We start from the raw sequence: 57671 nt of genomic DNA, 5'->3' as shown, positions 1-57671 counted from the left end.
CCAGAGTTACGGACTGCAAAACGCTCGCCCGCTTGACCTGCGGCGAAGAACTTGCCGCCCGTCGCGCCGTAAAGACACGTGTTACCGACAATGGCGCTACGCTCACTTTGGAACGGGCTGCCAATTGGCGGGTAGATGACGATTTGGCCGCCAGACATGCCTTTACCCACATAGTCGTTGGCATCACCGCAGAGTTTTAACTCAAGGCCTGGGCTGTTCCACACGCCAAAGCTTTGGCCTGCACTGCCGTTAAAGCTCAGTTTAACCGGCGCTTTGGTGCCTTTGACGCCGAGCGTGCTTGCGATATAGCCGGATAAGGTCGCGCCAACGGAGCGGTCGGTGTTGTTGATGCTGTAAGCGGCATCGAAACACTCGCCCTTATCGACGGCGCTTTGGCACTCGTTTAATAAATGTTGGTTAAGCAGCCCTAAATCCGCCGGTGGATTGGTTTCTTGCCAAGTGCGTGACGAGGTTGCTGGCACCTTGGGTTGATACAAAATCGGCGATAAGTCGAGCCCTTGTTGCTTAGCGGTTTGACCTTCGAGGGTATATAACCATTCGCTGCGACCGACTAAGTCTTCAAACTTGCTCACCCCTAAGGTCGCCATCCATTCACGAACTTCCTGTGCAACAAACTCAAAGTAAGTCATCACTCGCTCTGGCAGACCATGGTAATGGTTGTCGCGCAGGTTTTTATCTTGCGTTGCTACGCCAGTCGCGCAGTTGTTCAAGTGGCAAATACGCAGGTATTTACAACCTAGGGCGATCATAGGCACAGTACCAAAACCAAAGCTTTCGGCGCCTAATAACGCGGCTTTAATCACATCGGTACCGGTTTTTAAGCCGCCATCGACCTGCAGGCGAATTTTATGGCGTAGACCATTTTCCACTAGCGATTGATGCACTTCGGCTAACCCTAGCTCCCATGGACTGCCCGCATACTTCACTGAGGTGATTGGGCTAGCACCTGTGCCGCCGTCATACCCTGAAATCGTGATCATGTCCGCATAGGCTTTGGCCACACCGGTGGCGATGGTCCCCACACCGGGTTCTGACACAAGTTTCACTGAAATCAGTGCTTTAGTGTTGATTTGCTTCAAGTCGAAAATTAGCTGGGCTAAATCTTCGATAGAGTAAATATCGTGGTGTGGCGGTGGTGAAATCAAGGTCACACCAGGACGTGCGTGACGCAGTCCGGCGATTTCCACACTGACTTTATGGCCGGGTAACTGGCCGCCTTCACCGGGTTTTGCCCCTTGGGCGACTTTAATCTGTAACACATCGGCATTAACTAAATAATGTGCCGTGACGCCAAAGCGTGCCGAGGCAATCTGTTTAATCGCAGAGTTGCGTTCAGTATTAAAGCGGCGTGCATCCTCACCACCTTCACCTGAGTTCGAGCGGCCACCTAAGCGGTTCATCGCGATAGCCAGCGCTTCATGGGCTTCGGGGCTGAGGGCGCCGATACTCATGGCTGCGCTGTCAAAACGTTGATACAAGCCCGCTGCGCCTTCGACGTTAGCGACATCAATTGATGCCTGCGCACCCTTGATACCGATTAAGTCACGTAGCGTGGCTATTGGACGATTGTCGACGAGGTCGGCAAACTTTTTATAGGTCGCGAAGTTTTTGTCAATCAATGACGCTTGCAAGGTGTTGACCACATCAGGGTTGAAGCAGTGATACTCACCGCCCTCAACGTATTTCAGCAGGCCACCTTGCGGTAATGGCACATGGGCACGGTAGGCCGCTTTGTGCAGAATAGCTTGGTCTTGGGCGATGTCTGCAAAGCCTGCACCCTCGATGCGGCTAATTACGCCTTTAAAACACAGTTCGATCACTTCGCTGGCAATGCCTATGGCTTCAAATTGCTGACTGCAACGATAGGAGCCGACAGTGCTGATGCCCATTTTGGACATGATCTTACGCAAGCCTTTTTCGATGCCGTAGCGGAAGTTCAACATCAATGCCGTGGTATCGGTTAAGTCATGGCGTTTTGCCAGTTCGGAAATTGACTCATACACTAAATACGGATAAATCGCCGTGGCACCAAAGCCAAGCAATACAGCAAAGTGATGCGGATCTCGCGCCGATGCGGTTTCAACAATAATGTTGGTGTCGCAGCGCAGGCTCTTATTCACCAGCATTTGCTGCACAGAACCGACCGCCATGGCCGCGGGGATCACTTGCGCCGTTTTACCTATGGCTCTATCCGAAAGGATCAACAAAGTCGTGCCGCTGCGGGCTAAACGCTCGGCTTCGGCTGTGATACGGCGAATGGCACTTTCTAAGCCTTCCTGTGGTTCGTAATTTAAATCGACAATATTGGCGCGATAGTAAGTGCTATCTAATCCCAGTAACTGGTTAAAATCACTGAATAATAAAATAGGTGAATTGAACATTACCCGGTAAGCATGCCCAGTCGTTTCATTGAAGAGGTTCTGTTCACGGCCAATACAAGTGGTCAACGACATGACGTGCTTTTCACGTAAGGGGTCAATAGGTGGATTCGTTACTTGAGCAAATTTTTGCCTAAAATAGTCATACAGTGAACGTGACTTTTTCGACAATACCGCCATAGGTGTGTCGTCGCCCATAGAACCTGTGGCTTCTTCACCTTGCTTCGCCAATACCCAAATAACTTGTTCTAATTCCTCACGGGTATAGCCAAATTGTTTTTGGTATTGCAGCAATAGCTCAGGGCTTAACTCGCTGGCACCGTGCTGCTCAGAGGCTAAATCTTCCGCTGGCGTTAAAGTACGGCTGTTTTTCGCCATCCACTCTTTGTAAGGGTGGCGGCGTTTAAGATCGTTATCAATTTCAAAAGATTGGTACAGGCGGCCGTTCAAGGTATCTAATACCAGCAATTCGCCAGGCCCAACACGGCCTTTTTCAATCACTTCATCGGCGGCGTAATCCCAAATTCCGACTTCGGAAGCTAAGGTCAAAATACGATCTTTTGTGATCACATAACGCGATGGACGCAGACCATTACGGTCAACAGCGCAGGCGGCATGGCGACCGTTGGTCATCACAATACCTGCCGGACCATCCCAAGGCTCCATGTGCATAGAGTTAAAGTCGTAGAAGGCTTTTAATTCGTCATCCATTTCTGGATTACTTTGCCAAGCAGGCGGGATCAATAGACGCATGGCACGGTATAAGTCCATGCCACCAGATAACAGCATTTCCAGCATATTATCTAAAGATGAAGAGTCTGAGCCTGTTTCATTCACAAAGGGAGCGGCCTGCTGCAAATCTGGCAGTAGCGGCGAATTAAACTTATAGGCACGGGCGCGGGCCCATTGACGGTTACCCGTAATCGTATTGATTTCGCCGTTATGGGCTAAATATCTAAACGGCTGAGCTAATGGCCATTTAGGAGAAGTATTTGTTGAGAAACGTTGATGGAATAGGCAGATAGAGCTTTTTAAGCGAATGTCCGCGAGATCGGGATAAAACGCGGGCAAGTCTACAGGCATCATCAGACCTTTATAGACGATAACTTGGCCTGACAAACTCGCGACATAGAAGTCTTTGTCGTCGGTGATCTGCTGCTCTAGGCGGCGACGCGCCATATAAAGGCGACGTTCCAAGTCTTTTTCACGCCAGCCAATGGGGGCGTTGATCAGCACTTGATAGATTTGTGGCAGGCTAGCCTTGCCAATTTCACCTAACACATCGGGATTGACAGGCACCTTGCGCCAGCCTGCAATACTTAAGGTTTCACGCTCGAGTTCGCGCTCAAGAATAAACTTGGCTTGGTCAGCCAGTTCATCATCTTGACTTAAAAACAGCATACCTACGGCAAATTTTCTGCTCAAATGCCAATCATTTTCCGCGGCAATCGCTTCAAAAAATTGCACGGGTAATTGCATTAATAAACCACAGCCGTCGCCAGTGCGACCGTCGGAGGCAATGCCCCCTCGGTGCTTCATGCGATCTAGACCATGGATTGCCGTGCGCACTATGCGGTGGCTGGCTTCGCCATCCATCTGTGCTATCAACCCAAAACCACAATTGTCCCGCTCAAAACTGGGATGATATAAGCTCATACAAAAACCTCCCTAGACCTCAACTGATTACTACTCGGGGAGAAAATGTAAAGACTTTCTATAGATATGCACCCGAACCACCCAAATTAGCCTGAGATTCAATAAAGGTCAAACCAAAAATTTGCATAAAACATGGGTATTAATTCATGTTTCATACACAAACCACAATTGCCTTACGTTAACGTCAACAGTAAAATGTGCTGTATAACATTATGAATAAAAAGAATTTTAAAAACTATCAAACTCAAAATTTACCAAGGTGTAACATGCTGATGGGATTGTTTTTGATTTAGAAATAGTGATTTTTATTGCAAACACAGTAAATAGATAAAAAATTAAAATTGTTGAATTGTTATTCATTTTGGTGTGAGCAAGATCTCAGCGGTAAGCTGGCTAATTTGAGGATGCGCACATTTATGATAATAACGGTATGAGTCAGGCGGGAATTTGATGTAGCGCCAAGAAAACTCTCGCTACCTTATTTACACTAAGCTTTTTCTTCTATTTGTTCACGTATTTTCTTCTCTATTTGTGATTTTATCTTGGTTATTCTCAATGAAGCGATATGAAATTTGGTGGGTGCTCTGATGGGGCTTGATGCATATGTGAACACCTTTGGTGCCGTTTGTAAGGCGCGATATGGCACCCGACTGCGAAAACTCACTATAGATGCCAAGTTTACTTGCCCTAACCGTGACGGCACTTTAGGGCGCGGAGGTTGTACTTTCTGTAATGTGGCGTCATTTAGCCATCAAACCGCCGATGTATTGAGTATTACTGAGCAACTCGAACATGGTAAGAGCCGCTATCGTGAGGCGAAGCCTCAGGCACAAGCCGATAAATTTATTGCTTATTTTCAAGCCTACACTAGCACTTACGATGAATATCAAGTGTTAATGGCTAAGTACGATGAAGCGGTTAAAGATGGCGAGATAGTCGGTTTATGTGTTGGAACTCGCCCCGATTGTGTGTCGAATAATGTACTGGATTTACTGGCGCGCTATCAGGCAAATGGTGTCGATGTGTGGTTAGAGCTCGGGTTGCAAACAGCCAAAGATGAAACACTGCGTAGAATTAACCGTGGCCATGATTTCGCCTGTTATTGTGACACTGTGTCGAGGGCGAGAGCTCGCAGTCTTAAGGTGTGCACTCATCTCATTCTTGGCTTACCCGATGAAACCCATAGCGATTATATGGCGACTTTAGCTGCTGTATTGCAGCATGGCGTTGATGGCTTGAAGCTACATCCTTTGCATATCGTCGAAGGTAGCACTATGGCTAAGTCGTGGCGAAGTGGGCGCTTACCTTTATTGAGTCTTGAGGATTATGCTCACAGTGTCGGCGAGATGATCCGCCATACTCCCGCGGAAGTGATTTTTCACCGTGTCACCGCTTATGCGAAAAAGCCTATGCTATTAGCACCCGATTGGTGTGCCTATCGTTGGGATGGATTGGTGGCGATTGTGGATAATTTGCAGCATTATGGTGGACAAGGGCACGCATTAGCGCAACGATAGAGGCAAGTTAGTGGGATAAATTTACTCCCTAAATGTTATGTCGTCGCTATTATTTCGTAAGCGTTTATTTACGACTATTAGTTTGTTTTTTGTTAATTTTAATCTGAATTAGACCATGAATATCGCTATAAGTTGCACTGACAATTTTAGTGGGTATCATGTGATAAATTCGTTTTAAGCATTGAACCACTTAAGGGAGGCCTTATGGCCACAGTTGAATTAGAAGCAATCCTAGATCTCAATACTCTCGAACAGTACTGCAGCGCCATTGGTGCCGGTACCTTACTCAAGAGTGTGGTGTTATTTGAGCAGTTAATGCCTGAATATGTTGGAAATCTAGTGAAGGCTAACGACGCTGCAGACAAAGATACCTTATGTTCAGAAGCACATAAATTTAAAGGTGCTGCAGGTTCTGTGGGGTTAAAACGTATTCAGCAGATCGCCCAGTTATTACAGCATGGCGAAGAAGCAAGATGGGATGCTGAACATGGCTCTTGGGTTGCTGACATCGTTGAACACGCGAGTGCAGATTTACAACAGTTAAAGTTATTCCTCCAAGCCAAAGCATAAAATATTACTTGCTAAGGTACGTTAAGGCGCAGCAATAATGTCTATTGTTGCGCTCAATTGAGTGAATCTTGCATTGGTTTTACGATTAAGTTTGTTGTTTTCGACATTTTCTTGTTAGCGCTTTTCCCATCTTATTTTGTTACTCCCACTTAAGTTTTACGGCGAACCGATTGAATATCGATTCGGGTCACAATCCTGATATCTTATGCCGCGTTATTGCTCATCACTTATGCTAAAGTAGATTTAATTTCTTAATTCATAACCTTCATGGCAATCGAGAAAATGAAAAGTTTACCTAGCTTAAAAAACTTATTCTATTTGGTGAATCTCCATCAAGAGCAGAATTTTAACCGCGCCGCTAAGGTGTGTTTTGTCAGTCAATCAACACTTTCAAGTGGGATCCAAAACCTAGAAGAGCAGTTAGGGCATCAGTTGATTGAGCGAGACCATAAGTCATTTATGTTTACCGCCATTGGTGAAGAGGTGGTGCAGCGCGCCCGTAAAATTCTCACTGATGTGGATGATTTGGTGGAATTAGTGAAAAATCAAGGTGAGCCGATGACGGGGGATATTCGCTTAGGCTGTATTCCAACCATAGCGCCTTTCCTATTGAGCCGTGTGATCCGCCAGTGTCAGCAATCTTATCCGGCGATGAGTTTATTATTGAAGGAAGATACCACTGAGCGTTTGCTAGATGCTTTGGGTAAAGGAGAGCTGGACTTATTGATCCTAGCGCTACCCGTTGATACTAGCGGTTACCACAGCATGAAAGTGGGCATAGATCCTTTCAAAATGGTGGCCCACAAAGATTTAGCGGGTGGCATACATCAACCTATTGATTATCAAACTCTGCCGGACGAGAGTATTTTTCTTCTGCAAAGTGAGCATTGCATCACAGGCCATGCTATTACTGCATGTCAGCTAGGTGATAGTGCGAAAGTCAATCCGTTTGCCGCCACCAGTTTGCATACTTTAGTGCAGATGGTGAACAGTAAACTGGGCACCACGTTTCTTCCGCAAATGGCCATTGACGCGGGTATTTTGAATGACACAGATTTAGTGGTGATGACGCCACCGGGTGAGGCACCTTACCGTGATATCGGCCTTGTCTGGCGTCAAACCACCAGTCGGATCTTAACTTTCCGCACTTTAGGTTTAATGATCCAAAAATTATTAGCTAAGGACGAGGAATAAACTGACTGTAACTGCAAAGCATTAATTCAAGCTAAAGCTTAAAGTCGATTACAAATCAGAGCGGGGAAACGCCAAACACTTCAATTGAGTGTTGTTTCCCTTTGAGTTTGACTGGGCCTAGATTTGATAGGTGATACTGAGTGTTGGGGTTATCTAAACGTCCTGCGAGTGCGCCTGAAATCAACATGCGCTGTCCTAGTGGATTACATTGATCTTGCAGTCTTGCTAAGGTATTGAGCACGTCACTAAAGAAACTAATTTCTTGTTTCTGTACACCAACAACTGCAGCGACGACTTGGCCACAATGGGCCGCCGCTTTAAATTTCGGCACAAAGCCATAATGCTCTTCAAAGTAGCGGCGTTGCCAGTTCAGTTGTTGGCTAAATTCAAAATAGATATTCATGCAGCGGTCGTGAACTATCCCTTCTTCTAATGGCCAGTGAAGCAGCACTGCATCTCCCATATAGCGGTAGATTTCAGCTTCGTTATTGGACACAGTATCTGAAAGTAAACTAAAGCTGTCTTGGATCAATCGACTAAAGCGGTAATCGCCAAGTGATTCGGCATGTGTGGTTGAGGCGACCATGTCTAAATAGAGGAATAAGCGCTGCTCATATCTTGGCTTGTGGTATTTACCAAGGCCTATGTTGAGTAAAATACGCGGCCCGACTAATAATGCCATTTGCTCGACAAAAGCTAAGCTGACTCGTACAACGACCAAATATACGATCAATGCTTGGAATGAAGGACTATAGAGAATGTGCGCCGTCAGCATTTGTCTGAGGGTCGACATATGATTTTCGATGGCCCACATATTTAAAAACTGAGTCATGTAAGCTAACGTCGTAGCACCCAGTAATAAAAACAAGCCCTTAAAGATGACTGAAAACACATAGGGGAGGCGATTGATTGCACTGAAATCTGCAATGACGTTCGACATCCAATGTAAGCTGCCAAAAATTATCCCCATGTAGATAGCAAGTGTTGCGAGATCAGCCGAACTTACCGCCCATTGGGGCAGCTCTGGTGATTGGGCATATCGAAAAAACACGAATGCAGCCATGGCAATCGCCCAAGCTAAAATCGCAAAAAGGAGTTTTTTCGCTTGTCTACGTGCTCTCACTGCTTGATTGGTATCCGAATACGGCTGTGATTTCAGGATGCCGTAGTTTATAGAAAAGAGTCACCTTAGTGCCAGTGAAATTTGTGATCTGGATCAATCCAAGTCCATATCGTTACTAAAAATTAACCAAATACCTTATTAAGTATCATAGCAGTGAAACTGGTCTTTAAATAAAAGCCCCTAGGGTTGGTCATTTTGATGCTACCATCTTCGGCAATGCTTTGTGTTAACGCCTTACTATTCGCGGCCTTAGGGCGCAATTGCAGCACTTCGCCGTGGCGCGCTGTAAGCCTCTCTACTTTTCCGAGGGCGATAAGCTCCATGATCTCTTCCCAATCCTGTTGCAGTAATCGCAACTCGTGCGGATCTGGTTCCCACAATATTGGTGTACCTATACGGCGCTCACCCACAGGAATATGCCTCTCTCCTTCAACGGGTACCCAAAGTACTCGCTGTAACTTATGGCAGACTAAGCTGTTTTGCCAGGTTAATCCTTGGATATTCGATAGCGGCGCCACGCAGACATAAGTGGTCTCCAGCGGTCGCCCCTGTGTATCAATGGGGATAGTTTTTAGCTCGACCCCTAAATGTAGAAAATCTTGCTCAGGTTTAGAACCCGCCGTTGCGCCTAATTCCATTTCGATTAGTTGACCGACCCAACCTTTATCGCGTTTAAGATCCTTGGGGACTCGAATGCTTCTTTGGCTGGCTATCTGCGCCAAACTCACGCCCGCCATCATGTTGGCACGTTCGAGTAGTTCAGATAGATTTTCGGGGGGGATAATTCGATTCATGGCTGGATTTTACTTAAAAATAACCGCTTAGCAATGGTGGTTAAAAAACGAGCTCTACAGGGTGGGTTAACTTGTACCGAATGTTTTTATTCTAAGTGACTGATTTTCAATTTTATATCCGTGTTAACCCCCGTTGTGCAAAAAAGTGTTCAAAGTTACTCTCTGCTTTCCCTTGCGTTCCCCACATACTTATCCACAGATATTATGGATAACTCAGTAAAGTGAGCCTCTTAACCTAATAAAAATCCTAAGTCAATGCGAATAAAGTGCATTTATTCTGGCTTTTGTGGACAGTTGTGGACACTATTTGTGTATAAAGTTGAGTAATATCGCGAGAATGATAGAAATACTTCTTGCTGGTTAAATAATGAGCTTTATTGGTTTTTTAGTCTAAAATAAATCGTGATTAATTTGCAAGTTAATGAATTTATTTGCTATTAAGTTTTAACTCTAAATTTTCAAAACGATGGTAAATAGATGTTTTTTGAACGTTATAACAAGTTCACCTGAGTTTCAAACAGAGATATCCACAGAAAATGTGGATATCCCCGGATCCCATCCCCTAGCATTGTTGATAAATGTCTTTTAAGTCAGATGTTATCCAAAGCTTAGGATAAAATAGAGGTTTGCTGAGAGACTAGCTTTATGAAACAATCAGTTTATTAAAATTTAATGTGATTTGGAGTCCATGTGATTGATAGCGACGGCTTTCGCGCAAATGTGGGCATTATAATTTGTAACAGATATGGCCAAGTCATGTGGGCTAGACGTTTCGGTCAACACTCATGGCAATTTCCTCAAGGTGGCGTCGATGATGGCGAGACAGCAGAAGAGGCTATGTATCGTGAGTTGTATGAAGAAGTGGGCCTAAGACCTGAACACGTGCATATATTAACCTCGACCCGTTCTTGGTTACGCTATCGTTTGCCAAAGCGTTTAGTCAGGCAAGACAGTAAACCTGTGTGTATTGGGCAAAAACAAAAGTGGTTTCTGTTACAACTGAAAAGCCAAGATAGTGCGATTAATTTAAGTTCCTCTGGGCATCCTGAATTTGACGATTGGCGCTGGGTAAGTTATTGGTATCCTGTGCGGCAAGTCGTGTCATTTAAGCGTGATGTTTATCGTAAGGTGATGAAAGAGTTTGCGGTAACGGCATTGTCATTCCAGACCCTAGAAATACCTAGGAAACGGGGAAGGCAAAAAACAACGGGCTGATTTTCAAAAGAGGATTGAAAACAGTGTTAAATACGCTTAGGGATATTACTCAGGCTGTGGCATCTGCCCACAGTTTGGAAACCGCACTAGAAGTCTTAGTTTCATCGACTAAAGCGGCGATGGAAACCCAATGTTGCTCGATCTATATCCTAGAAGAGCAAGAACTGGTGTTATCTGCAACCGACGGTCTTGAAAAAAGCGCCGTTGGTCGGGTACGTATGCCGTTGACCGAAGGTTTAGTAGGACTCGCTGCCCAGCGAGAAGAGGCCGTTAACCTAGCGGATGCGCGGCTTCATCCCAGATTTAAACTTTTCCCTGAAGTTGCCGAAGAAGAATACCGCGCTTTTTTAGCTGTACCTATTATCTACCAGAAGGCTGTGGTTGGGGTGATAGTGGTACAGCAGGCGAGTGCTCGTCAATTCAGTGAGGGCGAAGAAGCCTTCCTGATGACCCTCGCCGCCCAATTAGCGATGGCGGTGCGTGGCTTAAAACAAAAAGCACAAGTCAGCTCCCATCATCAACAAATTCTGTTTCAAGGTACTTCAGCGTCAAACGGTATCGCCATTGCGTATGCCTTCGTACTTGGTGGGGAAATCCCCCTTGAACAGCCTGAGGTGCGCTCTGACGATATTGCCTATGAATCGAGTCGCTTAACCACGGCTATGGTGCGTTGTAAAGAAGCAATAGGTGCCTTATCTCAACGGTTTGATCGCGAGCAAGATGACGAAGTTGTCTCCATTTTCAATGCATTACAGTTACTGCTCGATGATGCTAGTTTAGGCGGCGAATATACCCGTGAAGTGCAATTAGGCTGGGCTGCTGAGTCGGCGGTGAGCCGAGTGTCTCTACGTTATATTCAACAGTTTTTAGCAATGGAAGACCCTTACCTTAAGGAGCGGGCTAGCGATATTCGCGACTTAGGTCAAAAAGTATTACGCCAACTTATTGAGCCAGAACGTCTAGAGCTTGAGCCCGATAAACCTGTAATCCTCATTACCCGTGAAGCCGATGCGACTATGTTGGCTGAGTTCCCAAGGCAAAAGCTTGCGGGTATTGTCACTGAGCTTGGTGGCGTAAACTCCCATGCCGCCATTTTAGCCCGTGCCTTAGGTGTGCCTGCTATTACAGGTGTCGAGCAACTGTTATCCGCCAATATTGACCAAAAACTTTTAGTTGTAAACGCAAGCCGTGGTCAGTTATTGGTGTCGCCATCACCTGCGATTGTCGGTGAGTATCGTAGCCTGATTTCGGCACAAAAAGCTTTGCAACGCCAGTATGCCCAAGAATTAGCGCTGCCTTCTGTAACCCTAGATGGTTCACGTATTCGCTTGTATCTCAATGCGGGATTACTCAGTGGTGTGGCCTCTGAAATTGCAGAGGGCGCCGACGGTATTGGGCTTTATCGCACTGAAATTCCTTTTATGTTGCAACAGCGCTTCCCGAGTGAATCTGAGCAAGTCAAAGTCTATCAACAGGTCTTATCGGCAGCGTCCGGTCGACCTGTGGTGATGCGTACTTTAGATGTGGGAGGCGATAAACCTTTACCGTATTTCCCGATTAAAGAAGACAATCCTTTCCTTGGATGGCGCGGTATTCGCTTGTCTCTGGATCATCCTGAGCTGTTTTTGGTGCAGTTACGGGCCATGCTACAGGCTGGGGGAGACGGTAAACAGTTAAGTATTTTGCTGCCTATGGTCAGCAACTTAGATGAAATCGATCAATCCTTAGAATATTTGCAACAAGCCTATGTTGAATTAAAAAACGATGTTAACAGCGACATAGTGATGCCACGAATAGGCATTATGCTCGAAGTGCCTGCCATGTTATATCAGTTGGATGATGTGGCAAAACGAGTGGATTTTGTCTCTGTTGGTAGTAATGATTTAACCCAATATTTGCTGGCTGTTGACCGTAATAACCCGCGGGTGAGCTCGTTATTTGACAGTTATCATCCTGGAATATTGCGGGCTTTGCATCAGGCGCACCTAGATTGTCGATACCATAAACTCGATATTAGTATCTGTGGAGAGTTAGCGGGCGAACCTATGGGGGCCATTTTGCTGGTGGCTATGGGATACGATCAGTTGAGTATGAATCAGGGCAGTTTAGCGCGGATCAATTATCTATTGCGACGTGTTGCGCGGGCCGATTTAGATCAATTACTTGCTAAAGCGCTGAGCCTATCAAACGGCTTCCAAGTGCGTGAGCTGGTTAAAGAATATTTGACCCAGCAGGGTCTCGCAACAATTCTTAATTAACTAATGCCGTGTTAAGCTAAGGCCCTCAATTTATCACGCTGTAGGTACTCGTGTGGATAGTTTGTTGTTGGTGTTCTTTATTTGCTTGGCTTTAGGCGCATTTGTCGGCTTTATGGCTGGATTATTAGGTATCGGTGGCGGCTTGATTGTAGTGCCGGCACTGCTTTATATTTTGCCATCGGTCGGTATTAGCTCTACTCAGCTCCCCCATATTGCAATTGCCACTTCGCTAGCAGCCATTATTCTCACCTCTATTTCGTCGGCACGTGCCCACCATAAGCGTGGCAATGTGCCTTGGGATTTATTCAAATCAATGTTACCGGGCCTGATTATAGGCGCGCTGGCTTCAGGTTTTATTGCTGAGCGTATTCCCGCTGATAAGTTACAACAAGGTTTTGCCATCTTTGTGATTTTAATGACAATTCAAATGGCTTATCCCGTTAAGGCCGAATCAAATCGTCAATTACCTAATTCAGTAGTGCTTTTTGTTGTATCGGCTTTTGTTGCGGTTTTGGCAGGTTTGACCGGGATAGGTGGCGGTATACTGATAGTGCCATTTTTGACTTTTTATGGTTTACAGATGCGTCAAGCCGTGGGCTTTTCTGCGGCGATGGGCTTCTTAATCTCTCTTTCTGGCAGTTTCGGCTATATTATTGCAGGAATGAATGCCCCTGAGTTGCCCTATGGTACCTTAGGCTATATCTATTTACCTGCATTGTTTGGTTTAGTGATCACTTCTGTCTTGATGGCGCCTGTGGGGGTAAAAGCGGCGAGCACTTGGCCAACACCTGTACTTAAAAAGATATTTGCACTGTTACTTCTATGTGTCGGCCTTAAGTTAATTCTGACCTAGTTTTTATGTTTATCTCAGTTTGAGGCTGCTAATGGATGTGTTATGGCGTTGAGTTTCCCCAATATCGATCCCGTGATCGTTTCATTTGGACCGTTTAATCTTTTTGGACAAACCTTTGAACCGGCACTGCGTTGGTATGGTTTTACCTATTTAGTCGGATTTGTTGCGGCCATGTGGTTGTTGAACCGCCAAGCCGACCGTTCAAAGGGGATATGGACGCGGGAGCAAGTTTCAGATTTACTCTTTTATGGTTTTCTTGGGGTGATTTTAGGTGGCCGTATCGGTTACGTGCTTTTTTATCATTTCGATTATTTCCTCGCCAGTCCCCTCTATTTATTTAAAATCTCCGAAGGTGGCATGTCCTTCCACGGCGGTTTGATGGGCGTGATTACGGCGATGCTCTATATCGCGTGGAAACAAAAACGTACTTTTTTTGCTGTCGCCGATATGGTAGCACCTGTTGTGCCTATTGGTTTAGGCGCTGGTCGTATTGGTAACTTTATCAACGGCGAGCTTTGGGGACGAACCACTGATGTGCCTTGGGCTATGGTGTTTCCTACCGGTGGGCCTGACCCACGTCATCCATCCCAGTTGTATCAGTTCGCCCTTGAAGGCGTAGCATTATTCCTATTACTTTACTGGTTTAGCAAACGTACCGATAAAGTCGGTGCAGTCTCTGGTATGTTCTTAGTCGGTTACGGTATGTTCCGTATTATGGTTGAAACTGTGAGGCAACCCGACACACAGTTGGGACTCTACTGGGGATTTATGACTATGGGGCAGATACTCTCTGTGCCTATGGTGTTAATCGGTTTGTACTTGATTTTTCGTAAGCAAGGTAAGCAGCAATGAAACAGTATTTAGACTTAATGAAGCACATATTAGCCGAAGGCGTGGATAAATCGGATCGCACAGGTACTGGGACTCGCTCGGTATTTGGCTATCAAATGCGCTTCGATTTGAGCAAAGGTTTTCCTTTGGTGAGCACCAAAAAATGCCATATGCGCTCTATCATCCATGAATTGCTGTGGTTTCTGAAAGGTGAAACTAACGTTGCCTATTTACGCGAAAACAAGGTCAGCATTTGGGACGAATGGGCCGATGATAATGGCGATTTGGGCCCAGTTTATGGTGCCCAGTGGCGCAGCTGGCCAACCCAGAGTGGTGATGCTATCGATCAGATTTCGCAAGTTATCGCCCAGATAAAATCTCAGCCAGATTCTCGCCGTCTTATCGTTTCTGCGTGGAACGTGGGCGAACTGGATAAAATGGCTTTGGCACCGTGCCACGCGTTTTTTCAGTTCTATGTAGCCGATGGTAAATTATCTTGTCAGCTGTATCAGCGTAGTTGTGATGTGTTTCTTGGTTTGCCATTTAATATTGCCAGTTATGCTTTGTTAACTATGATGGTCGCCCAGCAATGTGACTTGGCCTTAGGTGATTTTGTGTGGACGGGTGGCGATACCCATTTATATTCTAATCATATGGAACAGACGGCACTGCAGTTAAGTCGTGATCCAAAACCGCTGCCGACCATGACTATTGTACGCAGACCTGAGTCGATTTTTGACTATCAATTCGATGATTTTGAATTAACAAACTACGCTCCACACCCTCATATTAAAGCCCCTGTTGCTGTGTGAAGTATGTTTTTTAGTCTAACACTTCGGGATAACCGAGGTGTTAGGGAGAAACTTACGATTATATTTGTTATTACAATTCGTCTACACTCAATTCATTATGATTTTTAGGAGTGCAAGATGGAAAAAGCAATTAGAAATTTTCTGAGCCAAGAGTCGGCTGGCGGTATCCTGTTATTGGTTGCTGTTGCCTTAGCCATGCTGATGGCCAATTCCCCCTTATCTGGACTTTATCAAGGCTTTTTAGGCACTGACGTTCAAGTCAAAATTGGCGAGCTCAATATACACAAGCCACTCATCCTGTGGATAAACGATGGCTTGATGGCCATATTCTTTTTGCTGATTGGTTTAGAAGTGAAACGTGAGTTACTTGAAGGCGCCTTATCGAGTGTCGCTCAAGCTTCCCTGCCTACCTTTGCAGCCATTGGCGGCATGTTAGTCCCTGCTGGTGTGTACTTACTGTTTAACTACGGTGATCCTGTCACACAAGCGGGCTGGGCGATTCCTGCCGCGACCGATATTGCCTTTGCCTTAGGTATTATGGCGCTGCTCGGAAGCCGCGTTCCTGTTTCACTGAAAGTCTTCTTACTTGCTTTAGCTATCATCGATGACTTAGGCGTCATAGTGATTATCGCGCTGTTTTACAGTACTGACTTATCAACCATCAGTTTAGTGATTGCCAGTTTAGCGATTGCGGGCTTGGTTGGGTTAAACCGCAAAGGGGTTACCTCACTTTTACCCTATGGCATCTTAGGGTTAATCCTTTGGGTTGCCGTACTTAAGTCTGGAGTGCATGCGACTCTGGCTGGCGTCATCATTGCTTTTTGTATTCCATTGCGGGCAAAGGATGGCAGTTCACCCTCAGAAGGCTTAGAGCATAGTTTGCATCCTTGGAGTACTTTCCTCATTTTGCCAGTGTTTGCTTTTGCCAATGCGGGCGTTTATGTCGGCAATATGAATTTGGAAACGTTAATTTCTCCTGTTCCTGTTGGTATTGCATTGGGCCTGATGTTAGGTAAGCCAATCGGTGTAATGTTATTTAGCTTTATTGCGGTGAAACTAAAATTAGCTCAATTGCCCGATGGCGTAGGTTGGAAGCAAATTGCCCCCGTCGCGGCTATGTGCGGTATTGGTTTTACTATGTCTATGTTTATTGCGTCGTTAGCCTTTGAACATGCAGACCCTATGTACGGTGACTTAGCACGCCTAGGGACCTTAATCGGTTCGATTATGGCAGCGTTAGTCGGGTATTTCTGGTTATCAAAAGTGTTACCTAATAAAGGAGTATAACTATGATAAAGTTGAAATTAATGGGAATAGCAACGCTCTTATGTTTATCGACAACCGCGACGGCATCGCAAATTTCGGCCTGTAATCAGGATGCAAACTCGCAGACTTGCCAAAGCTATCTTGAAGGGATAGTGGATGGCGCTTTGATGTTTAAATCTGATTCCTTAGGGGCGAGATTAGAAACTAATGGTTATGAATCGAGAGCACTTAAGTATCGCGGTGGTAAACGTTTCCAAGAAGCGAATCGAACCTATTGCGCCGAACGTATTCCTGAACGTAACGTTTTAGTTTCAGGAGTCACTGAAGCGGTAAGTCTGGGGAATGCTGCCGATTTGGAGCAGTTACAAGGCATAGTTACTAACTTGCTCGACTGCCAGCGTTTAAAGTAACTTGACTGGGAATCATCAGGTTTTTAATCATCTGATTTTAAACTATCGAGTTTAAAATAACACAGTAACCCCTCAGCGCTTTGGCGTTTGAGGGAGCATTAACAGCGGGTTAGCATGCTGCACTTGAATTATAACCACTTGTATTATTTTTGGATGATTAAGAAAAAGGGCTCAGTCGCTAAGGCGGCCGAAGCCCTATGTTTAACGCCGCAAACGATAACGGGGCAAATTCGTGCCTTAGAAGATAGGTTAAACGGCAGTCTGTTCAAGCGAGTCGGGCGGACATTGGAGGCGACAGAGTTAGGTGAATTGGTGTTTCGCTACGCCGATAAGATGTTTAGCCTTAGCTATGAAATGCTCGATTTACTTAACTATCAAAAAGCGGATGCCATGTTATTCGAGGTGGGTATTGCCGATGCCTTATCTAAAGCTTTAGTCAGCCGAGTGTTATTATCCGTAGTGCCTAATGACAATTCTATGCACTTAGCCTGCTATGAGGCGACTCACGAGAGTCTAATGGCGCGTTTACGTGAGCATAAACTGGATATGATCCTTTCGGATTGTGCAGGTGAGTCACTGAAATACCCTGAAATTTTATCTAAAAAATTAGGCGAGTGTGGCGTGAGTTTTTTCTCCGCTGAAACTTATAGCGCTGATTTTCCGGCTTGTTTAGAGCAAGGCCAGCTATTAATCCCCGGCCGCAGAACCTCACTTGGACAACAGCTATATCGCTGGTTTGACGAGCAAAATCTTAAAGTTAGTATCTTGGGTGAGTTCGATGATGCGGCCATGATGAAGGCCTTTGGTTACCTTAAGCGAGGTATTTTTGTCACACCGTCGATTTATCGCCAAGAAGTGATTTCCCATGGTATGAATTTGCTCGGTGAAACCACCGATGTGAAAGAGGAATACCATGTGATGTTTGCCGAACGTATGATCCAACATCCTGCGGTAAAGCGATTATTGGATACAGATTTTAGCGATCTCTTTGAGGGACTCGATACGCAAGTACAACAATGCTAATTTTGTGAGTCAATATGAAGGGTTAATCGACACTTTAGTCAGTGAACTGATAGACTAATGCCAAATCTGTGTTGGGAGAAATACCTTGGAATTAATGAACATCGCAAGGGTTCGCTGGGCATGTCGCCGTGGGATGCTGGAATTAGACGTCTTGCTTCAACCTTTTGTTGAAAACTTCTATCAAGAAATGTCCGATGAAGATAAAACCGTGTTTATCCGTTTGTTGGAATGTGAAGATCCAGAATTGTTTGCTTGGTTTATGGGCCATGAAGAGTGCCCTGATACTGAACTGGCTCGTATGATAGTGAAAGTCCGTGGAAGACCGGCACCATAGTTTCAGTGTAAAAGCCTCTTTCGACCAACGACTCTCGTTGGTCGTTTTTATTGGTGTTTGTTCTAGCTCATTGCTGCTTTGGCCCCAAAGCGAGATTATCGCCTTATCTCTGCTTAAATATTTGTTTATCGTACTTGTTAGTATTTTTTTGCTGTCGCAGTTGTGGCGACTGCAGCATTGGCGTTTAGATTTTGTGCTGAGTGATAAAGGCGAGGGACGTTTGTCAACGGGGGAGCACTTTCAGGTACTAAAACGCACTTGGGTCACGCCCTTTGTTTGCTTGATTTATATCGAAGTGGATACTCAGCTACGGCTCTTGATGATTTGGGCAGATATGTTAGACGATACTGACTATCGACATTTATGTCGGCTGTTGCTGCGGGCTAAAATGCAACAGACTAAACCTCATTCTGAGATTTAGTCTGTTTATGATGAAGTCACCTATGCGGTTACTTTTCAGGTAGTAAAATAGTCGGGCGAGGCGCGTCTAATTTCTCTGGATGATCGATATTAAAATGCAGTCCACGGCTTTCTTTACGCTCCATGGCACAGCGAATAATTAATTCGGCCACTTGCACTAAGTTACGTAATTCGAGCAAGTTATTGCTAACCCTGAAGTTACTGTAATATTCCTGAATTTCTTGCTGTAACATCAGGCAGCGGCGCAGTGCTCGCTCCAGACGTTTATCTGAGCGTACAATTCCAACGTAGTCCCACATGAATAACCGCAGTTCGTGCCAGTTATGGGCTATGACCACTTCCTCATCCGAGTTCGATACTTTACTTTCATCCCATGCTGGAATTTGTCCCGGGATTTGAATTTTATGCAGTTGGCTTTCTATGTCCTGTGACGCCGCACGGGCAAACACTAAACATTCGAGTAACGAGTTACTCGCCAGACGATTGGCGCCATGTAAGCCCGTATAGGCGACTTCACCAATGGCATAGAGGCCATTGAGATCCGTCTGACCGTGCATATCTGTCATTACACCACCGCAGGTATAGTGTGCGGCGGGTACCACAGGAATCGCATCTTTAGTGATATCGATTCCCAGCTCTAAGCAACGGCTATAGATGGTCGGGAAATGCTTCATCACAAAGTCAGCATCTTTATGGCTGATATCGAGATAGACGCAATCGGCACCCAGACGTTTCATCTCGTAGTCGATGGCGCGGGCAACGATATCACGGGGAGCTAACTCGGCGCGTTCATCAAAGTCCGGCATAAAGCGCGTGCCGTCTGGACGACGCAGATAAGCCCCTTCACCACGCAGGGCTTCGGTGAGTAAGAAGTTGCGCGCATCTGCGTGGTACAAACACGTTGGATGGAATTGGTTGAACTCCATATTCGCCACGCGGCAACCTGCACGCCATGCCATGGCAATACCATCACCACTAGCGACATCGGGGTTTGAGGTATATTGATAAACCTTTGAGCTACCACCAGTCGCTAACGCAACAAACTTGGCCTTAACGGTTTCGACGTGTTCTTCATTACGATTCCACACATAAGCGCCTAACACACGATTACCTGGGCGATTTAACTTACGGGTGGTGATGAGATCGATGGCGTTATAGCGTTCTAAAACTTGAATATTGGGGTGGGCGAGTGCGCGTTCTTGCAGTGTCGTTTGCACTTCTTTGCCTGTGGCATCGGCAGCGTGCAGAATACGTCTGTGGCTATGGCCGCCTTCACGGGTTAAATGGTAAGGTGCATCTTTTGCGTTGCCGTCTGTGGTTTCTTCTTTATCGAAGGCGACGCCACATTCGATAAGCCATTGCATCGCACTCTTGGCATTTTCAGCAGTGAAAGTGACAACGTCTTTGTCACATAAACCCGCCCCTGCGATTAAGGTGTCTGCAACATGGGATTCGATAGTGTCACTTTCGTCGAAGACGGAGGCGATACCGCCTTGGGCGTAGTAAGTCGACCCTTCCGAGAGTGGGCCTTTTGAAAGCAGAATTACTTTTGCTTTTTCAGCAAGATGCAAAGCTAGTGTCAGACCTGCGGCACCGCTACCTATGACTAATATGTCAGATTGGTGTTCAACTACTTGTTTCATCGGGTATCATGATGTGACTGAAGAGTGCCAACTATGGTAAACCAACTCACCGATTATGGGTACTTTCCTTTTTACCTTACTTTTTTTGTATAATTTTTAGAACTTTTTCAAAGCCCGCGAGTCTACATAAGTGAATATGATTCGAGCGACTGAGAAATCAGCATTTTAGATTTAGGAGAAGTCGGCTCGGATGAGTGGACAATTAAGTGATCAACAATTAGTTGAGCGCGTACAACAAGGTGATAAAAACGCTTTTAACCTGTTAGTGCTTAAATATCAAAGTAAAGTCATTAGCTTGATATCCCGTTATGTACGGAACCAAGCGGACGTTGCTGATGTCGCACAGGAAGCGTTTATCAAAGCTTACAGAGCTTTGCCAAACTTTCGCGGTGAAAGTGCATTTTATACTTGGTTGTACCGCATCGCAGTAAACACTGCGAAGAATTATCTCGTATCACAGGGGCGTAGAACGCCTGCGAATGATGTTGATGCAGAAGATGCCGAATATTACGAAGGCAGTGACGCGCTGAAGGAGTTTGCCTCCCCAGAACGGCTAATGTTATCGGATGAAATCAAAAAAGTGATTTTCGATACATTAGAGACCTTGCCTGAAGAATTACGAATGGCCATCTCATTGCGTGAACTCGATGGTATGAGTTACGAAGATATTGCCATAGTCATGGATTGTCCTGTCGGGACCGTAAGATCACGTATCTTCCGAGCACGAGAAGCAATCGATAAAAAGCTCCAGCCTTTGCTGGAAGCCTAAATTCTTATTTTAAGAAACCCTTATATTTAGACAGGTGAAAAATGGATAAATTAGGTCAAGAATGGGTATCTGCCGCAGTCGATGGAGAGACTGATGAGCAGACCATGGCAGAGTTATCTGCTGATACACATTCACATGATAAATGGCATAACTATCATATGATAGGCGATGCCATGCGTGGCGAGTTGCCGCAGAATATTGTGTTAGATCTCTCTGCTAGCATTGCCGCCGCCATTGAGCTTGAGCCAGCGATAGTTGCGCCTAAGCATCATGCGTCTAACGTTGCTGCACCTGTAACGCCACAAATTGCCGCCAATTCGGAGCAAAGCCGCGTCGTACCTTTATTTAAGCAATTTGGTCAATATGCCATTGCTGCGACGGTTGCTATGTTTGCGATTGTGGGTGTGCAGAATTACAATCAAACCGCCGATGATGCCGCGTCACCATCGCCCGTGTTAATTACAAGGCCGCTTATTGGTAGCGCATCACCTGTGAGCCTACAAACCGGTCCTGTACAACAGAATCAAGGCTATACCAATGATCAGGTGAATGAGCAACGTCGCCGAATTAATACTTATATCCAAGATCATATGTTGCAACAACGATTGAATACTGGTGCGGTTGTAGAGGACAATACCGAGGTCGTACCCGTTCCGGTCAATCAATAACGAGGAGTTAGCTTGCGTCTAATCCTGTTGGCTTTATTAGCCTTGGTCTTTCCTGCAACCGCGCAGGAGGACATGCCTGCCAAAGCTTGGCTCGAGAAAATGAGTCAGGCTTTACGAGAGAAAGAGTTTAAAGCATCGATTATTCAACTTCAGGCCGATCATATTCGGCCTTTGGTTTACCTGCATGGTAAGGTGAATAATCAAGAAGTTGCCTTTCTAGAATACCTTAACGGTCCACCCAAAAATGCAGTGCGTGTCGGTAATCGTGTCACCTTTATTGAGCACGATGAGCCTGCGTATAGTATCGTTTCTAATCATATTCAAGGTGTCTGGCCTGCTGCTTTCTCTGCCAATATGGCGGACTTAGAAGTGGGTTATCAGTTTGTACTCGGTGGCCGTACCCGTATCGCTGGGCGTCCGGGGCAGATGATCCGCCTGTTGCCTAATGATGAATTCCGTTATGGCTTTCAAATTTGGCTTGATATGGAAACCTATCTGCCGCTGAGATACGACATGCTGACTCAAGATAAGCAATTACTTGAGCAGATCATGGTGATTGAACTCATTGAATTCAGCGAGCCGCCAGCCATTTTGCAAGAGGCCTATAAGCAAGAGTGGCCGGCAGTTATCGATCAAGCCGAGCGCCAAGACGGTCAAAACTGGCAATTTGCTTGGTTACCCGCAGGTTTTACTGTGGTAGTGCGCGACCACCATAGATTAATTGGCAGTCACGAAGCGGTGGAATACATAGCACTGACCGATGGACTGGCAAATATTTCTGTTTATGTGGCGCGTGCGGGCACGAGTCCATTGCCTGAAGAATTAATTACCCGTAATGGCTTGTCATTAGTCTCAGAAAAAGTCGGTAATGCCGAAGTGGTTGCTGTGGGTAAAGTGCCGACAGAAACCTTAACGCGCATTGCTAAAAGTCTGACGCTAGAATAGGACGCCGATTATGATGGAAGAAATTGCCAGAGTCGTCTCCAGTGATAGTCAAGGCTGGTTGACGGTTGAAGTGGAACTTAAGAGTACCTGCAAAAGCTGCAGTAACAGTGAGTCTTGCGGGACCTCTGCTGTCGCTCAGGCTTTTTCCTCGAAAACCCAGCAATTTTCTATTCAGAGTGACCGCCGCTGTGAGGCTGGTGAATTACTCAAATTAGGCCTTCCCGAGAGCGTGATCCTCAAAGCCGCGGCATTAATCTATTTAATGCCGCTGTTTGGCCTGTTTGTCGGCGCAGCGTTAGGACAATTTTTAGGCCAGTTGCTTGAGTTTAATCCTAACCTAGGTGCCATGGGCTTTGCGGCCGTTGGTGCCTTGATTGCGTGGTCTTTTGGTAAGCAACAGGCTAAACGTTTAGAAGTTGATGCTCAGCCTGTGATTTTGGCCTATTTAGGTAGGAGCATCAATTTAAACGAATTAGCTCAATAATTTCAATGTTTTATTTTTTATCAAATAGCAGCTAACTGCGGTTTTGGGCGTTGTTTTATCGGCCTGTCTTAAGTAGGAGTGAATGTGATTGGTATTGAAACCGCAATCAGGTACAATTTCGCTCCTTTGAACCGTATCCATTTTCAGTATTAGTCATTGCAGCATAATGAAACAAATTAGAAACTTCTCAATTATTGCCCATATCGACCATGGTAAATCGACGCTATCAGATCGTCTTATTCAGGTTTGTGGCGGTTTAACCGACCGTGAAATGGATTCTCAAGTTTTAGATTCTATGGATCTAGAACGTGAGCGTGGTATTACGATTAAGGCACAAAGTGTCACTTTGGATTATAAAGCCAAAGATGGCCTTGTCTATCAACTCAACTTTATTGATACCCCAGGTCACGTTGACTTCTCCTACGAGGTCTCGCGCTCATTAGCTGCCTGTGAAGGTGCTTTGCTGGTGGTTGATGCGGGTCAGGGCGTTGAAGCTCAGACACTGGCAAACTGTTATACCGCGCTGGATATGAATCTAGATGTGGTACCCATTTTAAACAAGATTGACTTACCACAAGCCGATCCAGAACGTGTTGCTGCCGAGATTGAAGATATCGTCGGTATTGATGCGATGGATGCTGTGCGTTGTTCGGCTAAAACCGGTGTCGGTGTCGATGAGGTTTTAGAAGTCATTGTTGCCAAAATTCCACCGCCAGAAGGCGATCCTGACGCACCATTGCAAGCCTTGATCATCGATTCTTGGTTTGATAACTACTTAGGCGTAGTGTCGTTAGTGCGAATTAAACACGGTAGCCTGAAAAAAGGTGACAAGTTTAAGGTCATGTCTACAGGACAAAACCACACTGCGGATCGTGTCGGTATTTTCACCCCAAAACAAACTGACAAAACCGAACTTAAAACCGGTGAAGTCGGCTTTGTGATTGCGGGTTTGAAGGAAATTCACGGCGCGCCCGTGGGCGATACGTTAACTTTAGCCAAAAACGGTGCGGATAAACCCTTACCCGGCTTTAAGAAAGTGAAGCCACAGGTATACGCTGGCGTATTCCCAATTTCGACCGACGAATATGAAAACTTCCGTGATGCGCTGAACAAACTCAGCCTGAACGATGCGTCATTATTCTTTGAACCTGAAAGTTCATCGGCACTCGGTTTTGGTTTCCGCATTGGCTATTTAGGCCTGCTCCACATGGAAATCGTACAAGAGCGTTTAGAGCGTGAATACAACCTAGAGTTGATCACCACTGCGCCAACCGTAGTGTACGAAGTTGTCATGACCAGCGGTGAAACGATTTACGTTGATAACCCGTCTGATCTGCCTGCGATTAACAACATTGAAGAAATGCGTGAGCCGATTGTTGAGGCCAACATTTTAGTGCCAAAAGAATACTTAGGTAACGTGATTACCCTGTGTATTGAAAAACGTGGCACCCAAGTGAACATGGTTTACCACGGTAACCAAGTGGCTGTAACTTACCATCTGCCAATGGCGGAAGTGGTCATGGACTTCTTCGACCGTTTGAAATCCACTAGCCGTGGCTATGCATCCCTCGAATATAACTTTATTCGTTTCGATCCTGCAGACATGGTGCGTTTAGATATTCTCATCAACGGCGACCGAGTCGACGCCTTGGCTATGGTTATCCATAGATCAAACATTCGTCACCGTGGTTTAGCTTTAGTGGATAAGATGAAAGAACTTATTCCACGTCAGATGTTTGATATTGCGATTCAAGCGGCGGTGGGCAGTCAAATTATTGCCCGTTCAACCGTGAAAGCCCTACGTAAAGACGTAACGGCTAAGTGTTATGGCGGCGACGTTTCTCGTAAGAAAAAACTCTTAAATAAACAAAAAGAGGGTAAGAAACGGATGAAGCAAGTAGGTAACGTTGAGGTGCCGCAAGAAGCATTCTTAGCGGTACTTAAGCTAAACGAGTAATCGTTAGCATAAGAAGTGACAATTTAGTTGACTATTGCGCCGCTGTTTGCGGCGCTTTAGTTAGGTTATCGCATTGGTTTACCAAGGTCGAATACGGTAAGTTAACTAAAGTATGATATTCGCTGAGTTAGGCACCTTTAATTATTTTTAAGGCAGGAGTTCAATAAGCAATGGCAGCGTATTTTTCCATTATTCTAGTGCTAATCACCCTGATCTCAGGACTTATTTGGTTAGTCGATGTGCTCGTTTTCGCCCCAAAGCGTCGTGAGAGTTTAGCGTTAGCAAAGGCATCACAAGCGAATTTAACTGAAGAAGCTGAGTACCAAATCATTCGTGAGTCGACCATAGTCGAAACCGCGCATTCTATCTTCCCTGTAATTGCCTTTGTGTTGATCCTGCGTTCATTCATTTATGAGCCATTTCAAATCCCATCGGGTTCTATGATGCCAACCCTCTTAGTGGGCGACTTCATTCTGGTGGAAAAATTTAGTTATGGGCTTAAAGATCCCGTATGGCGAACCAAGCTGGTTGAAACTGGCGAGCCCAAACGCGGTGATGTGGTGGTATTTAAATATCCAGAAAACCCCGCCATTGACTACATTAAACGTGTAGTCGGTTTGCCGGGTGATAGAATTATTTACCGTAATAAACAGTTGATGATCCAAAAGGCCTGTGGCGTTGAGCAAACAGCTTGTCCAGAACCGCAAGTTATCGCCCGCACTGAGATCAGTCGTGGTGATTACAGCCAAGATGGTGTGCCGTTACTGCGTTATAAAGAGGAATTGGGTGATGTCGCCCACGATATTTTGATCAACCCAAGTCGTCCTGACATGCTGGGGTATTTTAAGCGCGAAGGTAATTTACCCGCGGGTGAGTTTTTAGTGCCAGAAGGCCATTACTTTGCCATGGGTGATAACCGCGATAACAGTACCGACAGTCGTTTCTGGGGCTTTGTGCCAGAAGAGAACCTTGTTGGTAAAGCGGTAGCGATTTGGATTAGTTTTGAATTTGACCGTTCAAAAGCAGACTTCCTCCCAACTTGGGTGCCTAGCGGTGTGCGTTTTGAGCGTGTAGGTGGAATTAAATAGCATGGAACCGATTAAAAATTTGCCACGTTTGTGTCGTACCTTAGGTTATGAGTTCAAGAATATTGAGCTTTTGACTCAAGCGCTGACCCACAGAAGTGCGGCAAATAAGCATAATGAGCGCTTAGAGTTTTTAGGTGATTCAATTTTATCTATCGTGATTTCTGATGCTTTGTATCATCAGTTTCCGAAGGCAACCGAAGGCGATTTAAGCCGGATGCGTGCCACCTTAGTTCGCGGTGATACCTTAACTATCATCGCCCAAGAGTTTAAGCTCGGCGATTATTTATATCTCGGTCCTGGCGAGTTGAAAAGTGGCGGATTTAGACGCGAGTCGATTCTTGCCGATGCAGTTGAAGCCATTATTGGCGCCGTTTACCTTGATTCCGATCTCGAAGTTTGCCGTGCATTACTGTTGAAATGGTATGCCGAGCGTTTGGCCGAAATCCAACCTGGGATCAGTCAGAAAGACGCTAAGACATTACTGCAAGAACATTTACAAGGGTTTAAAAAGCCGCTGCCTGATTACCAAGTAATCAACATAGAAGGCGATGCCCACGATCAGACATTTACCGTTGAATGTCGTATTGAAGACTTGAGCCAAAGCGTCATTGGTGTGGCGAGTTCACGCCGTAAAGCCGAGCAAATCGCGGCCGCTCAAGTATTGGAGTTACTAAAGAAATGACCAAAAAAACAGACTTGTCAGGTATCGATGCTGCAAAAGCGGCAACTGAGCCGAGTTTAGATGAATTACTGGCAAGGATGAATGCGGCCGCGCCAACGCCGTCGGCCCAATACGATGTCACTTATTGCGGCATGGTGGCGATCATTGGTCGCCCTAACGTCGGTAAATCAACGTTAATCAACCGTTTGCTTGGTCAGAAGGTAAGTATTACTTCTAAAAAGCCACAAACAACGCGCCACCGTATCATGGGTATTCATACCGATGGTCCGAAGCAAATTGTGTTCATCGATACACCAGGTTTACACATAGAAGAGCAGCGGGCGATTAACCGCCTGATGAACCGCGCAGCTGCCAGTTCGCTTGCCGATGTAGCTATGGTGATTTTTGTGGTCGATGGCATGACGTGGACCGCCGATGATGAGATGGTGTTGAGTAAATTACGCCGTGGCGGTGAAGAGCGTCAGACAATTCTGGCGATCAACAAAGTCGACAATATCAAAGACAAAGAATCGCTATTCCCGTATTTGGAAGAAGTCGCCAAAAAATATCCTTTCGATGAAATTTTGCCGATTTCAGCCAGTAAAGGTACCAACGTTAAGCGCATTTTAGAGCTAGCGGCGGCGTCGATTCCTGAAGGACCTTTCTTCTTCCCTGAAGACTATGTTACCGATCGTTCGCAACGTTTTATGGCGTCGGAAATTGTGCGTGAAAAACTGATGCGCTTCTTAGGTGATGAATTACCCTATGATGCGACAGTTGAGATTGAACAGTTCAAGATGATGGAAAATGGCGTTTATCAAATCAATGCCTTGATCCTTGTTGAGCGTGAAGGTCAAAAACGTATGGTGATTGGTAGCAAGGGCGAACGTATTCGTACTATCGCAACTCAAGCTCGCTTAGACATGGAGACCTTGTTTGATAATAAAGTCTTCCTCGAAGTGTGGGTGAAAGTGAAATCCGGTTGGGCCGATGATGAACGCGCCCTGCGTAGCTTAGGTTACGGCGACGATTAAGTATTAATTCCAGCGAGCGCGCTTACCGATGAAACGTGGTTACGTTTTACATCATCGCCCATATCGAGAGTCCAGTGTCTTAGTTAACCTCTTAGTTGACGGCATTGGACGGGTTGATGTGGTTGCCCGAACTGGCAGCGGTAAGCGCTCTATCAAGAGTATTCTCCAGCCCTTTCAACCGCTGATCTTCGAATTTAGCGGTAAGTCTGAATTAAAAACCTTAACTCAAGTCGAAGCCGCTGCGCCTGCTGTGCCTCTTTCTGGCCAGAGCTTGTTTGCTGGCATGTATATCAATGAGTTATTGGTTCGCACTTTGTCTGTACAGCACAATGCCGAAGAGTTGTTCCTCATTTATCATCAAGCCTTAGTCGGCCTTGCCGCGAAGTTTTGCCAATCCCAACTGCGTTATATTGAGCTCGCCTTGCTGCGGGAATTAGGTTTTATGCCTTCTCTTAGCCGCGATACTCAAGGTGAACCACTCGTACCTGATGATTATTACCAGCTCGTGCCTGAGTTAGGTTTTCAATTTGTGCTCAACTCCCGTGCTCGCAATGCTTATCAAGGGGCAATGTTGACGGCGCTTAACGATAACCAGCTCACCGACGCACATTTTTTGAGCGCCAAGTTGTTGATGCGCTCCCTGTTAACGCCATTACTCGGGACTAAACCTTTGTTGAGTCGACAATTGTTCGTCAGCACTGCCGTACCAACTAAGATTGATGGGAATAATTCGCCCTAGCTCCTGTTTTTTAGCGTGAGCCTAAGTACAATAGGCCGCAATATCAGCGTTAAACATTAAGGAGTTCCCGATGAGCCGTATCTTATTGGGCGTGAATATCGACCATATTGCTACTCTGCGCCAAGCCCGTGGCACCAGTTATCCTGATCCTGTGCATGCTGCTGCCGTTGCTGAACATGCTGGTGCCGATGGCATCACTATCCATTTGCGTGAAGACAGACGCCACATCATAGACCGCGATGTATATTTGTTGGCAAAAACCTTGAAAACCCGCATGAATTTTGAATGCGCTGTGACCGAAGAAATGCTTAACATCGCCTGTGAAATTAAGCCGACCTATGTCTGTTTAGTACCAGAAAAACGTCAAGAAGTCACCACTGAAGGCGGCTTAGATGTGGCGGGGCAGTTAGATAAAATCACTGCTGCAGTGACTCGTTTAGCTGCTGAGGGTATTCAAGTCTCCTTATTTATCGATGCCGATAAAACTCAAATTGATGCCGCCGTTGCCTCTGGCGCACCGCTTATTGAAATTCATACGGGCTGTTATGCCGATGCTAAAACTGAAGCGGAAGAAGCTATTGAGTTAGCGCGTATTCGCGAAATGGCAAAATACGCCCATGGCAAAGGTTTAGTGGTTAACGCGGGTCATGGTTTACATTATCACAACGTGAAACCCATCGCGGCGATTCCTGAGTTATATGAACTCAATATCGGCCATGCGATTGTCGCACGTGCCGCCATTGACGGTTTAGCGACAGCAGTGAAAGACATGAAAGTGTTAATGCTTGAAGGTCGTCGAGGCGAATAATGGCGATTGTCGGCCTAGGCACAGATATCGTCGAGATTGAGCGTATTCAGGTCCATGTGGCACGCGCAGGTGACAAGCTGGCGAAACGTGTGCTGACCGAGTCTGAGTTAGCCATTTATACTGCCCATAGTCAGCCAAGTCGTTATCTTGCCAAGCGTTTTGCTGCAAAAGAAGCCGCAGCCAAAGCCCTCGGTACGGGTATTGGCCGCGGCGTGTCGTTTCAGCATATTCACATTGGCAACAATGAGGATGGTGCACCGACGATTCACTTTACCGAGGGGGCGTTAACGCGCTTACAGCAGCTTAAAGCGACGGTTGGGCATATCTCTATTGCCGATGAAAAATCCTACGCGATTGCGACGGTAATCATAGAGTCTCAATAAACCCGAGTTTGTGTCTGTTGGCGGTAAAAAAGGAACCTTAGGGTTCCTTTTTTCATTTCTGGATGGGTATCCAAATCAGTGCCAAATTACTGAATGCAACAATTTATTTACTTTTACTGTTCAGCTTAATTGTTTTACGTTAGTTTATGGCTTGCGCGTCTCTCAATTTGGCGCAGGTAAAGCAGGGGCAAATGAAGAGGAACCCGACATGAAATCCGCCGCAGAGCAGTTATCGACCTACAAAAGTGTGCATTTAAATCAGCGTAATATTCAGACCCATTTTATTGGCATCCCACTGATTATTTGGTCTGCTTTCCTGTTGTTGGCCACAGTGCGTATTCCGCTGGGGAGTATGGGAGAGACAAGTTTAGCAGTGATAGTCGGTATATTCGTGTTGGCCTATTATGTCCGTTTACACTTAAGGCTTTCAATGGGGCTCATATTATTTATGGTACCTGTGCTGCTCACGACTGAGTGGGCGGCGCATATCGCCGGTGCCACTTGGCTTGCCCTAGGGGTATTTGTGGTGGGCTGGGTGTTCCAGCTAATTGGCCATCAATATGAAAAAGCCAAGCCTGCCTTTGTGGATGACTTAAATCAGCTATTAATTGGGCCATTTTTCTTAATGGCGGAAGTGTATTTTATGTTGGGCTTAGAAAAGGCGCTGAATGCCCAGATAACACCAATGGCGCTTGAGAAGCGTCGTATGCTTGAGGCGAAAAAGTCTGCATAGCTTGGCTAGATAGTGAATTAGAGTAGATAGATTTATAGCTTGGGGGAGCATCATCGCTTGGAGGAAATCGTCCGCCGGACCACATCTTAACTCGTGTGGTTCGGCCATTTTTTATGCTCAAAATTGAGGATTAAACTCTGGGGGGATGATAATACAGCGGGATAATTCTCACTGTATTAATCATATTCTCTGACACATCAATTATCTCTAATGGATAACCTGCTAAACGTAAACTGGTATTCGCAGAAGGAATTTCCTCCAGATACTCCAGAATCAGACCATTGAGGGTTTTAGGGCCATCGGTGGGAAAGTTCCACTTCATTTCTTTATTCAAATCGCGGATCGTAATGCCCGCATCAACTAAGTAGCTACCATCTTGCTGGACCTTAATGTCTTCACTCGGGGTGGTCAACATAGAAGTGGTAAAGTCGCCGACAATCTCTTCGAGAATATCTTCGAGTGTTACTAGACCTTGAATATCACCATATTCATCAACGACTAAGCCGATGCGCTCTTTATTTTGTTGGAAGTTAGCTAGCTGCACATTGAGTGGTGTACCTTCTGGCACAAAGTAGAGTTCTTTCACTGCGCGCAACAAAGATGACTTGCTGAATTGCTCTTTAGATTGGAGGCGCAGGGCGTCACGTAAGTGAATAAAGCCCACTGCATCGTCTATGGTGTCGCGATACACTAACACTCGGGTATGTGGACTTTGGATCACCTGACGATTGATAACCTTAAATTCGTCATTGACGTTAATTCCGTAGATATCTGAGCGTGGCACCATAATATCTTCAACGGTGACTTTCTCTAAATCCAAGATAGATAACAGCATTTCTTGGTGACGTCGGGGGATGAGTGCCCCTGCCTCATGCACCACAGTACGCAGCTCTTCTTGGCTTAGTGCATCGCTACTATTAACGGTTTTTATCCCCATCAAACGTAAGATACCTGTGGTTATCAAATTAACGCTTGAGACAACATAGGCAAAGGTCGAGGAAAGTATAAGTAGCAGTATGCTAGAGGGAAAAGCAATACGCTCAGGATTTAGCGCTGCGATGGTTTTTGGCGTGACTTCAGCAAAAACGAGCACGACTAACGTAAGCACGCCAGTTGCAACAGCGACCCCTAAGTCGCCCCAAAGACGCATACCAATGATAGTCGCAATAGCAGATGCGGAAATATTGACTAAGTTATTGCCAATTAAGATCAATCCAATCAAACGGTCAGGACGCTCAAGTAACTTCAAAGCTCTAATCGCCCCTTTATGGCCATTGTTGGCTAAGTGGCGTAGACGGTAACGGTTGAGAGTCATCATTGCGGTTTCTGAGCCTGAAAAATAGGCAGAGAATAGGATAAGCACTAGTAAAACGATCAGGAGTGCGCTTGTCGATATAGCGTCCAAAAAAGGCTCCAATGTGGCCAGTAAACTTAAGTAAATACCGACATTTAAAAAAAGTGTCAAGTCGGCCGCAGCAATAACTGCCCCAGCCGACTTAAATGTTTAGTTGAGGATTAATTCTTTGACAATGCGCGCGCCAAAATATGCGAGCGAAAGTAAGGATGCGCCAGTCAGAGTGTAAATGACTGCGGTACGAATTTTACAACCGACCCAATACTGTTGCCACAGCATAGTAATGTATACAAACCAAGCCATTATCGACAGAATTGCCTTATGACCTTTACCATCGGCGAACATATCTTCAAGGAAGATAAAACCAGTCGCGAGCGACAAACTGAGCAAGATAACGCCGATAATCACCAGATGATAAAGCTGTTTTTCAACTGTCATCAGCGGCGGAATGCCAGGGCTCAGCATAAATTGTTTTTTCTTCAGTTTATTTTGGATCATCGCCAGTTGTATCGCATACAGGGCGGCAATCATCAGGGCGCTGTAGGCCATGAGTGACAATACGACGTGGGCTAATACTTCAGGATAAAGCTCAAAATGTGTGATGAATTTAGGCGGCAATAACCAGAGTAGGGCAACCGAAAGCACTGAGCAGGCATAAACCACGGGCACGACGACGATGACTTTCAGCCTGAACATCAATATCGTAAAAGTAAAAGCGATAATCCAGTTCACTAAGGAAATCACATTCGTCAGGCTAAAGTTTTGGCCATCTGTGGTGAAAATCACTTGTGATAATGCTGCGGCATGTAAAATAACCGCAATAGCGGCAAAACCTGCGACAGCACGGCGATTCGGACCGTCTGGGTGAAACAATCTACTCGTCACTAGTACCAATGCAATGCAATAAAAAAACATGGCTGAGGCAGAAAAGATGACCATGGGTAATTAACCTATTTGTGTAGTTAAAGGTGCCTTAAAAACGGGGCATACAGATCAATATTTTCCCTAGAATAACATGAGCTGTCGGCAAATGGGCAGTGACATGAGTTGCAAAATTTAGCAGATTCTTATTGTTAGGGTTAAATAGTGTGTCGACGACAATAAAACATGACTCAGCGCAAGTAAAACACTTAACCACAATCAAGATGGGTGCAGCAGTAGCATAATGCGCATGCATCGTTATAATACAGCCCATTAATCGAGATTCTTAAAGGTATAGAACAGGACGATGTTTGAGAACCTAACCGACAGACTGTCACGCACACTGAAAAATATCAGTGGCCGTGGTCGCTTAACTGAAGAAAACGTTAAGGAAACCCTGCGCGAAGTGCGTATGGCACTGCTGGAGGCCGATGTTGCCCTGCCTGTGGTGCGCGAATTTGTTAATAACGTAAAAGAACGTGCCGTAGGCCAAGAAGTCTCTAAAAGCTTAAGCCCTGGCCAAGCCTTTATTAAGATAGTTCAAAGTGAACTTGAAAAATCCATGGGCGAGGCGAATGAAGCCCTAGATTTAGCCACTCAGCCGCCAGCTGTGATTATGATGGCGGGTCTGCAAGGTGCGGGTAAAACCACCAGTGTGGCAAAACTGGGTAAATTTTTACGCGAACGCCATAAAAAATCGGTATTAGTCGTCAGTGCTGACGTTTATCGCCCCGCGGCGATTAAACAGCTTGAGACGTTAGCGCAAGAAGTGGCGGTGGAGTTTTTCCCATCGGACGTTAGCCAAAAGCCAATCGACATTGCGAAAGCGGCGATTGCCCACGCTAAATTAAAGTTTATCGATGTGGTGATCCTCGATACCGCAGGTCGTCTGCATGTCGACGAAGCCATGATGGACGAGATCAAAGGCTTACACGCAGCGGTCAAGCCTATCGAAACCTTGTTCGTTGTTGATGCTATGACAGGTCAAGATGCGGCAAACACCGCTAAGGCCTTTAATGAAGCTTTACCACTGACGGGGGTTATTTTAACTAAAGTCGATGGTGATGCGCGCGGTGGTGCGGCGTTATCGATTCGCCACATTACGGGCAAGCCGATTAAATTCCTCGGAGTGGGTGAAAAGACCGACGCGTTAGAGCCATTCCATCCAGACCGTATTGCTTCACGCATTTTGGGCATGGGCGATGTGTTATCGCTTATCGAAGAAGTTGAGCGTGGCGTCGATAAAGAAAAGGCCATGAAGCTGGCTTCGAAAGTGAAGCAAGGTGGCAGTTTCGATTTAGAAGATTTCCGTGAGCAGTTACAGCAAATGAAAAATATGGGCGGCATGATGAATATGCTGGAAAAACTGCCCGGTGTTGGTCAATTGCCCCCAGAAGCCTTAGCGCAAATCCAAGACGGCAAGATGACAGGTCAAATGGAAGCCATCATTAATTCGATGACTTCCAAGGAGCGTAAGAACCCTGATTTAATCAAGGGCTCACGCAAACGTCGCATCGCAGCTGGTTCTGGCACGCAAATTCAAGATGTAAACCGTTTATTGAAACAGTTTACTCAAATGCAAAAGATGATGAAAAAAATGTCTGCTAAGGGCGGCATGCAAAAAATGATGCGCGGAATGCGCGGTATGATGCCACCAGGAATGAAATTTCCGGGCCGTTAATCGGACATTTTTAGTTAAACCTAGCACTTTATCAGTCGGTTGACTCTGGTAACAATGAACCGCTAACGAAGGACGCAGGCGTAATAATCGCCATCTTTGGTTGCATTAGTTGGAAACTCAGGTAAAATCTTCCGGCTTTCTATCTGGGACTCTTCGCGAACACGGGGTTCCAGTTTTTATTTTTGCTTCAAAGCAAATCATTAGAGGATTGAAAACGCATGGTTACCATTCGTTTAGCTCGTGGCGGCGCAAAAAAGCGTCCATTTTACAACATCGTTGTTGCTGATAGCCGTAACGCTCGTGACGGTCGTTTCATTGAGCGTGTAGGTTTCTTCAACCCATTGGCCCGTGGCCAAGAAGAAACATTACGTTTAGACCTAGCTCGCGTTGAGCACTGGGTTTCTAACGGTGCAGCTGCTACAGAACGCGTAGCAAAATTGATCAAAGACGCTCGTAAAGCAACTGCTTAATAGCGTTAAGGTATAGATTGATGAGCAGTAACCAACAGCCAGTCGTACTGGGGAAATTAGGCTCCTGTCATGGCATTAAAGGTTGGCTGAAAATCACCGCCTATACCGATTCTGTTGAAGGTATCTTTGACTACTCGCCTTGGCTTATTAAAGAAAATGGTGAGTGGCGCGAAATAAAGGTCACCCAGTGGCGTTATCAAGGCAAGGCCGTTGTTGCCTTACTTGATGGCGTAGAAACACGGGAGCAAGCGCAAATGCTCACAAATTGTGAGATTGCGATTTTGCCGGAACAGATGAACGATTTGCCAGCAGATGAATTCTACTGGCGTGATCTCATCGGTTGCGAAGTGGTCAATACAACTGGCTATAACATGGGGATTGTCGATCAGATCGTGGAAACAGGATCGAACGACGTATTACTCGTTAAAGCCAACGCTAAAGATAGTTTCGGCAAAGTGGAACGTATGATCCCCTTTGTCCCTGAGCAGTTCATCAAAACGGTGGATCTGCAAGGTAAACAGATTTTAGTGGATTGGGATCCTGACTTCTAAGTCGAGGTACAACAGATGTGGTTAGGGGTAATAACCCTGTTCCCAGAGATGTTCCGTGCCGTGACAGACTTTGGAGTTACGGGCCGAGCCGTGAAAAACGGCCTGCTCGAGTTGCACACGTGGAATCCCCGTGATTTCACCCATGATAGACATAATACGGTAGATGACAGGCCTTACGGCGGTGGTCCCGGAATGTTGATGATGGTGCAACCCTTGCGCGATGCCATCCATGCAGCGAAAGCCGCAGCGGGTGAAGGTGCGAAGGTGATTTACTTGTCACCTCAAGGACGCAAGCTGGATCAGCAAGGCGTCACTGAGTTGGCTCAATCATCACGTTTGATTTTGGTCTGTGGTCGATACGAAGGTATTGATGAACGCATCATTCAAACGGAAGTGGATGAAGAGTGGTCGATAGGGGATTACGTGCTTTCGGGCGGCGAATTACCGGCGATGACTCTGATAGATTCAGTATCGAGATTGGTTCCTGGCGTGCTAGGAAAACAAGCTTCGGCGGAGCAAGATTCTTTCTCCGACGGTTTACTGGATTGTCCACATTACACTCGCCCTGAAAGCTTGGATGGTCTTGACGTACCGGCAGTGCTGCTAAGTGGCAACCACGAACAAATTAGACTCTGGCGTTTACAGCAAAGCCTTGGTAGGACTTTACTTAGACGGCCAGAATTATTGCAAAATCTAGCTCTGACTGACGAACAAACGACTCTATTAGCGCAGTTCGTTGAAGCAATGAACAAGCATGCTTAGTCGTAGCTCAGTTAATTCTAGAACGGAGTAAGTTATGAACAACATCATTAAAATGCTCAACGATGAGCAAATGAAACAAGACGTACCTGCGTTTGGTGCTGGTGATACAGTAGTCGTTCAGGTTCGTGTTAAAGAAGGCGATAAAGAGCGTTTACAGGCTTTTGAAGGCGTTGTAATTGCTAAGCGTAACCGTGGTCTGCACTCTGCATTCACAGTACGTAAAATCTCTAATGGCGAAGGTGTTGAGCGTGCTTTCCAAACGCACAGCCCACTGATCGCTAGCATTGAAGTTAAGCGTCGTGGTCGCGTTCGTCGCGCCAAACTGTACTATCTGCGTGATCGTTCAGGTAAATCTGCACGTATCCGTGAGAAGCTGGCAACTAAGTAATAGTTACCGCTACAGAAAACAAGACGTAGTGTTCGCACAGAAAACCGCCCTAGTGGCGGTTTTTTGTTGCTGTTTTTTGAGTATTTATACTTGATCTAAAGAGAATGAACAGGCATAGTGGTCGCCTGGTTGTAATGGTGTAGCATTACAAAAGTACATTGCGATGGATTTACGCTATTTTATATCCGAAATGAATGCCCAAGCTGACTTGAAGTCCTGCTTCGACAACTGGGTTAAACACTAAGTCTTAGGTGGTAAGCATGCAACAAGATACGATTAACAACGTACACATCAGTTCAGAGAAAGTCTTAATCACGCCGCAAGAGCTTAAAAATGCCTTGCCACTCTCTGAGCATGCTTATCGCTATATCCTCAATGCCCGTAAAACCGTGGCTGATATTGTTCATAAGCGTGACAATCGAGTATTGATTGTCACTGGCCCTTGCTCAATCCATGATATCGCCGCCGCAAAAGAATACGCTTTAAGGCTTAAAACTCTGCACGATGAACTCAGTGATGAGTTTTACATCTTAATGCGAGTGTACTTTGAAAAGCCGCGTACCACGGTAGGTTGGAAGGGCATGATCAACGATCCCGATATGGATGAATCCTTCGATGTCGAAAAAGGCCTGAAAATGGCCCGTGAGCTAATGATTTGGTTGGCCGAGTTAGGACTGCCTGTTGCCACCGAAGCACTCGATCCTATCAGTCCTCAGTACATTTCTGAGCTTGTCACTTGGTCTGCCATTGGTGCTCGCACCACTGAATCGCAGACTCATAGGGAAATGGCATCGGGTCTTTCTATGCCGGTGGGCTTTAAAAATGGCACCGATGGTAAGCTCGATGTAGCGATTAATGCGCTAAAATCGGCGGCCAGTAGCCACAGATTTATGGGCATAAACCAGCAGGGCCAAGTCGCATTATTGCAAACTGCGGGCAATCCCGATGGCCATGTGATTTTACGCGGTGGTGCAACGCCCAACTATGATGCGGCGAGTGTGGCAGAGTGTGAAACGCAGCTCCATAAAGCCAAACTCAATGCACGTTTGATCATCGATTGCAGCCATGGCAATTCATCCAAAGACTACAGCCGCCAAAAGCCTGTCTGTGAAAATGTGTTCGAGCAGATTTTTAACGGCAATAAGTCGATTATTGGCGTCATGCTAGAAAGTCATTTAAATGAAGGCAATCAAAGTTGTGATAGGCCATTAAGCGAGCTAGCTTACGGTGTTTCTGTAACAGATTCTTGTATTAGTTGGGAAAAAACAGAAACCATTTTACGGGAAGGCGCAGCGAAGTTATCTTCAATACTTCCAACGCGTTTCGATATGCTGAAAGTAGCTAACGCTTAAATTAGTTACAGCTTAATGGACTCAGGTATGAATGAAAAAACAACGGCCGAATTAGAACACCTTCGCGGCCTGATTGATGGTGTTGATCAGCAATTACTGCACTTACTGCGTAAGCGCTTGGATCTCGTTGCGCAAGTGGGCACGGTGAAACACGGCGCCGGTTTACCTATTTATGCACCTCAGCGTGAAGCAGCCATGCTGGCTAAACGCCGTGAAGAAGCAAAAACTATGGGGATCGAGCCGCAGTTGATCGAAGATATTTTGCGTCGCTTGATGCGTGAGTCTTACCTCAATGAAAAAGATGTTGGTTTTAAGCAAGTTAAAAAAGATCTTGGCTCAGTGGTGATTGTCGGCGGTAAAGGGCAACTCGGTGGACTATTTTCACAAATGCTGACTTTATCCGGCTACCAAGTGAATTTGCTCGATAAAGACGATTGGCAGCAAGCGGATAGCTTATTTGCCGATGCGGGCATGGTGTTAGTGACAGTGCCTATTGCGATTACCTGTGAGCTTATTCGTGAAAAACTGACCCAATTACCAGCCGACTGCATTCTGGCGGATTTGACCTCCATCAAGACTGAGCCAGTTAAAGCCATGCTTGAGGCGCATTCTGGTCCCGTCGTTGGTTTTCATCCTATGTTTGGCCCTGATGTGGGCAGTCTGGCGAAGCAAGTCGTGGTGGTGTGTCATGGTCGCTCGCCGGAAAAATACCAGTGGTTGCTTGAGCAGATCGCCATTTGGGGCGCGCGGATTGTCGAAGCAGAACCAGAGCGTCACGACAATGCGATGCAGCTAGTGCAGGCAATGCGTCACTTCTCGACCTTTGTGTATGGTTTGAATCTGTGTAAGGAAGAGGCAGATATCGATACTTTACTGCAATTTAGCTCGCCGATTTACCGATTAGAATTGGCTATGGTAGGGCGCTTATTCGCCCAAAGCCCAGAGCTTTACGCCGATATTATTTTTGCCCAGCAAGATAGCCAGCATGCTATTGGTGATTATTTAGATAACTACCGTGAAGCGTTAGAACTGCTAAAACGGGGTGACAGGAACGAGTTTATTAAGCAGTTCCAAAGTGTCGCCAAATGGTTTGGGGATTTTGCACCTCAATTCCAGCGTGAAAGCCGTATTATGCTGCAATCGGTTAATGATATGAAAACCAATTAATAAATAAACAGTTACTTTTTAAAACGCCCATCATTGATGGGCGTTTTTTTATGGATTTTTAACAGTTCACATTGTATTAATTAGCAATTGCTTAAGGTGATCTTTCTCTAACATTTAGCATCTCACTTTAGAAATGACTGTCGCTTATGGCACGTTTAGGTAGACTAGTTTTAAACATGCAAATATAAAGCATGAATTTAAATTAGGAGTCTATCCATGTTCTGTATTCAGTGTGAGCAAACCATTCGTACACCCGCTGGCAATGGTTGTAGTTATTCCCAAGGTATGTGTGGCAAGTTGGCGGCAACGTCCGATCTGCAAGACTTGCTGATTTACATGCTGCAAGGCGTGTCTGTATATGCGGTTAAAGCTCGCGAGCTGGGCATTATCGATGCTGAAATTGATAGTTTTGTGCCTAAAGCCTTTTTCGCGACCCTCACCAACGTCAACTTCGATGATGAGCGCATTATGGCCTATATCCAGCAGGCGGCTAAGTATCGTGCTCAGTTAAAAGCTTCTTACGAAGCGGCTTGTGAACAAGCCGGTATTGCTGCTGAGCAAGTGCCGCAAGTCGCTCAGTTAGTGCTGGGGACCAGTAAGATTGAAATGCTAGCGCAGGCACCGATTGCATTGCTGAATAAAGATAAGCATGAAGTTCATGAAGACATCATGGGATTGAGGTTATTGTGTTTATATGGTCTTAAGGGCGCGGCTGCTTATATGGAGCATGCTCGCGTGTTGGGTCAGACTGATGCTGATGTGGCAGGGCGCTTCCATGAAATTATGTCTTTCTTAGGTGAGCCGAGTGTTGATGGCGATAAGCTGTTTACTACGGCTATGGACATAGGTCAGTTGAACTACCGCATAATGGCAATGCTGGATGCGGGTGAAACTCAAGCCTTTGGTCATCCTGAGCCAACTGTGGTCAACACTAAGTCAGTTAAGGGCAAAGCCATACTAGTCTCTGGCCATGACATGAAGGATTTAGAGCTTATTCTCGAGCAGACTGTAGGCAAGGGTATCAATGTGTTTACCCACGGTGAAATGCTTCCTGCACTGGCGTATCCAGCCTTTAAAAAATATGCTCATCTTGTCGGAAATTACGGCAGTGCTTGGCAGAATCAACAGCAAGAATTTGCCAATTTCCCTGGCGCTGTGGTGATGACATCTAACTGTATTATCGATCCAAATGTGGGTAGTTATAGTGATCGTATCTTTACTCGCAGCATAGTGGGCTGGCCTGGTGTGGTGCATATCGAAGGAGATGATTTCTCGGCTGTCATTGATAAAGCGTTAGCCTTAGAAGGCTTTATCTATGATGAAATCCCACACACTATCACTATTGGTTTTGCCCGCAATGCCTTGATGGCCGCAGCGCCCGCCGTGGTTGAAAATGTAAAGAGTGGTGCGATTAAGCATTTCTTTCTTGTTGGCGGTTGCGATGGCGACAAAGCCGACAGAAGCTACTTCACTGAACTTGCTAAATCCACACCTAAGGATTCAATAATCCTGACGCTAGGCTGTGGTAAGTACAAATTCAATAAGCTCGAATTTGGTGACATTAACGGTATTCCACGTTTGCTCGATGTGGGCCAATGTAACGATGCCTATTCAGCGATTCAGTTAGCGATTGCATTAGCTGAAGTGTTTGAATGTGATATCAATGAATTACCTCTGAGCTTAGTGCTTTCTTGGTTTGAGCAAAAAGCCATTGTAGTACTGCTGACACTGTTGTCTCTCGGGGTTAAAAATATTCGAACAGGCCCGACGCCACCTGCGTTCCTTACGGCCAATTTAGCCAAAATTTTGGAAGATAAGTTTGGCTTGCGTAATACCACGACAGTCGAAGCCGATTTAAAAAATATGTTAAACGTGGCTTAAATCAACCAAGAATTGTTGCTGAACTGCGGTTTTGGCTTGTTTACTGAGGCCGCGGTGTTTTGTGGGTAAATGCTATGAACATGAGTGTGATAGCGGGAGCGCGGGCATTATCGGTTTCGCCCCATAAACCCGGAAGTGTTAATCAATTAGTGTGCGTCGAACGCTGGAATGAAACCTCGGATGTCGTGAGTTTTCGTTTTCAAGTGGGCGAGCCGATGAAGTTTGACTATAAACCCGGTCAGTTTATGACCTTTGTGCTTGAGATTAATGGCGAGCAAGTGTGCCGCAGTTATACCTTGTCATCATCGCCATCTAGGCCCTATTCCTTGATGGTGACGATTAAGCGTGTTGCGGGTGGACTCGTATCTAATTATCTTATCGACAATCTATTACTCGGCCAGAGTGTACGAGTGCTGCCGCCCGCGGGGCAATTTAATCTGTTTGATATTGCTCGGCTAAGCCATAAACAGCCAGAGACTGAAAAGTTAGATGCTAATTTGTTAGCTATAACGGCGCAGAAATACCTTTTTTTGAGTGCTGGTTGCGGTATTACCCCCATGTACTCTATGTCGCGTTATCTGACTGATACACAAATTGATGCCGATATTGCATTTGTGCACAGTGCGCGATCAGAGAATGATATTATTTTTAAGTCATCATTGGCGACTATGGCCAACCGTTTTAATGCATTTAAGCTCAGCTACGTACTTGAGACTGTCACTGAAACACTGGGGTGTTCACCAAAGATAGCATTCGATTTCGGGCGGTTAAGTGCACAGATGCTACAAACCTTAGTACCTGATTTTGCAGAGCGTACTATCTACCTTTGTGGGCCAGAACCTTATATGCAAGCGGTAAAAGCCTTATTGGTCGAACTCAATTTTGATATGAGTCGGTTATACCATGAGAGTTTTGCCACGGCCGAGAAAGTTGCCCGTAGTCAGCTTATGCAAGCAAACTCCTCAGATGGAACGAGTGAAAACCCACCAGAAGTGGCTTTCGCCTTGTCTATTGGCGATCGAAGCACGACGCTAAATCAAGGACAAAGTCTGCTGGAGGGAATTGAGGCGGAAGGGTTGCCGATTATTGCGGCCTGTCGTTCGGGCGTTTGCGGCGCGTGTAAGTGTCAAGTCTTGGAGGGCGAAACGGTATCGACAAGCGTGATGACACTGACTACTGCAGAAATTGAAGCCGGTTTTGTACTCGCTTGCTCCACAAAATTAGCATCCGACGTGACACTTAAACTTTAACGTGCTGCTAATTAGCGTCATTTACTTGTGACTTATTTTTAAATGGATGGAAATATTTCTAATCCTTAGTTGCGCTTATCTCAGTGAGAACGTAAGGTTAATGACAAGGGCGTATGATGTTTGCGCCCAGTCTATTAGTCTGGCTGGAGTCTCTCAATGACAATGACAACCACTTATGCCGCAAAAATTGAAGACCGTACTCTGGGACATTTGTTGTACGCCTTGATGTCGGGTTTTCCCTTATTATTACTTCCTGTGCTGCTAAGTTTGTTCATTAATGTTTCCCAACGCCAATTCCATGGTAATCCATTATTGGCGTCGCATTTACGTTGGCAACGGCATTCTAATCTCGCCTTTCTTGGCTTACTAGTGCTCGGCTATTGCGTTCCACTGACTTGGCTCAGTCTTTCGATTTATCTCTTTGGGATCATTTGGTTTTGCCACAGGATCATTAAAGGGTGGTTAAGTCTATTGGATGGTTTAGAAATCTAAACTTGTGCTAGAGTCTCTAAATTGATGATTTTTAGAGGCTCTTATGTCCAGCTACCAAATTCTGTGTGTCCTCTGCGCATTGGCGCTAGTGACTTCGGTTATCTCCTCTCGCGTCCATAAACTGCAGGAAACTGTGGCCATTACTGCTATTGCCCTAGGAATGAGTTTGTTGTTGCTCCTTGGGGGAAAGGCTTTAGGTGGGGACGTTTATGTGTATTTTGTCTCTGGCTTAGAGAAACTCGATTTTCAAGCTTTACTGCTCAATGGCATGCTCGGTTTTTTACTCTTTGCCGGCGCATTACAAATCCGCTTAAAAATACTGAGGCATCAAAAGTGGGAGATCCTAATCCTTGCTTTTATAAGCACCTTATTGTCGACATTTATTATAGGTGAGCTGTTATTTTGGTTCGCGCCTATGCTAGGTCTCCCGCTAGAATTCAGCCACTGCTTACTGTTCGGCGCCTTGATTTCGCCCACCGATCCTATCGCTGTTTTGGCTATTTTAAAGAAAATGGGGGCGCCGGAAGATATTGCGATTCAAGTAGAAGGAGAATCTTTATTTAACGATGGCATAGGGTTAGTGATTTTTGTGGCAATATCGCAATTGGCTTTCTCCACCGAGCCTCTGACGTTTATCCATATCTCTGAGTTATTTATTCGTGAGGCGGTAGGTGGGGTTATTTACGGTGGCGTACTTGGCTTTTTATTGCATCATTTTTTCCACTACTGCGAGGAAGAAACGCAATTAATGCTGGTTACCCTGCTGATCCCAACCGCGGGATATGTCATGGCGGATGTGCTTGGTGTTTCAGGTCCTTTAGCTATGGTGAGTGCGGGGATCATCATAGGAAATTTCAGTGTGCCTAAGTTTTTTGCTCGCAACGAGCGAGTGAAACTATTTACTTTTTGGTCGCTGATTGAATCCTTCTTTAATGCCTTACTCTTCCTATTGCTTGGTTTATTGCTTTTGTTAGTCACTTTCAAAGCACCATTATGGTGGTTTATGTTTGTGGCTATACCAATAGTCTTGTTGGCGCGTGCAATGAGTGTGTTATTACCTTATTTAGGCTTTCGATTGTTTAAGTCATACAACCCCTATGCAGAGACGATTTTGATTTGGGGTGGCTTAAGGGGAGGATTAGCCCTCGCTATGGCGATGAGTTTGCCAGAGGGTATCGTCATAGATGCTATTGGTGGTGTGGAGCTGCGGGAGTTGTTGTTAGTGATGACCTATGCCGTCGTCGTATTTTCGATTCTAGTGCAGGGCTCTACTATGACAGGGCTTATCCGTAGGAGTAATGCCGTTACTGAACCATCGAGTGCTGTTGGCTCTTCTTAAAATGCATAAAAGCTCGCTGCGCTGCAATACTAAACAATATTAAGCCTGCTAGTCATCACACTGGCTAGCAGGCTTGTCTGAGTCAATTAGGGATAAAAGATGTCTTATTTATCCCTTAACACACTTCGAACTAACCACATTTCACTTTAAATTAAATCAATCAAGATCAAAGCGTTAGTTCGCCCGATATAATTCCCGTACCACAGCGCTTATTAAGTTAAGCGACTCATGGTCATCACTGCTAGCTAGTGGACAATTGAGTATCAATCCATCCACTTTAAGCTGTTTAATACCTTGTGTTTGAATCAATAGGGCATCATCTGATACGGCATAACTTGGGTTGATCAAAATCGGCAAATGGCTCGTGGCTTTAATCTGGATCAGACTCGCTAAATCGAGTGAAGGTAGATTGGCGTTATTTAAGGTTCTAATGCCTGAGTCACACAGGATAAGTTGCTGATTGCCTTGGCTTAAAATGACTTCTGTTGCCGTGAGTAATTCTTCAAAACTTGCCATATCGTTACGCTCAAGTATTAATGGTATCGGTAGGGTTCCAGCTTGAGTCAGTAAAGTTTGGTTAAACATCTGCTTGCCTGCGAGGAATAACATATCGGCGTGCTGGACTGCTAATGGCATATCGGCTTCTTGCGCTATGGCAATAATGCACACTAGGCCATATTGATGCAGGATTTGGCGTAGTTTAGCGAGAGTAACTTCTGCCATAGTCAGTTGATTAACCGCGCAGAGCAAAACGGCTTGGAATCCCGCTTCTTTAAGCTGCTTCATTTGCTGCTCGAAAGCCGATAATGCTAAATGTGAAATGTCATTATTCAGTGTGATTTGGGCTATGGCACAGACATGCCCTGCACCGATTGTCATTGCGCCACAGTTGATTTCACTGGCTTGCTCTTTATAGGCTTTGCTATATCGAACTGGACTGGCATTAGCACCATTTTCGCTGATGACTTGATCCTTAGAGGTGCTGGGCTCAATCAGTAGCTGGCTGTTGCTCAGCTGTGTGGGCTTGACTGTTTCACAAGGATAACAGCCTAATACTTTGATAAAACGGGTGATCCGCTCTAGTTGTTTTAAACCTGCCTGCATAGATTCACTGGAGATATTCGCGTCGATATCCAAATAGAACATTTCTTCCCAAGGTGTTCCTGGAATCGGGCGTGACTCTAATTTACTCATGTTTAACTGATGCGCTTTTAGAACCAGTAAGGCTTCCACTAAAGCACCAGCTTTTTGGCCTGTTGCCATGATCAATGTAGTCTTAGCGGGTAACTGCTCTGGTACGGCAACGGCTTTGCGTGCAACAACGATAAAGCGGCTTTGGTTGATCTTCTGATTCGCTAAACCTGCTTCTATGGACTCAAGTTGATAGAGTGCACCACCTTCGGCGCTGCCAATCGCTGCTGCATTGTTATCTGGACTTTGGTTTACCTTTTCCATTGCTTCTGCGCTGCTTGAGCAGTATTCCAGTCTCAAGTCTTTGTGTTGAGTTAAATATCTGCTGCATTGGCTAATAGGCTGAGGGTGGGCATAGACAGTTTTGATCTCAGCTAATTTACTGCCAGCTTTTCCTAGTAGGCAATGGCTGACTTCAATCGTCGTTTCGCCAACAATCGACAGACTGGTGTGCTGTAGCACGTCGTAGACTTCGTTGATTGAACCTGAAGATGTGTTCTCAATCGGCAGGAAACCATAATCAGCATGTCCAGACTCAACGGCTTGCACTATTTCATCGAAAGTTTGGCAACCTAAGTCCAGCATTTCAACTTGGCGACGTTGGCAATAGCGTGTAGCTGCGAGATAAGAGTATGAACCTCTAGCACCGAGGTAAGCGATACAATACTGTTGTTTTTGTGTCTCTGGATTGGCGCGGCCGTGAAGGTAAGCTTGTTGATTCAATACTGAATCTTCAATGATGCTCTGGTAAAGGGAGATAACATAGTGGGCATCTAATCCTTTCTCTCTGCCTTCTTTCACGAGGCGAGCGAGCAGTTCTTTTTCCCTTTGAGTATCTCTGATGGGTCTGACATCCACTTCTTTGCTACGGGCTACTTCTAAACTTAAGCGACGGCGCTCAGCGAGTAATGCCAGCAGTTCATTATCCAGATGGGTGATCTGCTCTCGGGTTTGATTTAAAGGCTGTGGTGTATGCATTCTGACCTCAATTGCCGCCATGTATTTTATCAATCGTTTAAGACAAAAAAGCCTCCCAGTTGGGAGGCTTTGGATTTTTACTTTCGTTTTTACACAGTAAATCCGCCTCCTAGAGTGGGGGTGTAAAAAAGAAAGTAAAAAAAACTGCAGTTATCATTTTCATGGTCTTAAAACTAAAGGGCTAGGGCTTAGCTGTCAATCAAAACTTTCTTAAAGGTAATCTAAAAAGAAAGCGCACCCGAGGGTGCGCTGGTTTGGTTCAAGTATGTATATATGGTCAAGCGAGTTTATCCTCCTTATGGTCAGTGTGGGACAAGGTAACACATTCGTTTATCTTACATTTACGTGTAACAGTAAAACGTTGACAACTCACTAGATAACGACTTGCATTTACAATGAACATTAACAAGTACTTTATGCGGCATAGCGTATAACCTTGAAACTATGCAGTTTGCAGTACCAGCGAACTTACGTTGACATGTCTTGCACTTATATTTTAACAATTAACACTTGCATGGAGCTATAACATTAAAAACTAACACTAACAAAACGAACATTTAAAAATAAACGATTTACGGCTCATTGGTTGTACTAGGTACATTTTGCTGTAAGAACAGCTTAGCCTTGTCACGCGTTTAGGTCTTGCTACTTACATTATTACCATTATTACTTTTTACTTTAAAACCTAACATTTTAATACATGGAGCGTATAAAAAGCTCTCATTTACTGTTATTACAATTTTCGTCAAGTCTAGATTTCCTCCTTTTTAGTTGATAAGTAAACATTATTTAAGGTGTCTATAAATATCAAAACTCAACTAATGGTAAACGTTAACACATTACATAAATAAACATTTATACGATTTACAGTTTTTACTATACAAATAACACTAAGTAAACTAATGACTTTTAATCAAATCAACGTATTGCACTTACATTAAACACTTACATTAAATCACACGCTAAAAACGCTAACTAACATATCAGTGTAAATATGACTCTCTTCATATAACTAATCTACATCTAACTAAACGTGACAGTTGTTACCTCATTTATCTCAGTGTTTAGCACGTATTGGTGCTGACCCGTTTTACAATAAACGCTTTTATTCATATAGCTTTTGTAAATGTGATTTTTGTTTATGTTTACCTGAGCCTCCATTGTGAATATAAACAATTTGATAGTTAAAGGTTTTGCTAATGTACTCGTTGTACTGTACTCGGCTCCTTATGTTAACTCTGGTATTCAGCAATGCCGCCTGTTTCTGGTGTTCATCCTGATATTGGGTCAAAATTGAGTACTGCTTTTGGTGAATGCCAACATACTTGATTGTTTCTAAAATCAAATTGTTCGCTTTTGTGTTGCCTCCTTTCCAAACTTGCTATTGAAAGTGGAACCTAGTTGAAAGTAAAACTTGAAATTTTAAACGTAGAAATTATAAGTAAAATTAATCATTAACAGTAAACCTTGGTACTTAAAACCTTAGTGCTTAAAACTATAAGGCTTAGATTAGTAGTGCTCCTTAGTTATATCCAGTAACGTTACTTAGAACTTAAGATCTGTTAATCAATATTTGTAAATCAAAATTTAAAGTAAATCAACATTTGAAACGATTTAAATCCGCACCACTTCGATTCTTGCTGTCACTTTGTAAAGTGTAGTAGGTATTTAGTCAAAAGAACTGTTTTTCTCATCATTAAAATGATTGCACTAAGCTTTTGTAAAAACTGTGATCTGATTAAATATTTCTACTTTATTGCTCTCAAAGTGATGCGTTTCTCGCACTCACCAGATTTAAATTATGCCGCATCTTCCTCCTCGTACTCGTCGTCAATTTCAACAACATTATTAGTCGGTGTTAGTGATGTGGAGCGTTGAGCTTCAGGTTTGTGTGTTATGCGATTGAGCTGCTTCTCTAATTTTTGGCCCATAGCGTTAATCGCAGTATATAAATTTTCATGTTTTGCTTGAGCGAAGAGTTCTCCATTTGGGATGCCAACCGATGCTTCAATTTTGAAACCAGGTTTCTCCTCCGTAATGATTACATGGGGATTTATCATTTGCACATCATGCCTTGAAAGTTTTTCAAAACGGCTTTCAATGCGTTCGCGAATAGGAGATGTGACTTCAAGTTGCTTGCTAGTAATCTTTAGCATATTTCGAACCTTCTGTTGTTTCCTTGGATTTCAGATTACCAAGGTTCGCACTATAAAACGAGATGTAGATCACGTTTTTGTGCCCATTAGATACTGTTCGTTGGATATTTGATCACTTAGACAAATATCAATAATTCTTGGCCCAAAAGCCTTGTATTGCCAGCTAAATGGGGTCATATTCGATGGGATAACTCCGCAGTCTTTGCCCTTATTTACTTATATTTACTTTAAGTTTCATCCCGAATCCCGATAAAATACCTCTACTTATTCCATTCGGTCACTTTGAGTTTGCCCATTTTATGAATACTGAACATGTTAAAATTAAGGTCTGGGATTTACCCACGCGAATTTTCCATTGGGGCATGGTGTGTCTGTTGGCACTTTTATGGTGGAGTGCCGATGCGGGCGAAATGCAGTGGCATCAAATTTTTGCTTATAGTTTGCTGATCCTTATTGGATTTAGGATCCTCTGGGGGCTCATTGGTAGCGATACGGCAAGGTTTAGCCACTTTGTTCATCACCCCAAAGTTGTACTCGATTACTTGAGATCGATTCGAACTAAAGGGATGTCTGTGGTACTTGGACACAATCCTATCGGTGGCTATATGGTCATCGCGTTGATTGGGATCATTAGCCTTCAATTAGTAACAGGCCTTTTTGCGACCGATGATATTTTTACCGAAGGTCCGCTATATAGCTATGTCAGTTCAGATACCAGTGGTTTTTTGACTTGGTTACACAAAACGAACTTTAACCTTATTCTCTTGCTGAGTGTCATTCATGTACTGGCTGTGATTATTCATGCCATGAAAGGGGATAAGTTAGTTGGTGCTATGATCAGTGGTTACAAGAAAGTCTCGAAGGTTGCTTTTTCATCAAGTGCGAAGAGCGAGCTTCGATTCAAGTCTGAGTGGCTTGCTTTAGTGCTGTTCACAGTATGCGCGGCAGTGGTATTTGGCTATTTAATGTGGCCAATAGTGCAAGTTCTGTAGATTTATACTCAGTTTGGGAACATCAAAAAGCCTGCTATTTAGCAGGCTTTTTGATGGGAAAAACAACGTCAAATTAATCTTTCTTATAAATGTCGTGACAACTTTTACAGCTTTTTCCTGTGTCCATAAAGGCTTGTTTGATTTCAGCTTGATTACCTTTTTGAGCTACAGTAGCCAGAATGGCAGCATTCTCTTGGAAGGTTTTCATTTTTGCATCAAAATCAGCTCTGTCTTGCCAAACTTTGGCTAGGGCTTCGGTATCACCTTTGTCTGAGCCATCAATAAAACCTTCGAAAGGAAGTTTGGATAATGCAGCAACATTCGTTGCGCGCATTGCGAAGGTTTCTGCTTCGAAAGGTTTTTTACCTTTCATCATGGCAGCCATATCGCCGAAGTTATAAGCAATAAGACCAAATGCAGATTGGCGGTATTCAATTGCATCTTTAGAGTCTTCGAAATTGTGTGCTTGTGCAGTTGAAGCCAATAAGGTACTGGCAACGAGAGTAAGTAGTAATTTTTTCATCGTATTCTCACAAATTAGCGTCGAAGTGTGACATTGCACGTCTATTGTACACAAATTAACTTGATGTACTAGAAGCAATTTTGTCAGTTTTTGTCTGGATCAGACTGCTAAACGTAACAATTTATTTGTAAGTAGGCGAAATCTGTTAGACTGCTAATGTAATGCTTGAACAGTACTTATGAGGGTGATTATGCGAGCTAACTGGGATCTAGTATTAGAAAAAATTTTGAGCCACAGCAATTATGAAGATCTTTCTGTGTTGTTTCATTTACTGTTAACCGAAGAAGAACGTAGTGCCGTTGCCGGACGTTTGAAGGTCTTTCAATTGCTGCTAGACGGGGAAATGAGTCAAAGGCATATCGCTGCGGAATATGAAGTCAGTATTGCAACGATTACACGTTGTTCTAATTATTTGAAGAATATGTCTTCTGAGCATAGGGCGAAAGTTCAAAAACTAATTGGTTAGTGTTCACTTGGATACAACTCTTATGAATATCATCTGCTCCTATTGTGGTGAATAGAACTAAGTCTTAAGGCGTGATGGGAAGCTTATGACGACGATAGAGGGAACGACGAACCAGAATGTATAAGCCGTAGCTGAGTAAACAGATAGCCAGAATTGGGTAAAGATCCTTGGGAAGGAATTTAAAGATAGCCAGCGCCGCTAAGAGATAGATAAAAGGTATAAAGTTATAAATTATCTCGGGAAGATAACCCGATTTACGTCGTTTGGCCGAGTCTGTTCGACGGTTTTGAGAACGCATAACGTAGATCCTCGCACCTAATACAAATACCACAGTTGCCGCTATCAAGGCATAGTTGATGTCGAGTGCAATAAAACTCGAACTACCGAGCGCCATGTAGCCAAAAGGCAAAATTTCGTAAAGGGGTTTGGTTAACATAAGCACTCCGTCGCTTAACTTAGGTTGATATCAATATCTAATTGAAAATATTCATATAAAATTTGAATACTTCAATTTACCAGTCAGTTATTTATCTATTACGAATATTATAAACGCTTGTGTATAAAAAATGCACGACCTTAAATTAAGGGCGTGCATTTTAAAAGGTTAAACCATGGCAGTTTAATCACTTACGGATAAACAACTTCTCGTTTAACTTCTGGTATCAGGCTTTGTTTAGCCGCGGCAACCACAGCCGCCATTGCCGTCACAGCCTGTTTTAGGTGTGTCGCAGGCTTCGTGTTCTTCATGGTGGTGTCCATGATCGTGGTCTGAACCACCACCACAACAGCCGCCCGCTTCTTGTTTACCTGAACCGCCACAGCATCCACCGCCGTGGTCGTGATCATGTCCATGGCTTCCACAACCACCTTGGGCATGAATGTGGCCATGAGCGATTTCTTCGGCTGAGGCTTCACGAATGTCAACGATTTCGACGCTGAAATTGAGCGATTGGCCCGCTAAAGGATGGTTGCCATCGACGATAACCACATCGTCTTTCACTTCCATGACTTGAACTGGGCGCTGACCCATTTCAGTTTCAGCGATGAAGCGCATACCTGGGACGATATCTTCGATATCACCAAAGGCTTCTAATGGCACGGCTTGACGTAGGCCATCGTGATAAGGCCCATAGGCTTCTTCGGCGCTAATAGTGACATCGAGTTTTTCGCCTTTGCTTTTACCATCTAATGCGGCTTCTAAACCTGGGATCAGGTTTTCAGTGCCGTGTAGATATAGCATAGGTTCAGAGTCGAAAGAGTCTTCTAATAGTCTGCCTTCTTGATCTGATAAACGGTAATGAATGGTTACCGCGCTGTGTTGAGTGATCTTCATATCGCCTCCAATTCGTAATGTGCGCGCATAATAACGTGCTTTTTTAGTGCTGGCGATAATTTGAAGTGGCTTATGTTAGATATCGCACAGGTTTTTTTTAGGCAAATTTGTCGGTGCTTTACGGTAGAAAGGATGAGTAATGTGATTTTTGCTCGTTAGCCTGTCAATTTAGCCTGAGTGATGAGTTAGAACAAATAACGCATTACTTGAAAATGTATTATAAATAATTATATTAAAAACAAGTGATTATCTAATGTTTTTCGTGCCGCATTACGTTGACGTTAACAGTTATCTATTGCGTAAATCGCATTTTTACCCCTAGAAAACTTCATATTAACGAATCTTGATGCAGTATTTTATCGAGCGTTAATATTTGCCTATAAATAATCCATTTTAGGGGTTGACAAGCGCGGGTAAAAAAAGCAATTCTGTTTATCAAGAAATTAACATGGATTAGCCCAAACACATGCATAGCCTAGGTTTCGTAGTAACTACCATTATTACAACCACCACTACAACAACAGTGGGGGCGGGCTGATACACCCTAAAGAATTTTAACGATGAGCCCGCTTCCCACAAAGAAGCGGGCTTTTTTGTTTCTAGCTCTTATTTCTAAGTCGGGCGCGGTACAGGAGAACAAGATGAAAGTAATGAAATTTGGTGGTACCTCGCTTGCAAATTGGCAGCGATTCTCGATGGCGGCGGATATCGTTGCTAAGTCATCTAAGCTTGAACCCATAGCCACTGTGCTATCGGCCCCGGCGACTGTGACAAATGCGTTACTAGAAATGGTTGATGTAGCAGTCAAAGGTGAAGATTATTCGCCTGTGCTGCAGCATGTTGAGCGGGTATTTACCTCGCTATACCAAGATGCTGTTACTTCAATGTTGTCGAGTGAGCAGAGTGAACAGCTCTTTTCTGGACTTAATGCACAGCTGGTGATTTGGCAGGATAGATTACGTGGCATTAGCTTACTGCAAGAGTGTCCTGATGGCATACGTGCTGAAATCGTGGTGGCAGGTGAGCGTTTATCGGCAGCCTTGATGGAACAAGTGATGCTATCTAAGGGGATCACATCTGCTCAACTCGATCCGCGCGCCTTGTTTCTAGGTCGTGGTCGGCCGTTAGAATCCGTGGTCGATATCGCTGTGAGTAAGCCAAGGTTTCGTGCGTTGGCATTAGGTGAAAAGCGCGTATGGGTAATGCCGGGATTCACCGCCGCCGATGAACAGGGCAAAGTGGTGACGTTAGGCCGTAATGGTTCTGACTATTCTGCTGCTGTGCTTGCTGCCTGTTTAGATGCGTCAAGTTGTGAAATCTGGACCGATGTTGACGGTGTTTATAATACCGATCCCCGTGTGGTTGCCGATGCTAAGCTGTTATCACAACTCAGCTATCAAGAGGCGATGGAACTCTCCTATTTTGGCGCTAAGGTGCTGCATCCTAAGACGATTGCGCCTATCGCCCAGTTCCATATTCCCTGTTATATCAAAAACAGTTTTAACCCCGATGCGCCCGGCACTCTGGTATCAAACCAAGCCGATGAAACGGGCTTACAGGTTAAAGCTATCTCCAATTTAGATAACCAGACCATGTTTGATATATCAGGCCCTGGCATGAAAGGCATGGTTGGCATGGCGAGCCGTACCCTTGCGGCGATTTCCCGCAGCGGCGTGTCTGTGTCTTTAATCACCCAAAGTTCCTCTGAATACAGTATTAGTTTCTGTGTGGCGACGTCTGACTCGGCCAAAGTGAAATGGGCCTTAGAGCAAGAGTTTGAATTAGAAATAAAAAGTGACTTGCTTGAACCTATCGCTATGCGTCATGAGCTCGCCATCGTTTCTTTGATTGGTGATGGCATGCGCACTCACAAAGGGGTGGCAGCGCGTTTCTTCCAAGCGCTAGCGCAGGCAAGCGTGAACATTATCGCCATCGCCCAAGGTTCGTCCGAGCGCTCGATTTCGACTGTGATCGAGCAGCGTAAGACTAAGCATGCGGTGGCGGCTTGTCATCAAGGCTTTTTCGATGTGCAGCAGTATTTAGATGTGTTTTTAGTGGGTTGCGGCAATGTGGGGGCAGGCCTACTTGAGCAGATAAAACAACAGTCCGCCATGCTCAAAGAGCAACACATCAGTATCCGTGTTTGCGGCATAGTAAATTCGAACAAGATGTTACTCGACAGCGCAGGCATCGATTTAAACAATTGGTCAAGTTTGCTTTCCGATAGTCAGCAAGCCTGTGATATTCCAGCGTTACTTGCATGGGTGAAAGAGCAACAATTACTGAATCCTGTGCTGGTGGATTGCACTTCGAGCGAGCAAGTGTCGGATTTGTATTTGGATGTGATGAACTCAGGTTTGCATGTGGTCACGCCGAACAAAAAGTCGAACACTCGCGATTATGCTTATTATCAAGCACTTCGCCAAACGGCATTAAAACAGCGTCGCCAATTTTTATACGAAACCACAGTCGGCGCGGGTTTACCTGTGATCGATAACCTGAAAAAACTGTTATTTGCGGGTGATAAACTGCATAAGTTTAACGGTATTTTATCGGGCTCTTTATCCTTTATTTTCGGCATGCTCGATGAAGGTATGACGCTTTCCGAGGCGACTGATCTGGCGCGGGAAAAATGTTTTACTGAGCCCGATCCCCGTGATGATTTGAGTGGTATGGATGTGGCGCGTAAAGTGCTCATTCTTGCCCGTGAAGTGGGACTAAAGTTAGAGCTCAGTGACGTGCAGGTTGAATCTGTATTGCCAGCCGAGTTTGATGATTCAGGTGATGTTGAAAGCTTTATGGCACGATTACCGCAAGTTGATGCTGCAATTGCCGCAAAAGTGGCGCAGGCCAAAGCTCAAGGTAAAGTGTTGCGTTATGTTGGGCAAATTGAGGATGGTGTGTGCCGTGTGCGTATCGCCGAAGTGGATGCACAGGATCCGCTTTATAGCGTTAAAGGCGGTGAAAATGCCTTGGCGTTCTATAGCCGCTATTATCAGCCCATTCCCTTTGTGCTACGCGGCTATGGCGCAGGGACTGAAGTGACCGCTGCTGGTGCCTTTGCCGATGTATTAAGAACCTTGAATTGGACTCGTGAGGTGAGTGTATGAGTTTGACCGTTTACGCTCCAGCCTCTATGGGTAATGTGGGCGTCGGATTTGATTTACTCGGTGCAGCATTAGCGCCGATTGATGGTAGTTTACTGGGCGACAGAGTGACTATCGCCGCGGTAGCGTCGGGTGTGAGTTTGGCGCAGACTGGTGCTTGGGCCCATAAACTGCCTGAAAATCCGAAAGACAATATAGTGTACCAATGTGCCGAATTCTTCTTAACAGCCATGAGTAAGGAGTTTTTAACTGCGCAGGGTAAAGCAGATGAAGGCGTGGCACTCACACTGGAAAAGAACCTGCCCGTCGGCAGTGGTTTAGGGTCGAGTGCCAGCTCTGTCGTGGCGGCGTTATATGCCTTGAATGAACATTTTGATAGACCCTATAACGAGCAAGCACTGCTGGAACTGATGGGCGAGTTTGAAGGGAAGATCAGCGGCAGTGTGCATTATGACAACGTCGCTCCTTGTTACTTGGGCGGCATGCAATTGATGCTCAATGTGCCGGGTACAGTTTGCGAAGCAATACCCAGCTTTAAAGAATGGTATTGGGTTGTGGCCTATCCTGGGATTTCACTCTCAACGGCAATGATGCGCAAACTCATGCCTGATCAATATGATAAAAGTGTCACTATCGATTTTGGCCGTTATTTAAGCGCCTTTGTTCATGCGTCTTACCAGCAGAATGCCAAGCTTGCGATCAGCGTATTAAAGGATGTGTTAGCCGAGCCCTATCGCGCCGCCGCGATTCCGGGTTACGACAAGGCCAGAGCCGCTTTAGCCGATTTAGGCATGTTGACTACGGGGATTTCGGGCAGCGGCCCAACGCTGTTTTCGATTACCGATGATTTAGCCACGGCAAATACCGCTAAAGCTTGGTTAGAGGCGCATTATCTCATCGAGGTGGGTGGCTTTGCCCACGTGTGTCGCCTCGATGAGCAAGGCACACGTAGAGTCGATTAATCGTTAATTTAGCTAAGACTAAGTACCCCAAATTAGCATTTAAGGTTTAGCATCAAAAGGTTGAGTTGAGCATGGAACTATATAATTTAAAACACCCTTCGCAGAAAGTGAGCTTTAAAGAAGCGGTACAACTGGGGTTAGGTAAAGACAGAGGTTTGTTCTTTCCTAGTCAAATACCCGTACTAGACGATATTGAAGGGCTGCTGGCGTTGCCATTCGTTGAGCGCAGTAAAAAAGTACTCGGCGCATGGCTTGCCTCTGAGTTAGGCCAAGATGCGGTCGATGAATTAGTTGAGCGTGCCTTTAACTTTGATTTACCTTTGGTTGCCGTCGATGAGCAGCGTGCCTGCCTCGAATTATTCCACGGTCCAACACTGGCATTTAAAGATTTCGGTGCACGTTTTATGGCGCAATGCGTCAATGCCTTTGTGGGTGACACGCGCTTAACCATTTTGACTGCGACCTCGGGCGACACTGGCGCAGCGGTTGCCGATGCCTTCTATGGACTTGAGAAAGTCAATGTGGTGGTGCTCTATCCCAAGGGTAAGATCAGTGAACTACAGGAAAAGATGTTCACTACGTTGGGCAAAAATATCCATACAGTTGCCGTCTCGTCCGATTTCGATGCCTGCCAAGATCTGGTTAAGCGCGCCTTTGATGATCCCGAAGTCCGCGATGGGCTGAGCTTAAACTCGGCAAATTCTATCAACATCAGCCGGTTACTCGCGCAAATTTGCTATTACTTTGAAGCGGTTGCCCAGTCTAAACAACGCCATGAAGCCGATCCTGTGATTTCAGTGCCAAGTGGTAACTTTGGCAATCTCACCGCAGGTTTATTCGCTAAAGCCATGGGATTACCGGTTAAACGCTTTATTGCTGCGACCAATGCCAACGATACTGTGCCGCGTTATTTAGACAATGGCCAATGGCAGCCCAATCCGACTCAAGCGACTATGTCCAATGCCATGGATGTGAGTGAACCCAGTAACTGGCCGCGTGTGGAAGCCATTTGTGAGAAATTAGGCTGGCCACTGAGTAGCTTAGTGGGTATTCGCTTATCGGAGGAGCAAACGTCACAGGCGCTGGCCGAGTTACACGCTCACGGTTATGTGTCTGAGCCCCACGCGGCGATTGCGGCTAAGGCCTTATCTTTAACCTTAGTGCCCGATGAAGTGGGTATATTTTTGGGGACGGCGCATCCCGCTAAATTTAAGGATATTGTGGATAGAGAGTTAACGCTTAACTTACCCTTGCCGCCTGAGCTTGAAGCTGTTGCGAGTAAGCCCATCTTATCTGCGGAATTAGCGGCAGATTTTGCTGCATTAAAAGTGCATTTATTCAAAATATTAGCTTAAGGGCTTTAGCCCTACTGATGTCTGCCTAGCAGTGGAATAACATGGCGTAAAAGCAGGAAGGGAGCTTGGCTCCCTTTTTTTACAAGTGTGAGTTTTATGGTGGGGAATTGATGAGCTTGTGTTACTAGCGAACATAAAACAACCATTAGTTAACTACATGATATTTAATTAACCTGAGATCGGTTTAACAAGCCATAACTGTAATAGCATTAAACTCTGCGTTAGTGAGGTTCAGTTGTGGCTTATTGTCTTTCAATTGATAGGCGATGAGTCCGGCAATCATATTTAGCATAAAACCATGCACGCTGCGGTGTCTAGAGTGTTCTATTTGAGAGATATTTTTTAACTGGTCGTTGATGGTTTCTATGATGAAACGTCTCGACAGCATCGCTCTATCCCACAACAACATTGCC

The 57671-nt window shown here is 45.1% G+C and carries 53 protein-coding genes and 1 other annotated feature (1 of these 54 running past the window's edge); of the genes, 41 read left to right on the top strand and 12 right to left on the bottom strand.

What is annotated here, in order from left to right; all coding sequences use genetic code 11:
• On the bottom strand, positions 1-4055 hold the 5' portion of the coding sequence (gene gltB, locus L5M18_RS07605) for a glutamate synthase large subunit (protein ID WP_263196440.1). The gene continues 394 nt to the left of window position 1, outside the view; 4055 of the gene's 4449 nt are visible here — the first part of the coding sequence; the start codon lies at positions 4053-4055; its stop codon lies off the left edge, out of view.
• Between the two features lie 587 nt (positions 4056-4642).
• Between gltB and L5M18_RS07600 the strand changes: the two genes are divergently transcribed.
• The 3 genes from L5M18_RS07600 to oxyR all read left to right on the top strand — a co-directional run bounded on the left by L5M18_RS07600 (position 4643) and on the right by oxyR (position 7336).
• Complete coding sequence (locus tag L5M18_RS07600) at positions 4643-5572, top strand: TIGR01212 family radical SAM protein (protein ID WP_263196438.1); 930 nt, start codon at positions 4643-4645, stop codon at positions 5570-5572.
• A gap of 204 nt (positions 5573-5776) precedes the next feature.
• The gene (locus tag L5M18_RS07595; protein ID WP_028760840.1) at positions 5777-6142 is read left to right on the top strand and encodes an Hpt domain-containing protein; all 366 of its coding nucleotides are present in this window, start codon (positions 5777-5779) and stop codon (positions 6140-6142) included.
• Positions 6143-6424: 282 nt separating this feature from the next.
• The gene (gene oxyR / locus L5M18_RS07590) at positions 6425-7336 is read left to right on the top strand and encodes a hydrogen peroxide-inducible genes transcriptional activator OxyR (RefSeq protein WP_028760839.1); all 912 of its coding nucleotides are present in this window, start codon (positions 6425-6427) and stop codon (positions 7334-7336) included.
• A 55-nt stretch (positions 7337-7391) separates the two neighbouring features.
• Here oxyR and L5M18_RS07585 read toward each other — a convergent pair whose 3' ends face one another.
• Complete coding sequence (locus tag L5M18_RS07585) at positions 7392-8459, bottom strand: adenylate/guanylate cyclase domain-containing protein (protein ID WP_105249866.1); 1068 nt, start codon at positions 8457-8459, stop codon at positions 7392-7394.
• A gap of 122 nt (positions 8460-8581) precedes the next feature.
• Complete coding sequence (gene mutH / locus L5M18_RS07580; RefSeq protein ID WP_263196436.1) at positions 8582-9253, bottom strand: DNA mismatch repair endonuclease MutH; 672 nt, start codon at positions 9251-9253, stop codon at positions 8582-8584.
• Between the two features lie 690 nt (positions 9254-9943).
• Here mutH and rppH point away from each other — a divergent pair.
• The 10 genes from rppH (at position 9944) to L5M18_RS07530 (ending at position 18676) form a co-directional block, all read left to right on the top strand.
• Entirely contained in the window at positions 9944-10468 is a 525-nt protein-coding gene (gene rppH, locus L5M18_RS07575; RefSeq protein WP_006080762.1) for an RNA pyrophosphohydrolase, read from the top strand.
• A gap of 23 nt (positions 10469-10491) precedes the next feature.
• Complete coding sequence (gene ptsP / locus L5M18_RS07570) at positions 10492-12726, top strand: phosphoenolpyruvate--protein phosphotransferase (RefSeq protein WP_263196435.1); 2235 nt, start codon at positions 10492-10494, stop codon at positions 12724-12726.
• 52 nt (positions 12727-12778) lie between these two features.
• Positions 12779-13579 (top strand): sulfite exporter TauE/SafE family protein, encoded by an 801-nt coding sequence (locus tag L5M18_RS07565; protein ID WP_028760835.1) that lies wholly within the window; start codon positions 12779-12781, stop codon positions 13577-13579.
• 42 nt (positions 13580-13621) lie between these two features.
• Positions 13622-14431 (top strand): prolipoprotein diacylglyceryl transferase, encoded by an 810-nt coding sequence (lgt, locus tag L5M18_RS07560; protein WP_263196434.1) that lies wholly within the window; start codon positions 13622-13624, stop codon positions 14429-14431.
• Positions 14428-15222 (top strand): thymidylate synthase, encoded by a 795-nt coding sequence (gene thyA, locus L5M18_RS07555; protein WP_105249861.1) that lies wholly within the window; start codon positions 14428-14430, stop codon positions 15220-15222. Before lgt ends, thyA begins: the two co-directional genes overlap by 4 nt.
• 117 nt (positions 15223-15339) lie before the next feature.
• Positions 15340-16509 carry a Na+/H+ antiporter NhaA gene (nhaA, locus tag L5M18_RS07550; protein ID WP_028760832.1) on the top strand — a complete coding sequence of 390 codons (1170 nt, stop codon included), beginning with the start codon at positions 15340-15342 and terminating at the stop codon, positions 16507-16509.
• A 2-nt stretch (positions 16510-16511) separates the two neighbouring features.
• The gene (locus L5M18_RS07545) at positions 16512-16898 is read left to right on the top strand and encodes a hypothetical protein (RefSeq protein WP_105249860.1); all 387 of its coding nucleotides are present in this window, start codon (positions 16512-16514) and stop codon (positions 16896-16898) included.
• A 114-nt stretch (positions 16899-17012) separates the two neighbouring features.
• On the top strand, positions 17013-17921 hold the full coding sequence (gene nhaR / locus L5M18_RS07540) for a transcriptional activator NhaR (protein ID WP_028760830.1): 909 nt from the start codon (positions 17013-17015) through the stop codon (positions 17919-17921).
• A gap of 85 nt (positions 17922-18006) precedes the next feature.
• Positions 18007-18255, top strand: a complete 249-nt coding sequence (locus L5M18_RS07535; protein WP_263196432.1) for a succinate dehydrogenase assembly factor 2 — start codon at positions 18007-18009, stop codon at positions 18253-18255.
• Positions 18236-18676 carry a protein YgfX gene (locus L5M18_RS07530; protein ID WP_263196431.1) on the top strand — a complete coding sequence of 147 codons (441 nt, stop codon included), beginning with the start codon at positions 18236-18238 and terminating at the stop codon, positions 18674-18676. Before L5M18_RS07535 ends, L5M18_RS07530 begins: the two co-directional genes overlap by 20 nt.
• Positions 18677-18704: 28 nt before the next feature.
• Here the strand turns inward: L5M18_RS07530 and nadB are convergent, their stop codons facing one another.
• Complete coding sequence (gene nadB, locus L5M18_RS07525) at positions 18705-20318, bottom strand: L-aspartate oxidase (RefSeq protein WP_263196429.1); 1614 nt, start codon at positions 20316-20318, stop codon at positions 18705-18707.
• A gap of 190 nt (positions 20319-20508) precedes the next feature.
• Here nadB and rpoE point away from each other — a divergent pair, with 190 nt between their 5' ends.
• The 12 genes from rpoE (at position 20509) to L5M18_RS07465 (ending at position 30587) form a co-directional block, all read left to right on the top strand.
• Entirely contained in the window at positions 20509-21087 is a 579-nt protein-coding gene (gene rpoE, locus L5M18_RS07520; protein ID WP_028760826.1) for an RNA polymerase sigma factor RpoE, read from the top strand.
• A gap of 41 nt (positions 21088-21128) precedes the next feature.
• Positions 21129-21755, top strand: coding sequence for a sigma-E factor negative regulatory protein (locus tag L5M18_RS07515; RefSeq protein ID WP_263196427.1), 627 nt, complete (start codon positions 21129-21131; stop codon positions 21753-21755).
• 12 nt (positions 21756-21767) lie between these two features.
• The gene (locus L5M18_RS07510; protein ID WP_028760824.1) at positions 21768-22700 is read left to right on the top strand and encodes a MucB/RseB C-terminal domain-containing protein; all 933 of its coding nucleotides are present in this window, start codon (positions 21768-21770) and stop codon (positions 22698-22700) included.
• A gap of 10 nt (positions 22701-22710) precedes the next feature.
• The gene (locus L5M18_RS07505) at positions 22711-23184 is read left to right on the top strand and encodes a SoxR reducing system RseC family protein (protein WP_105249858.1); all 474 of its coding nucleotides are present in this window, start codon (positions 22711-22713) and stop codon (positions 23182-23184) included.
• A gap of 166 nt (positions 23185-23350) precedes the next feature.
• Positions 23351-25141 carry a translation elongation factor 4 gene (gene lepA / locus L5M18_RS07500; RefSeq protein ID WP_263196425.1) on the top strand — a complete coding sequence of 597 codons (1791 nt, stop codon included), beginning with the start codon at positions 23351-23353 and terminating at the stop codon, positions 25139-25141.
• Positions 25142-25311: 170 nt separating this feature from the next.
• A complete protein-coding gene (gene lepB / locus L5M18_RS07495) occupies positions 25312-26229 on the top strand; it encodes a signal peptidase I (RefSeq protein WP_028760821.1) in 918 nt (305 codons plus the stop codon).
• 1 nt (position 26230) lies between these two features.
• Complete coding sequence (gene rnc, locus L5M18_RS07490) at positions 26231-26911, top strand: ribonuclease III (RefSeq protein ID WP_012088603.1); 681 nt, start codon at positions 26231-26233, stop codon at positions 26909-26911.
• A complete protein-coding gene (era, locus tag L5M18_RS07485; RefSeq protein ID WP_028760819.1) occupies positions 26908-27924 on the top strand; it encodes a GTPase Era in 1017 nt (338 codons plus the stop codon). Before rnc ends, era begins: the two co-directional genes overlap by 4 nt.
• A gap of 28 nt (positions 27925-27952) precedes the next feature.
• Complete coding sequence (gene recO / locus L5M18_RS07480; protein WP_028760818.1) at positions 27953-28663, top strand: DNA repair protein RecO; 711 nt, start codon at positions 27953-27955, stop codon at positions 28661-28663.
• A 70-nt stretch (positions 28664-28733) separates the two neighbouring features.
• Positions 28734-29471, top strand: a complete 738-nt coding sequence (gene pdxJ, locus L5M18_RS07475) for a pyridoxine 5'-phosphate synthase (protein ID WP_263160819.1) — start codon at positions 28734-28736, stop codon at positions 29469-29471.
• Complete coding sequence (acpS, locus tag L5M18_RS07470) at positions 29471-29854, top strand: holo-ACP synthase (RefSeq protein WP_028760816.1); 384 nt, start codon at positions 29471-29473, stop codon at positions 29852-29854. Before pdxJ ends, acpS begins: the two co-directional genes overlap by 1 nt.
• 208 nt (positions 29855-30062) lie before the next feature.
• Positions 30063-30587 carry a DUF962 domain-containing protein gene (locus tag L5M18_RS07465; RefSeq protein ID WP_131523031.1) on the top strand — a complete coding sequence of 175 codons (525 nt, stop codon included), beginning with the start codon at positions 30063-30065 and terminating at the stop codon, positions 30585-30587.
• A 130-nt stretch (positions 30588-30717) separates the two neighbouring features.
• Here the strand turns inward: L5M18_RS07465 and L5M18_RS07460 are convergent, their stop codons facing one another.
• A complete protein-coding gene (locus L5M18_RS07460; protein ID WP_113940661.1) occupies positions 30718-31992 on the bottom strand; it encodes an HlyC/CorC family transporter in 1275 nt (424 codons plus the stop codon).
• Positions 31993-32091: 99 nt separating this feature from the next.
• Positions 32092-32880 carry an inner membrane protein YpjD gene (locus L5M18_RS07455; protein ID WP_028760813.1) on the bottom strand — a complete coding sequence of 263 codons (789 nt, stop codon included), beginning with the start codon at positions 32878-32880 and terminating at the stop codon, positions 32092-32094.
• A gap of 289 nt (positions 32881-33169) precedes the next feature.
• Between L5M18_RS07455 and ffh the strand changes: the two genes are divergently transcribed.
• The 11 genes from ffh to L5M18_RS07400 all read left to right on the top strand — a co-directional run bounded on the left by ffh (position 33170) and on the right by L5M18_RS07400 (position 44195).
• A complete protein-coding gene (ffh, locus tag L5M18_RS07450) occupies positions 33170-34543 on the top strand; it encodes a signal recognition particle protein (protein ID WP_006080787.1) in 1374 nt (457 codons plus the stop codon).
• 218 nt (positions 34544-34761) lie between these two features.
• Positions 34762-35013 (top strand): 30S ribosomal protein S16, encoded by a 252-nt coding sequence (gene rpsP, locus L5M18_RS07445; protein ID WP_006080788.1) that lies wholly within the window; start codon positions 34762-34764, stop codon positions 35011-35013.
• Positions 35014-35033: 20 nt separating this feature from the next.
• Positions 35034-35564 carry a ribosome maturation factor RimM gene (rimM, locus tag L5M18_RS07440; protein ID WP_006080789.1) on the top strand — a complete coding sequence of 177 codons (531 nt, stop codon included), beginning with the start codon at positions 35034-35036 and terminating at the stop codon, positions 35562-35564.
• Positions 35565-35579: 15 nt separating this feature from the next.
• The gene (gene trmD, locus L5M18_RS07435) at positions 35580-36326 is read left to right on the top strand and encodes a tRNA (guanosine(37)-N1)-methyltransferase TrmD (RefSeq protein WP_028760810.1); all 747 of its coding nucleotides are present in this window, start codon (positions 35580-35582) and stop codon (positions 36324-36326) included.
• 34 nt (positions 36327-36360) lie between these two features.
• Positions 36361-36714 (top strand): 50S ribosomal protein L19, encoded by a 354-nt coding sequence (gene rplS, locus L5M18_RS07430; RefSeq protein WP_006080791.1) that lies wholly within the window; start codon positions 36361-36363, stop codon positions 36712-36714.
• Between the two features lie 260 nt (positions 36715-36974).
• Complete coding sequence (locus L5M18_RS07425) at positions 36975-38066, top strand: 3-deoxy-7-phosphoheptulonate synthase (RefSeq protein ID WP_263146076.1); 1092 nt, start codon at positions 36975-36977, stop codon at positions 38064-38066.
• A gap of 27 nt (positions 38067-38093) precedes the next feature.
• The gene (tyrA, locus tag L5M18_RS07420; RefSeq protein WP_028760808.1) at positions 38094-39233 is read left to right on the top strand and encodes a bifunctional chorismate mutase/prephenate dehydrogenase; all 1140 of its coding nucleotides are present in this window, start codon (positions 38094-38096) and stop codon (positions 39231-39233) included.
• Between the two features lie 216 nt (positions 39234-39449).
• Entirely contained in the window at positions 39450-41114 is a 1665-nt protein-coding gene (hcp, locus tag L5M18_RS07415) for a hydroxylamine reductase (RefSeq protein WP_263196424.1), read from the top strand.
• Positions 41115-41188: 74 nt separating this feature from the next.
• Positions 41189-42364, top strand: coding sequence for a hybrid-cluster NAD(P)-dependent oxidoreductase (locus tag L5M18_RS07410; RefSeq protein ID WP_263196423.1), 1176 nt, complete (start codon positions 41189-41191; stop codon positions 42362-42364).
• Positions 42365-42520: 156 nt separating this feature from the next.
• Entirely contained in the window at positions 42521-42856 is a 336-nt protein-coding gene (locus L5M18_RS07405; RefSeq protein ID WP_105249849.1) for a hypothetical protein, read from the top strand.
• Between the two features lie 43 nt (positions 42857-42899).
• On the top strand, positions 42900-44195 hold the full coding sequence (locus tag L5M18_RS07400) for a cation:proton antiporter (protein WP_263165651.1): 1296 nt from the start codon (positions 42900-42902) through the stop codon (positions 44193-44195).
• Between the two features lie 174 nt (positions 44196-44369).
• Here the strand turns inward: L5M18_RS07400 and L5M18_RS07395 are convergent, their stop codons facing one another.
• Both L5M18_RS07395 and hpf read right to left on the bottom strand, forming a co-directional pair.
• On the bottom strand, positions 44370-46364 hold the full coding sequence (locus tag L5M18_RS07395) for a chorismate mutase (RefSeq protein ID WP_263196422.1): 1995 nt from the start codon (positions 46362-46364) through the stop codon (positions 44370-44372).
• A 41-nt stretch (positions 46365-46405) separates the two neighbouring features.
• Positions 46406-46522, bottom strand: a sequence feature (Phe leader region).
• Between the two features lie 1641 nt (positions 46523-48163).
• On the bottom strand, positions 48164-48520 hold the full coding sequence (hpf, locus tag L5M18_RS07390; protein WP_105249847.1) for a ribosome hibernation-promoting factor, HPF/YfiA family: 357 nt from the start codon (positions 48518-48520) through the stop codon (positions 48164-48166).
• 299 nt (positions 48521-48819) lie between these two features.
• On the opposite strand from hpf, the gene L5M18_RS07385 reads away from it, so the two are divergent.
• A complete protein-coding gene (locus L5M18_RS07385) occupies positions 48820-49512 on the top strand; it encodes a cytochrome b/b6 domain-containing protein (RefSeq protein ID WP_219250092.1) in 693 nt (230 codons plus the stop codon).
• Between the two features lie 73 nt (positions 49513-49585).
• Here the strand turns inward: L5M18_RS07385 and L5M18_RS07380 are convergent, their stop codons facing one another.
• A complete protein-coding gene (locus tag L5M18_RS07380) occupies positions 49586-50035 on the bottom strand; it encodes a c-type cytochrome (protein ID WP_219250093.1) in 450 nt (149 codons plus the stop codon).
• Between the two features lie 190 nt (positions 50036-50225).
• On the opposite strand from L5M18_RS07380, the gene trpR reads away from it, so the two are divergent.
• Positions 50226-50501, top strand: coding sequence for a trp operon repressor (gene trpR, locus L5M18_RS07375; protein ID WP_028760799.1), 276 nt, complete (start codon positions 50226-50228; stop codon positions 50499-50501).
• Between the two features lie 64 nt (positions 50502-50565).
• Here trpR and L5M18_RS07370 read toward each other — a convergent pair whose 3' ends face one another.
• Entirely contained in the window at positions 50566-50937 is a 372-nt protein-coding gene (locus L5M18_RS07370) for a hypothetical protein (RefSeq protein WP_263146093.1), read from the bottom strand.
• A 237-nt stretch (positions 50938-51174) separates the two neighbouring features.
• On the bottom strand, positions 51175-51834 hold the full coding sequence (gene slyD, locus L5M18_RS07365) for a peptidylprolyl isomerase (RefSeq protein ID WP_263196420.1): 660 nt from the start codon (positions 51832-51834) through the stop codon (positions 51175-51177).
• Positions 51835-52475: 641 nt separating this feature from the next.
• Here slyD and thrA point away from each other — a divergent pair.
• The 3 genes from thrA (at position 52476) to thrC (ending at position 57258) form a co-directional block, all read left to right on the top strand.
• Complete coding sequence (gene thrA / locus L5M18_RS07360; RefSeq protein ID WP_263196418.1) at positions 52476-54944, top strand: bifunctional aspartate kinase/homoserine dehydrogenase I; 2469 nt, start codon at positions 52476-52478, stop codon at positions 54942-54944.
• Positions 54941-55903: a homoserine kinase gene (gene thrB / locus L5M18_RS07355; RefSeq protein WP_263196417.1), complete on the top strand. Its 963-nt coding sequence runs from the start codon at positions 54941-54943 to the stop codon at positions 55901-55903. Before thrA ends, thrB begins: the two co-directional genes overlap by 4 nt.
• 71 nt (positions 55904-55974) lie before the next feature.
• Positions 55975-57258, top strand: a complete 1284-nt coding sequence (thrC, locus tag L5M18_RS07350) for a threonine synthase (RefSeq protein ID WP_263196415.1) — start codon at positions 55975-55977, stop codon at positions 57256-57258.
• Between the two features lie 184 nt (positions 57259-57442).
• Here thrC and L5M18_RS07345 read toward each other — a convergent pair.
• On the bottom strand, positions 57443-57671 hold a 229-nt coding region (locus L5M18_RS07345), incomplete at its 5' end, for a transposase (protein WP_263196414.1).

Source organism: Shewanella sp. SM20, assembly GCF_025654545.1.
GTDB classification, from domain to species: domain Bacteria; phylum Pseudomonadota; class Gammaproteobacteria; order Enterobacterales; family Shewanellaceae; genus Shewanella; species Shewanella oncorhynchi.
This window is presented reverse-complemented; position numbering and strand designations above follow the sequence as displayed.

Excerpts from the sequence above, each read along its gene's own strand:
- L5M18_RS07370 (WP_263146093.1), bottom strand. The coding sequence starts at position 50,937 with ATGTTAACCAAACCCCTTTACGAAATTTTGCCTTTTGGCTACATGGCG.
- trmD (WP_028760810.1), top strand. The coding sequence starts at position 35,580 with ATGTGGTTAGGGGTAATAACCCTGTTCCCAGAGATGTTCCGTGCCGTG.
- era (WP_028760819.1), top strand. The coding sequence starts at position 26,908 with ATGACCAAAAAAACAGACTTGTCAGGTATCGATGCTGCAAAAGCGGCA.
- nadB (WP_263196429.1), bottom strand. The coding sequence starts at position 20,318 with ATGAAACAAGTAGTTGAACACCAATCTGACATATTAGTCATAGGTAGC.
- L5M18_RS07515 (WP_263196427.1), top strand. The coding sequence starts at position 21,129 with ATGGATAAATTAGGTCAAGAATGGGTATCTGCCGCAGTCGATGGAGAG.
- recO (WP_028760818.1), top strand. The coding sequence starts at position 27,953 with ATGAAACGTGGTTACGTTTTACATCATCGCCCATATCGAGAGTCCAGT.
- L5M18_RS07380 (WP_219250093.1), bottom strand. The coding sequence starts at position 50,035 with ATGAAAAAATTACTACTTACTCTCGTTGCCAGTACCTTATTGGCTTCA.
- L5M18_RS07395 (WP_263196422.1), bottom strand. The coding sequence starts at position 46,364 with ATGCATACACCACAGCCTTTAAATCAAACCCGAGAGCAGATCACCCAT.
- L5M18_RS07425 (WP_263146076.1), top strand. The coding sequence starts at position 36,975 with ATGCAACAAGATACGATTAACAACGTACACATCAGTTCAGAGAAAGTC.
- mutH (WP_263196436.1), bottom strand. The coding sequence starts at position 9,253 with ATGAATCGAATTATCCCCCCCGAAAATCTATCTGAACTACTCGAACGT.
- L5M18_RS07545 (WP_105249860.1), top strand. The coding sequence starts at position 16,512 with ATGATAAAGTTGAAATTAATGGGAATAGCAACGCTCTTATGTTTATCG.
- rnc (WP_012088603.1), top strand. The coding sequence starts at position 26,231 with ATGGAACCGATTAAAAATTTGCCACGTTTGTGTCGTACCTTAGGTTAT.
- ffh (WP_006080787.1), top strand. The coding sequence starts at position 33,170 with ATGTTTGAGAACCTAACCGACAGACTGTCACGCACACTGAAAAATATC.
- rimM (WP_006080789.1), top strand. The coding sequence starts at position 35,034 with ATGAGCAGTAACCAACAGCCAGTCGTACTGGGGAAATTAGGCTCCTGT.
- trpR (WP_028760799.1), top strand. The coding sequence starts at position 50,226 with ATGCGAGCTAACTGGGATCTAGTATTAGAAAAAATTTTGAGCCACAGC.
- rplS (WP_006080791.1), top strand. The coding sequence starts at position 36,361 with ATGAACAACATCATTAAAATGCTCAACGATGAGCAAATGAAACAAGAC.
- L5M18_RS07600 (WP_263196438.1), top strand. The coding sequence starts at position 4,643 with ATGGGGCTTGATGCATATGTGAACACCTTTGGTGCCGTTTGTAAGGCG.
- slyD (WP_263196420.1), bottom strand. The coding sequence starts at position 51,834 with ATGAAGATCACTCAACACAGCGCGGTAACCATTCATTACCGTTTATCA.
- oxyR (WP_028760839.1), top strand. The coding sequence starts at position 6,425 with ATGAAAAGTTTACCTAGCTTAAAAAACTTATTCTATTTGGTGAATCTC.
- nhaA (WP_028760832.1), top strand. The coding sequence starts at position 15,340 with ATGGAAAAAGCAATTAGAAATTTTCTGAGCCAAGAGTCGGCTGGCGGT.
- lepB (WP_028760821.1), top strand. The coding sequence starts at position 25,312 with ATGGCAGCGTATTTTTCCATTATTCTAGTGCTAATCACCCTGATCTCA.
- L5M18_RS07465 (WP_131523031.1), top strand. The coding sequence starts at position 30,063 with ATGAAATCCGCCGCAGAGCAGTTATCGACCTACAAAAGTGTGCATTTA.
- L5M18_RS07595 (WP_028760840.1), top strand. The coding sequence starts at position 5,777 with ATGGCCACAGTTGAATTAGAAGCAATCCTAGATCTCAATACTCTCGAA.
- pdxJ (WP_263160819.1), top strand. The coding sequence starts at position 28,734 with ATGAGCCGTATCTTATTGGGCGTGAATATCGACCATATTGCTACTCTG.
- rpoE (WP_028760826.1), top strand. The coding sequence starts at position 20,509 with ATGAGTGGACAATTAAGTGATCAACAATTAGTTGAGCGCGTACAACAA.
- hcp (WP_263196424.1), top strand. The coding sequence starts at position 39,450 with ATGTTCTGTATTCAGTGTGAGCAAACCATTCGTACACCCGCTGGCAAT.
- lgt (WP_263196434.1), top strand. The coding sequence starts at position 13,622 with ATGGCGTTGAGTTTCCCCAATATCGATCCCGTGATCGTTTCATTTGGA.
- hpf (WP_105249847.1), bottom strand. The coding sequence starts at position 48,520 with ATGCTAAAGATTACTAGCAAGCAACTTGAAGTCACATCTCCTATTCGC.
- tyrA (WP_028760808.1), top strand. The coding sequence starts at position 38,094 with ATGAATGAAAAAACAACGGCCGAATTAGAACACCTTCGCGGCCTGATT.
- L5M18_RS07400 (WP_263165651.1), top strand. The coding sequence starts at position 42,900 with ATGTCCAGCTACCAAATTCTGTGTGTCCTCTGCGCATTGGCGCTAGTG.
- L5M18_RS07410 (WP_263196423.1), top strand. The coding sequence starts at position 41,189 with ATGAACATGAGTGTGATAGCGGGAGCGCGGGCATTATCGGTTTCGCCC.
- L5M18_RS07455 (WP_028760813.1), bottom strand. The coding sequence starts at position 32,880 with ATGGTCATCTTTTCTGCCTCAGCCATGTTTTTTTATTGCATTGCATTG.
- thrB (WP_263196417.1), top strand. The coding sequence starts at position 54,941 with ATGAGTTTGACCGTTTACGCTCCAGCCTCTATGGGTAATGTGGGCGTC.
- L5M18_RS07385 (WP_219250092.1), top strand. The coding sequence starts at position 48,820 with ATGAATACTGAACATGTTAAAATTAAGGTCTGGGATTTACCCACGCGA.
- nhaR (WP_028760830.1), top strand. The coding sequence starts at position 17,013 with ATGCTGCACTTGAATTATAACCACTTGTATTATTTTTGGATGATTAAG.
- lepA (WP_263196425.1), top strand. The coding sequence starts at position 23,351 with ATGAAACAAATTAGAAACTTCTCAATTATTGCCCATATCGACCATGGT.
- thyA (WP_105249861.1), top strand. The coding sequence starts at position 14,428 with ATGAAACAGTATTTAGACTTAATGAAGCACATATTAGCCGAAGGCGTG.
- rpsP (WP_006080788.1), top strand. The coding sequence starts at position 34,762 with ATGGTTACCATTCGTTTAGCTCGTGGCGGCGCAAAAAAGCGTCCATTT.
- L5M18_RS07505 (WP_105249858.1), top strand. The coding sequence starts at position 22,711 with ATGATGGAAGAAATTGCCAGAGTCGTCTCCAGTGATAGTCAAGGCTGG.
- L5M18_RS07405 (WP_105249849.1), top strand. The coding sequence starts at position 42,521 with ATGACAATGACAACCACTTATGCCGCAAAAATTGAAGACCGTACTCTG.
- thrA (WP_263196418.1), top strand. The coding sequence starts at position 52,476 with ATGAAAGTAATGAAATTTGGTGGTACCTCGCTTGCAAATTGGCAGCGA.
- acpS (WP_028760816.1), top strand. The coding sequence starts at position 29,471 with ATGGCGATTGTCGGCCTAGGCACAGATATCGTCGAGATTGAGCGTATT.
- thrC (WP_263196415.1), top strand. The coding sequence starts at position 55,975 with ATGGAACTATATAATTTAAAACACCCTTCGCAGAAAGTGAGCTTTAAA.